This window comes from Shewanella sp. S23-S33 (genome assembly GCF_043359565.1).
GTDB lineage: Bacteria > Pseudomonadota > Gammaproteobacteria > Enterobacterales > Shewanellaceae > Shewanella > Shewanella oncorhynchi.
This window is the reverse complement of the sequence record NZ_JBHFFD010000071.1, coordinates 1-52,248: the sequence shown is the minus strand read 5'-3', so window position 1 is coordinate 52,248 and position 52,248 is coordinate 1. Positions and strand designations below refer to the sequence as shown.

Genomic DNA, 52,248 nt, shown 5'->3' with positions numbered 1-52,248 from the left:
AATGCCGCGGCGAAAGCCCTTGAAGAGATCACACAAGCGGTCAACGTGATTTCAGATATGGCAGGCCAAATTGCTACCGCAGCGGAAGAACAGACTCAAGTGACGGGTGAAATAACCCAGAATACGGTTGCGATTAAAGATGTGACCGATGAGATTACCGCGTCGGCCATGGCAGATTTGGCACAGGCGAGAGGGTTAAAAGCTCGCGCTAATGACCTGAATGCGCAAGTCGCGACATTTATTCTGTAATCGCTATTCTTAATAGCGTGCCTCGATATTAGCCCGATAAAGCCTTTGCTTTGTCGGGCTTTTTACTGACCGTTTTTGTCGTGTTAAAGCATTTCTGTGGGATTGAATAACTTAGCCACACTTTGACAAATGGTTTCTCTAATCCATTTATGCCCTTGATCTTCATCATTTCTTTGATGCCATAACAACACATAGGCCATTGGCATAAATTCGAAAGGCAGTGGCAGTTGTTTGAGCGGATAAAGTTGGCAGGCGTGACGGGCAAAGCTCGAAGGCAGAGTGAAGATTAAATTGCTGTGGGCGCAAACGCTGGCTGCACCATAAAAGTCGGGTACAGTCGTGCTGATCCGGCGTCTATGCCCAAGATCGGCAAGAAAGTAATCCAGTGCCCACCAATCACTACCTTCACAACGAACCTGCACATGGGCCATATCGAGGTAAAGGGGTAAATTCCATTGTTCTGAGGTGAGCGCCGCCATCAGCGGGTGATCCTCTCGCACTAAGCAGACTTGTTGATCGGTAAATAATGTTTGATAGGCAATCCCTTCGGGCAGGCGATCCACTTGAAAATCCGACAGTGGATGCAAATCTCGCCCTGAAATGCCAAAGTCGATTTGCCCTTGCTGCAAATCCTGCATCGATTTTTCGGTCCAGACATAGGAGTCGAGTTTGACGTTGGGTGCCGTGGTCAGCATAGGGCCGATAAAATATGGGATTAGGGTTTCATAGGCGCTTTCCACCATGGCAAAAGAAAATTGTCGATTGCTACTGGCAGGATTAAAGGTCGGAGGCTGAGTGAGTTGATACAAGTCTTGCAATATATTCGGCAGTTTTTGCCCAAGAATGAGGGCGTGCGCGGTGGGTTTTAAGCCATGCGCCGTGCGCTGAAATAGAGGATCATCTAAGGTTTCTCTGAGTCGATTTAAGCTCTTACTGAGGGCTGACTGACTTATATGTAATCGGCTGGCGGCGCGAGTGACACTTTGCTCCTCTAGCAGCACTTTGAGTATGACCAGCAAGTTCAAATCGATTCTGGCTAAGTTGTCGATATTCACAGATATTCCTCAGAGGAAATTTACTTTGGAAATTATACCATTTCTGTTCATACCTTGAGTTAATTAAAATAGCGCCCACTGAAATACCTTTCCCTGATCAACTGAGATTATTTATGCGGCGCAATCTGTTACCTATCCTGATGTCTATGGTGCTGCTCAGCCCATTAGCCATCGATATTTATTTACCTTCAATGCCAACTATGGCGACAGAATTCGCCGTATCTGCCAGTGATGTGCAATCCACACTCGTATTGTTTTTATTCGCCATGGGCTTAGGCCAAGTGTTGATTGGGCCATTAGCCGACCGTTATGGCCGCCGTCCTGTGGCCATTTTCGGGGTCTTACTCTACGGCGCAAGTAGTCTTCTCGCTGCCGCGGCCATCGAGTTTCATTGGTTACAGATTGCTCGTGTGCTGCAAGGTTTAGCCGCCTGTTCAACTTCTATCGTGGTGTTTAGTGCGGTGCGCGACTGCTACTCACAAAAAGAAGGCGCTAAAATTTACAGTTACTTAAATGGTGCGATTTGCGTGATCCCAGCTTTAGCACCAACCTTAGGTGGCTTGCTAGCGATGCAATTCGGCTGGCGTTCAACTTTCGTTTTCATGACGTTATATGCCATGTTGATGATGCTCGTTGTTGGTTATCGCTTACCTGAGACTCGTCCAGCCAACACTGTTACTACTGGCCCACTTTACCGTTGGGGTAGATTCAAACCTGTACTCGGTAACACCCACTTTTTGTTTTATGCCTTTGCTTGTATGTCGGCTATGGCGGCTATTTTGAGTTATGTGTCTTATGCGCCTGTGTGGTTGATTGGGCATTTAGGGGTTTCTGAGCTGGCGTTTAGTGGTTTATTCGGGCTCAATGCTGTGTTCAATATAGTGGCCTGTTTTGCGGCACCGATCGTTATTCGCAAACTGGGTAATCGTCCAACGGTTATTTTGGCTCTGTCTTTACTCGTTTTGTCTTCAGTGGCGACAGTGGCGGGCCAACAGTTTGGCCCAAATACAGGGATGGCAGCAGCTTTTAACTTCATGTTACCTATGATGTTGTTATGTGTGGGATTTGCCTTCTTACTCGGCCCCGCGACGAGTATGGCGCTGTCAGCTTTCGGTGAGCGAGCGGGGACTGCCGCGGCTATGCTAGGTTTTATTCAGATGAGTGGTGCATCCGTTTTAGCTGGACTTATACAGCAAACGAATTTAACTGCACCTTACGCAGTGGCACTCGTCATGGGCGTGTTTTCTATCGGTTTATTGTTGATGATGGCGCTGAGTCGATTCGACCACTGGCACCAAGAGCAGTTAGTTGGCGAGCATTAGTTCGCGGCACTGATTAATTACAGAGTACACCCTTTACCCACAGTTTGTTTGACCGCGAACTGTGGGTATTTTTTATTGTGTCTAATACCCTTTTATCCTTTGGTATACTCGTAAAATAACTCACTAAATCGAGGGTAAAGCTTGTCCCGTCACTATTGTGCTATCTGTCGTTATCCGCAAAATGCTTGCTTATGTGCGAGCGTTCAGCCTATCTCTCCAATAACTCAGTTGGTGGTTTTACAGCACCCGAGTGAAGTCGAGCATAAGAAGAATAGTGTGCGGGTATTGAGTCTTGCTGTACCTAAAACGCAAGTTTATGTGGGTGAAAGCGAGTCTGATTTCAACGGTTTACGGGAATATTTAGCGGCGTGTAATAAGCCTATTTATCTCGTCTATCCCTCTGCGTTAAGTGTAAGTGTTGAACAGCAAAGTATTAATCCTGATTGTATATTGCTGTTGCTCGATGGCACTTGGCGCAAGGCATTCAAAATGCTGCAGCTGAATCCTTGGTTAGCCCAGTATCCTGCGGTGCATTTGGCTGAAGGTTATGAATCGCGCTATCGGATCCGTAAATCGAGTCGTAGCGATAGTTTATCGACCTTAGAAGCTTGCGCTTATATGTTAAGCGCCCTAGATCCTACCCTTGATGTTCAGCCGTTAATGATGGCATTTGATACTATGGTGGAACTGCGGATTAAGGCGATGCCGAGTACAGTGCAGGCTCGTTATCAGAACTCAAATGAATCCAATGGTAAGGTATAGTTGATGGGGTTAAGGCTATTGAGTCTTAGATTTTTTAAGTATGAATTAGTGCTTTTAAGTTATTGAGTTTTGAGACTCCGTACGAATTAAAATAGTCAAAATCTTATTCAGATCACGCTAACGTAATGTGAAATACGGTTTAATAACTGGGATTCATTTGCGCAGCAAATGATGAGATAGCTTTGCCAGCCAATTGCTTTGCAGGGGAGTGATTCCATTCATTACTATTAGTAAATGGCGTGCTGGCAGGGCTATCGAGCTTAAATCATATGTTTTCTGCAAGAAAATCTTTCCCCTTAGTTCGCGCCCCATCAAAATATTTCGATAAAACCTTAGCGAAATCTTTCGTTTTCCGTTGTAAACGTTTAGAGCGATAATTTGGTACGCAAGTCGGATTATCGAGCCGATGCGAACATCGGCAGTCCTAAATCTGTTCTAGGCTAAGCGTTTTTCAGCAAGAAAGGCTTGGGTGAAGTTTTCAACTGAACTCGGGTAGCCAAATAGAAATCCTTGGGCGAAACCTTGGCCCATGTCAGTCATTATGTCTTTTTGTTGTTGAGTTTCAATACCTTCTGCGACGAAGTGAATGTCGAGTGCTTGTGCGAGTTGCACTATAGCATTGCAGAGCTTTTGTCCTGAGACTTCGTTTAAGCGCAAGGCAAACTCGGCATCAATTTTGACGCTGTCTATTGGCAAAGTCCCTAAGCGACTGAGTGACGATAACCCAGTCCCAAAATCATCGATGGCAATGCTGACACCTAACGCTTTGATACGATTGAGTGTGAGTCTTGCTTGCTCCGGTTGTCGTAACAATGCCGATTCGGTAATTTCTAAAATCAGTGCTTCAGCAGGTAACTTCGCCATTTCTAAGGCATTTATCACTTGGTCGATAAAATCTAAGTGTTCTAATTGCAGTGGTGACACATTGACTGAAATTCTAAAGTCGGGTTGATAATGTGCTCGCCAGAGGGCCGCTTGTACACAGGCCTGTTCTAATACCCATTGGCCAATGCTGACAATTAATCCTGTTTCCTCAAGCAGTGGCACAAAGTCGGCAGCTTCATAATATTCTGTCGGTGACTTTTGCCAGCGGAGCAGGGCTTCGGCAGCAATAGTTTGATTTGTGTGTAAATCGACTATGGCTTGATAAGCGAGAGTGAATTGTTTTAGGCTATGCGCATGCCTTAGGTTATTGATTAACTGTAATTTTAACTCGGCTGCTAGGCTCATTTCCTTATCGTAAAACACGAGATGCGGTAAGCTCTTTTTAGCGCAATACATGGCAGTATCGGCAAGACTAATCAGTTGTCCCGCTTGGTTACTGTGGGTAGGAAATAGCGCAATGCCTATGCTAGTGCCGAGGAAGAACTTTTGGCCTTCAATTTCAAAGGGGCTCTCAAATAAGCTGAGAATCTGCTCTGCAAACAGCTGAATTTCATCTTTACAGCTACAGTCTTGCAGCACTAAGGTAAATTCATCTCCTCCCATACGGGCTATATCGGCCTTTTCGATGCAACCCGCCTCGAGTCTGGCTGCGACGAGTTGTAATACTCTATCGCCCATGGAGTGACCGAAGCTGTCATTGATATTCTTGAAACCATTGAGATCTAAAAACATCAACGCGCCCAGTGCGAGGGGATCTGTTTTAAGTTTTTCGAGGGCACTATTGAGGATCTGTTTGAGATGGAACCGGTTAGGTAATCCAGTCAAGGTATCGTACATAGCCCGAGTTGTTAGCTGGGTTTCTAATAGTTTTTTAGTACTAATATCACTGAAAATATTCACATTATAATGAGCATTATCTTCAGTGACGATTTTACGACTGCTCTGCCAAGCAGGAAAGTTACTGCCATCTGAACGTCTTTTCCACGTTTCGCCCTGCCAAAATCCCCTTTGTTTCAAGGCGATTTGGCATTCGGTTTCTTCCCCCATATTATGGGTTCTTACCTCTAAAAATTCAGGGGTTTTACTGATGAGCTGCTCAGCGCTATAGCCGCAAATACGGCACATTGCTTTATTGACAGCCAAAATTTGATTATCAGTGTCAGTGATATACACAGCTTCGGCACTTTCTTCGAGCGTGGTCGACAAAATTTCTTTGGGAATATGAGCAAAACCATCAGAAATCGTTTCGCGCATTTGATTGCGGCGATTAAGAGCTTGTAATTCAACGAGTACCACGGGCTGTTGTTGCAGATAACAGCGATAGAGATTAATTCGAGTCGGCAGTTCATTGCCTTGTTGGCTCATGTGCAGCCAGTTGAATTCAACATTATTGCCAGCAATGGCTTCAAGGATCATTTCCCGCGCAAATTCAACACTATTGCGGCCTGAAGATTGGATCCTCGGAGAAAAATCATAGGGAGTCGCATTTACAAAAGCATCGTATTCAGTCTCAAAATAACTGAGGGTGGCTTGGTTGGCACTAATAAAGCTAAAGCCTTGAATTAAGGCTAAGGGGGTTTTATGGGGATGTGCTTGCCAGAGAGACAGCTTTTCTTGCAGTACAGGATCATCTGTACTGAGTTTCTTAAGTAAGTGTTGCCATCTGATCATTCAGGATACTCCCTTGTGACGCAAAATAGTCACATCCCATTTTTAGGTCTTCGTTGAACACGAAGTTGCCCAATAGTACATCATTCCAATGGGGTTAAAAATAAACCTAATTGTTGTTTCACTCAAATAGAAACTTAAAAAGTGTAGTTTAAGACTTGTATTCAAGCATATTTTTTAAGAACACCTGCTGCATATTTCAAGCTTAGGCAGATTTTATGCTATGTTTTGCACATCTTGCGTGAATTGGCTTTTATCATTGATTCATTCAATTATCGAATAAAGGAGACAGGAAATGGCGTATTTATTTAAAGTGTTAATCTCTAAAATATTAATATCGCTAGTCCTCATCTTTAGTTTTCATCTCGCGTTAACAAATGCCGCCGAGGCGCCAAAGCCTAGATTGACCCTAGAGCAAAAAGCCGATAAGGCACGCATCGACTCACAGCGATTAGAACAGGCTCAATTAGAAAAGGCCCGTCAAGCCACTAAAGAGACGACAGAGCGGGAAGATAAAATTAAGCAACAATCCCAAACCAACGATTGGGAAGCGCAGCAAAAACTTAAGGCACAAAAACAGTTCGACGAAAGAGAAAGTCGCGAGCAAAAATATTTACGGGAAGCAAAAGAAGCCGCCGCAAAAGAGCGTAAAATCCCTAAACCTTAATCAGGCCATCGATATAGTCGATTTCAGCTGGTCAGTGCTAGCATTATTTGTGGGCATTACGACTATTCTCATTACTATGCACATTACTATGCACATTACTATGCACATTACTATGCACATTACTATGCACATTACTATGCACCTTACTATCCCTAGGAATTGTTGTTGAATATCTGCCCCTTATGTCATGGCGTTGAATTACTCGCTTATCATCAAGATAGGAAGCGCAGTTACCTGCAATGCCAAACCTGCCAACTGGTGAGCGTGCCTTCTGAGTTTTATCTTTCGGCCGAGGCAGAAAAAGCCGAGTACGATAAGCACGAGAATCATGCCGATGATCTCGGCTATCAAACATTTTTAAATCGCACACTCGAGCCACTACTTAGCCGTGTTAGCATTTCGGCCCAAGGGCTCGATTTTGGCTGTGGAGAAGGTAAGGCATTGAGTCTAATGGCAAAGGCGCGCGGTTATCAGATAGATAATTACGACCTTTATTACGCCAATAATCCCGAAACATTAGCCCGCCAATACGACTTTATTACCTTGACCGAAGTCATTGAACACGTGAGTGGTGCCGCAGGTTTGCTTACTCAGCTCGATAGGTTATTAAAACCTAATGGCATTTTGGCGGTCATGACCAAGCGTGTGCAGGATAAAATCGCATTTGCCCGCTGGCACTATAAAAACGATCCCACCCACATCAATTTTTACGCCGAAGCGACTTTTGAGTGGATCGCGCATCACTATGGCTGGCGATTAGAAATCATCGATAAAGACGTAGTGTTCTTATATAAAGAGATGCATAAAGTAAATTAATGCAGTCGTAGCGGTTTAACTAAAATCATTTCCTTTGCAGCTAAGGCTATGTGTTGGCGTGATCCGCTAGTCGATAACGCCGACGTATTTCATCCACTAGACGATAGCGGGAACTTCGGGATTTTTCGTGCGGCGCAAATGCAGCGCTGACCTCATCTAGCAGCGTGACTGCCGTTGTCAGTTTGAGTAACTCGTTATGACTCAGCTCGTCTTTACTGGTTAAAGCGTTAATTGTGATTATGGCGAGTTCTTTGGCGGCAATATCTTCCGGTAATCCAGATTGAGTACATAAGCCATAGGTGCCCGCTAGGAAATGCTCCCATTCCTGCTGTATATGTTGCGCTAGATTGGTGTCTGGAATCCGCTCGAGGCCGTTGCCTTCTGGGGCGGTTAATTTTTCAATGGCTTCAAGATAGCGCCGCTGAAAGATGGGATAAATGTCTGTGTCTGTATCGAGTTGATGCAGCATAGTTAACCAAGCGCCATAGCCTTTGGCATAGTATTCAATTGCCAGCTGTTCATTATGTGTGCCAAAGACGGAATCGCAAACTATGCTGAGCTGCAGTCGATAGGAGCATGCAGGCATAACGCCTTGAGTTTGGTAGTTAATCAACCTAGCTTCTGTCTGCCCTGTCACTTCGAGCAGTTGTTGCCGAGTATAAAAATGGGCGTTCAGATACTCAAGTAGCAGCATATCAGTTGCTCCTTGGTGCCTGAGCACGGTCGAACATGCCATAGTCACGAACAACTTCGGCAACCCGCAGGCGATAATCGGCGAATAATTGTTCGCGTCCTTGAGTTTGTGCCTCCCGGTGATATATCTGTTGTCGCCAAGCTTGTACCGCAGCCTCATTCTCCCAGAATGACAGCGATAATAAGCGTTCGGGATTGACCATACTCTGAAACCGTTCGATTGAAATAAATCCTTCAATGTTACTCAGGCTCGATTTCAGGTCGGCGGCTATCTCTAAATACTTTTCTTGGCAGCCGGGATTCGGCACGACTTCAAAAATAACTACCATCATAGTTTTGTCTCCGCAGCTCTTTGATAGGTATTGGCTATCGGCTTTAGGAAACTGCGTTTTTCACTCAAAATAAATTCTCCTTGCTTGGCCAACTGAAAATTTGCCTTGCCTGCGGCTTCTGTCTTCAGTTTGTCTCTATAGCGTTCATAGTGGGCCAGACTATCGAAGCTAATGAGACCATATGCAGTGTCATTGGTGCCTTCGTGTGGCAGAAAGTAGCCAAGGAGTTCGCCACCGTAGGCTGGAATAATATCGCCCCAGTTTTCAGCATATTGGGCAAATTGTTCCAATTTGAAGGGGTCTATTTTGTATTCGATAAAACAGGTAATTTTCATAGTGTTTGGCGCCATTGACTTGTGTGGTAAAGGTTTTAGCTGCATTGTAATTACCTGAAAACTTAATGCTTCGATGGTTATCGAACTGTCCCCGAATGAGATTACAAGCATGGAACCAAATATTGCCTTTATTGCCAACTTGATTGGTGACGCCGCCCGCTCACGTATGTTGATTGCTCTTATGGGCGGACAGGCATTGACGGCGACAGAACTGGCTCTTGAAGCAGACATCACACCGCAGACTGCCAGCAGCCATTTAACTAAGTTGGTTGAAGGCGAACTATTACTCGTGCGTAAGCAGGGGAGGCATAAGTATTTTCAGCTGCAGAGTCGCCAAGTGGCCGAACTGTTGGAAAGTCTGCTCAACATGAGCGTTGCCATTGCGAGCCCTAAGGTAATCCGTGGGCCCGCGGACCCTAGATTGAGACTGGCTCGCGTTTGTTATGATCATCTCGCGGGTGAATTGGGGGTTGCACTTTACGACAGCTTAAGTCGGCAGGATTTGATCGTCCATGAAGGGGGCGAAACAAAAATCACCGCAGCAGGGATGACCTTTTTTGCCAAACGTGGCGTAGAACACTCGTTGCTGGGTGCACCAGATGATGTATTCGATGTACCGAAAAGTCGTCAATCTCGCCGTCCTTTATGTAAGTCATGCCTCGATTGGAGCGAGCGTCGCAGTCATCTTGCTGGTGTTCTAGGTCAATGGGTTCTTAAGGATATTTTGGCTAAAGGCTGGGCAGAGAAAGCCCTCGACACCCGTGCCCTACAATTTTCAAGCCGAGGGTTGAAATCCTTTCGTGCTGACTATGGCATTGCGACAAAATAGACAAGGTAAATTGGTCTATTTTACCAATGATATATAGCGTCTTGGCCTTGTTTAACAGCGCGCCGCCAGTCCGATGGTTTGAAGAAATTTATCAATAAAAATATGTGACCTGAAGGTTTTTATAAAATGTCTTTAGGACGAGGTTTAAATACATGGTCGTTAAAATCCGTGAATCAAACTTACCTAGTCTGGTTCTCTCAATGAGGTAAACACTCATACGCAATAATGAAATGATATGCGCCAGTAAATTATCACCGATATAATTTCTAATTGTGTCTTTTGTTATGAAAAAATTAGATAATATCTCGAACGAAAATACCGTTAGGATATAGAATATCATGAACTTAAAATCTTTATTATCTACATGCCTTTTGGTGTTTCTTTCTGGCTGTGCCGCACCTACGTTAAAGCTAGTAAATCATGTTGGTCCAGTAACGTATGATGCGACTTCAGAATACAGCAGCAAACATACTGAACAAGGGTTTATTGTTGTAGCTTTTCGTAGTGTTCATAGGTTCCTCCCTGATACACAAGCTGATTACCAAGAGTGCTCTGATGTACTAAATTCAGTAGCTAAAGAGTATACCCCTGTATCTTGGAGCACAGTGAATATAACGGCTCATGAATATAATGGTGTAACTGGTATCGCAAATACTACGTGTACTTATACATATAAAACATAATATTACTCACTCTGACTACGATGTGAAAGGCGTTAACTACTCAAGGGGAATGTTAGGTTGTTAGATAAAGTTGAGTTACAAAAAAATTATGAAAAAGCACTGTTTAGTGCACTAAAAGAGTTTCAGTTTGTAGAATCTATTCTCAGAAAATATATCACTACTTCGTATGATGTTATTCGATTGAAAATTCAAGATTCAGAGACGTTGTCTTATGATTTTAATGAAAATAATATAGAAAAAGGGGGCCTTCAACGATTAAATACTAATTTCCGAAAATTATGCAAAAATAAGGAATTAAGTGCCAAAATTAAAAAAGCATGTGACGCTCGAAATCAGTTGGCACATGACGCCTTTTTTCAAAATTTTCGTGATCAAATTAGTGGTATAAGTAACGAAGAACTTCATAGAAAAGGTTGCGAAATATATGCGCAATCAGTTGAAGTTAGCCAAATTGTCACCGAATTACTTAGAGAGCTAAAAGTATTAGAACTTGAATATGAGCAGCTACCAAAGTAATCAAGGTGACGTTTTGGAATGATTTTGGCGTGTTTTGCTGGCTCTGCGTGGGACTCCTGGCGCTATCACATAGGAATTTTTATGCTCTCTAGTCCGCAACTCAGCAATTTGGTGTTGAAAAATCTAACTCAGAATTGCCTCAAACTAAGCTCGTGAATCACTCTACCCCAGACGTGATTCACGTCAGCCGCTAAACCACGTCCTATTGCCCAGTTTGCGGCTATTCTGGGGCGTTTTTCCCCTTAAGATGAATCAAATCTCTAGAGAACTGATTCAATGCGAAACAAGGGAATGCATATCAGCCTATGGTCGTGCAAATTTGCGCCTAAAGAACTGCGTGATTCATCCATTAATAGATGTTGTGGATGAGAAATAAGCTAAATATGTACGCCGGAATTAACGGCATTAAGCACTGTCATGGAAGTGACCGTCCGTGGCATGGATGCCACGTTCGAGCATCCATGGACGGACTGGCTGCGAGTCACTGTAGTGGCAGTGCTTAATCTCTATTGCTGACGGTTTTTAGTCCCTAATACCTGTTGTGTTATTTACCTTCATCATTAAATCTATTAACAATTCCTCCTTGTCCGTGTAGTTTAGGTAGCTTATAAAAACAACAATAGGCTATCGCTATGACTTTACCCTCTGTATCACTTGCTGCATCAACATCATTTGAATTTAAGCCCCTAGTAAATAAATCCCGTTTTTCCAAGACCTTACTCGCGTCGGCCTTAGCCTTGAGTTTTATGGGCACGGGTTTTAATTCGGTACAAGCGGCGACCAGTGCTATGCCGGATGCGGCTAAGTTGGCGGCGGGTGTGGAGCAAAAGGTGATCGACTGGCGTCGTGATTTGCATCAACATCCTGAGTTGTCTAACCGTGAGTTTCGCACCAGCAAGATTATTGAAAAACATCTGAAATCCTTAGGATTAGAAGTACAAACGGGTGTGGCGCATACGGGCGTGGTGGCCATTTTGAAAGGCGGGAAGCTGAAAGGCGGCAAGCCCGGTCCCTTGATTGCGATTCGGGCGGATATGGATGCCTTGCCTGTGACTGAGGTGGTTGATTTGCCCTTTGCCTCTAAAGCGACCGATACCTATCGTGATCAAAAAGTGGGGGTGATGCATGCCTGTGGGCACGATACCCATGTGGCAATGTTGATGGGCGTGGCTGAAAACCTCGTGAAAGTGAAAGACAGCCTCGCGGGTGATGTGATGTTTATCTTCCAACCTGCCGAAGAAGGCGCGCCAGACGGGGAAGAAGGCGGCGCAGAATTGATGCTAAAGGAAGGGCTGTTTGCTAAGCGTAAACCTGCCCAAGTGTTTGGTATGCATGTGACCTCGAGCATGCCGAGTGGCATGATTGGCCTACGCAGTGGCCCTGCGATGGCGAGTGAGGATTCTTTTACCATCAAAGTGAAAGGCCGCCAAACCCACGGTTCGCGCCCTTGGAATGGGGTCGACCCTATTGTCGCTGCGGCGCAAATTATTACCAATGTGCAAACGATCGTCAGCCGTCAGGTGGATATCACTAAAGCCCCTGCCGTGGTGAGTTTTGGTGCGGTTAATGGTGGCATACGCTCTAATATTATTCCCGATGAAGTCGAGCTGATTGGTACGATTCGTACCTTCGACCAACCCATGCGCGCCGATATTAAACTGCGTTTAGCGCAAATGGCCGAGTTATCGGCAAAAACGCTTGGTGCGACTGCGACCACAGAGATCCACCAAGGTTATCCTGTGGTGGTTAACAATCCCGAATTAGTCGCCAGTATGCGGCCCGTGCTTGCGAGCGTGGTGGGCGATAAGATGCTGATTGAACCCGGGTTAATCACAGGTGCCGAAGACTTTGCTTACTATGCCTTAGAAACGCCGGGGATGTTTTTCTTCCTCGGGGTGACGCCAAAGGGAACGGACCCTGAAACGGCGGCCAGCAATCATTCGCCGGCATTTTATGTGGATGAAAGCGCGCTAAAAGTGGGCGTTGAGGCCATGACCAAAGTGGCGTTAACGGCACTCAAAGCCCAATAAGTGGCTAACGTATTATTCCGTAAGCGCTGCGGTATAACTTGAGCTTACAAAAAATCGGCGCGGGATAAGCTTCCTGCGCTTGATTTGTTAAACAATTTACCTCTATATGTGGATATTTACAGCAAGGAGCGAACAAGATGAAGTGCACGCTATCGGCTCTGGTTTTGGCCATGGGACTTTTGAACCCCCTAAGCCAAGCACAGGCCACCACGGCAGAAGACATTAAGAGTTTCACGCTAGATAACGGCATGAAAATCATGGTGCTAGAAGATGCCTCTATTCCCAATGCCAACATGTATTTATTTTGGAAGGTCGGTTCACGTAACGAAGTGCCCGGCATTACTGGAATTTCGCACTTTTTCGAACACATGATGTTCAACGGTTCGAAAAAGTACGGCCCAAAAATGTTCGACCGTACTATGGAAGCAGCAGGTGGCGCGAACAATGCGTATACCACTGAAGACATGACGGTTTATACCGATTGGTTCCCCGCCAATGCGCTCGAAACTATGTTCGATCTCGAAGCTGACCGCATCGCTAACTTAGATATCAACCAAGCCATGGTCGATAGCGAACGTGGCGTAGTGCAGTCGGAGCGTTCCACTGGCTTAGAAAACTCTAACTGGAATGCCCTTGAAGGCGAAATCAAAGGCGTGGCGTTTTTAGCTCACCCTTATTCGTGGTCGGTGATCGGCCATGAGTCGGATATTGCCGCTTGGTCGCTGGAAGATTTAGTTCAGTACCATAAAACCTATTATGCGCCGAACAATGCCGTGGTCGTGATTGCCGGTGATGTAAAGCTTGCCCAAGTAAAAGCCTTGGCAGACAAGTACTTTGCGCCTATTCCGGCACAGACTCCGCCTAAAGCGATTCGCACTGTCGAACCTGAGCAAAAGGGTGAGCGTCGCACCTTTGTGCAGAAGGCATCGGTCAGCACACCTAACGTAATGTTGGCGTACCATATTCCGGCGGCAACCCATGCGGATTTTTATGCGCTGGACTTATTAAGCTCGATTCTAAGCCAAGGTAATAGCTCGCGTTTATATCAATCATTGGTTGATAAACAAGTGGCCTTAGAAGCGCAAACCTACATGCCGATGTCGGTCGATCCTAACCTCTTCTATGTGATGGGCGTTGCTACACCTGAGGTGAAAGCCTCGACGCTGGAGCATGCGTTGATTGAACAAATCGATGCGATTGCGACAACGGGCGTGACCCAGCAAGAACTGGATAAAGTTAAAAATATTAAGTTGATGGATTTTTATCGTTCGATGGAAACCATTAATGGTAAGGCTAATACCATAGGCACCTATGAGATGTATTTTGGCAGTTACGACAAGTTATTTAATGCACCTGAAGCCTATAACAAGGTGACGCCTGCGGATATTCAACGAGTTGCCCAAACCTACTTACGTAAATCGAATCGCACTGTGGCTGTGCTGGCGGCAACCGAGGAGTCTTCCCTATGAAATCGACAGCAGTGAAATCACTTAAGATGGCATCACTTGGGAAATCGTCTAAGTTAATGGCAGCATTGGCTTTAGGCACAAGCTTAGTCTTAGCGGGCTGCGCGGCGACATCGGCACCAAAGCGGGTCGATACTGGCAGCTTTGCGATGCCAAGTTACGATAAGTTTGTGTTAGATAACGGCTTAACTGTGTACTTAATGCCGCAGCGCGAAGTGCCGTTAATTACCTTAAATGCCGTGGTACGCGCCGGTGCTGTGAATGACACCACCGCAGGCGTGGCACAAATGACAGCAGAAGGCTTGCTGTTAGGTGCGGCGGGGAAATCTAAGGCAGATATCGAGCAGCAAGTGGATTTTCTCGGTGCAAGCTTAGTGGCCGAAGCGGATAAGGAAGGCAGTTATCTGAGTGCTGACTTTATGGCGAAGGACATTGACTTGATGCTGGGCTTATTTAGCGCGGCGATGTTAACGCCTGATTTTGATGCCGCCGAGTTCGATAAACTCAAACAGCGCGCGATTGCTGGGCTGCAGCAAGATAAAGAAAGCCCACGAGCTGTGATTGGTCGTTACTTCGATAAGCTCGTATTTGGTGCACATCCTTATGGCAATGCGGCTTCGGGTAACCGTGACTCACTGGAGCAAGTAACCGTGTCGCAGCTGCGCGCTTTCCATAAGAGTTACTATCAACCTTCCAATACCGCGATAACTGTCGTGGGTGACTTTGATGTGGCGACGATGAAAGCCAAGCTGACGCAAACCTTTGGTCAGTGGCAGGGCAGCGAAAAACTGGTACAACCTGATTTAAACCAAGGTTTGCCTCAGTTGACCGAGGCCAAAGTCTTGTTGGTGGATAAACCCGATGCAATCGAAACTACTTTTGTGATTGGGGGTTTAGGCATTAGTCGTGACAATCCAGACTATGTAGGTTTAACGGTAGTTAACACTATTTTAGGTGGTCGCTTCACCTCTTGGCTTAACGACGAGCTGCGGGTGAACGCGGGGCTAACCTATGGCGCGCGCTCAGGTTTTAGTCCTTATACCGACTCGGGTGTGTTTACTATCAGCACTTTCACTAAGACGGAAACCACTCAAGAAGCGATGGATTTAGCCTTAAAAACTTATGCACGTTTATGGGAAAAAGGTGTAGACCAAGCGACCTTAGATTCGGCTAAAGCCTATGTTAAGGGCCAGTTCCCGCCTCAGTTTGAAACCTCAGGTCAGCTGGCGGGGCTCTTATCAGGCATGTATCTGTACGGTTTCGATGATAAGTTTATCAATGAGTTCCAAGCTAAGGTGGATGGTTTGACCTTAGAAGAAACCCAAAGGTTAGTGAAAACTTACTTCCCGCAAAAAGATCTGCAATTTGTGCTGATTGGCAATGCGGCTAAAATTGCACCTATTGCCGCTAAGTACGGCAAAGTGCAAACCGTCAATATTAAAGCCACCGGATTTGGCCAATAAGCCATCATTGCGAGGCTTGATTCAATAAAGAAAAGGTCTGCATAGTGCAGACCTTTTGCTTTTCTGTTCTAGGTGCTATTGCGCGCCCGGCTTAGCATAATGGGTCATCCAATCTTTCACTTGGTTATACCAATAGATAGAGTTATTGGGTTTCATAACCCAATGATTTTCATCTGGGAAGTAAATCATCCGTGATTCCACATTGCGAGTTTGCAGGGTGCGGAACAGTTCAAAACCTTGTCCCACAGGTACTCGGTAATCGAGTTGGCCATGGCTGACTAAGGTCGGAGTGTTAAAGTTAGCCGCAAAGTAATGCGGAGAAATGGCTTTATACAGCTCAGGATTATCCCAGTAGTTGCCAAATCGGGTGCTGTGCACGGCAAAATCCGACGCCATTTGTGAATACATGTCGTAAACCGCAGCGTGGATCAACAAGGCTTTAAAGGGATGTGGTTGACCTAAAATAATTGAGGTCAGATAACCGCCATAACTTGCGCCACCCGCCACCATGCGGTCGCTGTCTATCCAGCTTTGCTGTTTAAACCAGTCTGCCGCCTTGAGCACATCTTCGAGGGATTTATTCTTCCAATCTGGGTTAATCGCATCGGCAAACGCTTGTCCGAAGCCACTAGATCCATGGAAGTTTGGCCATGCAGTGACATATCCCCAAGAAGCGAAGGTTTGTGCGTTCCAACGGTAATGGAAACCGTCAGTAATGGCGTTGTGTGGCCCGCCGTGAACTAGCATAAAGAGTGGATATTTTTTACTGCGATCGAATCCGGGGGGATAGTGAACCCACATTTGAATATCTTGATTTTGATATCCCTTGTAGGTCACTGATTCGTAAGTGCCTAAATCAACATCTTTGAGAATATCGTCATTAAAATTCTCTAGGCGTACCGTCTTACCATTGCGGGGATTAATGCTGACCAAGCGCGCTGGGTGCAAAAAGCTCTCGTTGGTGGCAATCAGTTCACCGTCTTTGCCTATGGCGGGTTGGCCAAAGTCAGTTGCCTCTGTAATGGCTTTGACTTTACCGTTTTTGGCATCGATATGATAAATGCGGTTAGTGGCGGCATCTTCAATGGTGGCATAAAAGCCTTTACTGTCGGGGGTCCAATTAAATTGGCTGACCGAACGATCCCACTCTGGTGTTAGCGTATTAAGTTTACGGCTATCGATATCCAGTAACATCAGCCTTGAAGTATCGGCATAGAAACCGGGGATTTTCTGACGGGTAAAAGCCAGCGTTTTGCCATTGGGGCTAAAGCTGGGATCAGCATCTGCGGCTTGATTTTCTGGGGTGATATTCTCTGCTTTACCACTGCCAATCGTCGCAAGGAAAATATCCAGTTTAGGGTCGATACGGTTGTCTGAGCCATAAGTACTGAAGGCAATTAAGCCTTCATTAGGTGAAATATCGTAACTTGAACTGCTTTGGCTCGAGCGTGGTAATTCATGGCCGAGCGCTTGCGTCACGGATTCGACTTCGCCGCCCGAAGCGGGGATCATAAATACATGGGCTTGGCGACGTTCATCTAACCAGTGATCAAACTGAGCGTAGGGCAAAGCGTTCCACTGGCGAGCGGAGACCTTATTATCCTCGTCGGCTTTTAGTTGGGTTTTCATCTCGTCCCATGTTTGATTTGGGAATACATTGCTGATGAAATACAAATGCTTGCCAACCCATTTAATACCATTTACGCCAGTAGGTATGTCGGTTAAGCGTTGCGCTTCACCCGGACCGTCCATAGGCAATAGGTAGATTTGGCCTGCGTCGTCTTCATTTCGCTCACTCACAAAGGCCAAGGTTTTGCCGTCGGGCGAAAACACGGGCTCGCTCACCTTTAACCCTTTGACTGTAATAGCGCGATTATTCTTACCTTCGCCATCAAAACGCCATAACTGGGTCGAACCTTTATCTTCCTTTAGATCATATTCTGTGACTGGCGCAATAATATGCTCACCAGAGGTCGATACGACTGGGCTACCAATACGCTTAAGTTGCCAGAGCAATTCCACCGAGAGCGGTTTACCCTGCTCCGCAAATGCTGAGCCGAATGGCATCAACAGACAGAGCAATAAGATTCCTGTCTTCTTCACTGTGAGTCTCCTTATCATACATATAGTTATAATGATTTTATTTGTAGTGCAGATTCGAGAGTATAGAAACCGAGCATGAAAGCAAACTGAGTGATAACCCATAGCGGGACGCTTTGTGTAAGCATCTGTGAATAGTTGTCGGCTAATTGTGATTTGTTGATGGCAGAATTACAGGCTAATCTAGGGTGATATTTCGGCTGAGGACTAGGTAGATGCAGAATAAAATCAACCGATTAAGACTATTATGGGGAGTGACAATTGCACTGAGTGCTACTATTCCTCTGGCTGCGCACGCGGCTAAGGTGAGTTTTAGTGAGTTTTGCCCTCAGTTTACCGGTCAATGGGTGGGCGATGCAGCCAAGGTGGGGGAAGTGCCACGAAAAGTGACTGTCACCGGATTTTGCTCCCATGATAAGCGGCAGCTGTTATTGTCTGTGAGTGTTGGCACGCGTGCGCCCTATAGTGAAACCTGGTGGTTTAGGGAGCAGGGCGAGCAAGTGTTGTTGACCTATTACGATGGCGTGTCCCAAGAGAAGCAGCAAGTCTTTAGCTTATATCGTCAAAATGGCGATTATTCTTTGCTGGGTGAGGGCGTGGTGACTGCTCGGTCTGCGTTAATTCAATTACTGTTCGAGGCAAAGGGGGCGGGTGCTCAAGCTAACGCATGGCAATGGACGCAGAATATTCAATATTTAGACGATGATGTTGATCGCTATCAGCTTTTTCGCGGGATAGAGATGACGCCAGTCGCGCCATCTCAATAAGTGTACTAACTCATACACGAACTGGCAGTTTTGGTTATGTAGTACGACTTAATCGTACAATCTCTACTTGACACCACACAACTCACTTTGGGACATATACGTGATAGATCCCTTGCTTTCATCTGTAGATTTCGAATGACTAAAGTCGGGTGAAAAACTCGTGATCAATTGCTTAGAGCAGGGATTGTGGCAGAGGGGCAACCCAGATCCTATGCTAACTTACAGGAGCAATTAATGCTGTCACAAGTGGGCTAAAATTAACTTCGCGACTGCTAACTAACAGAAAATGCTATATATCTACGATATTACAGCACATCCAAAGTCACTTTAACTCTATCCAGCACCACAATTGTTTTGAACCATTTTACGTTAGCATTATTGTGGAACATTTGATCACATATCTCCTGGAATCGTTGCATATGAGGAACTAACAGCACCAACATAAAGTCGGCATCCCCTGTTACGTAGTAACATTGCTGAACTTCTGGACCAGAAAAGTCTTTTTTTAACTGCCGAAGCGTATTCATATCGTTTTTTTCAACCTGAACTTCAACAAAAATGGTGATGACTTTATTTAGCTTATCGGGATCTAAAATGGCGGTCATAGATTGAATGTAACCGCTGTCTTTCAGCTTTTGAATACGACGCTGAACCGATGCCGTAGATAAATGAACGGCTTCCGCCAACTCCCGTAGAGGGGTTTGGCAGTTCAGTTGGAGTAACGCGAGAAGAGCATGGTCGTATTTATCGAGTGACATATTGACATCCAAGTGAGAAATTTTATCGGAAATAGCATCAACTTAGAGAGCTTATTTCAAAGGTAACACAATAAAATACAGCTAAATTACTTTTTGCGTTATGGATGTCATGAAACCAATCTCCAATACCTTGCTCGGCGTAAGTTTGAATGTGGCCGCATCAGCACTTTTTGCGTTGATGTTTGCTTATACCGCCCTATTGGACGCTCTCAGTGGTGAGGAAATTTATGGTTGGCGCATACTATTTACGCTTCCACTTTTAACGGTTTTTATCGGCGTGCAGGGGTACTGGTCGCAAGTCATCGTTATTTATCAGCGAATAATCCGTGAAAAGCACTTTTGGTTAACTCGAATAGCATCAAGCTTTTTAATCGGCATTCAGCTTTGGTTATTCATGTGGGCTCCCAGCAATGGATATGGCTTAGCGGTGTCACTTGGCTATTTTATTATGCCCATCACTATGGTGGTCGTTGGCCGATTTGCATTTAAAGACAAAATGTCACGAATGCAATTGATAGCTTGCCTGTTTGCATTGCTAGGTGTGTTAAATCAACTCGCCATTTCCCAAACATTAGCTTGGCCAACACTTGCCATTTGCCTAGGATACCCAATCTATTTCTGGTTAAGACATAAAACCGGTACGAATAACATTGGTGGAGTATGGTTTGATATGATGCTCAGTGTGCCAGTGAGTATCTACTTTATCTTTAGTGGTGGCTATGTGATTGAAAGCTTATTAAGTCATAGCAGCTCACCACTATGGTTAGTCATTGGCTTAGGTGCAATTAGTGCATTAGCGCTCGGGTTACAATCCTTATCTGCACCATACCTAAATCTAAGTCTTTTCGGGCTGCTTATCTATGTCGAACCTTTACTATTATTGGTCGTTGCAATAATGCTTGGTGAAACCATCAACCCAGGTGAATGGCCTACCTATATAGGAATTTGGCTTGCCGTTATTGTGCTGATACTGGAAGGGGGGTTTAGAATATTTAAATCGAAAAACAGCTAGGTATGAAGTATTAGCAACATTTGGCCTATAGCTGACTACGAATCAGTACTTGGCTGATACCGCTAAATTGGGGCAATAGCTTTTTAGCTAAACGAACAGCAGAAGGGTTAGTGAGGATTGGCATTGTTGCACCAGTGATCGCTGGCGGCATGGATGGATATATGCCGCCGTCGAGTCTATAGGGATATATTTATGGCGTGTCACTGGGGAAGCAATGACAATTAATGCGTAATGCGCGTAGCTCAACTGTCTTGCTTTAGGGGCGAATGGAGTTAAAGTAACCCGTCGGATCTGATTGCATCGTGATTTGAATATTGACAGGTTAAGTCCAGACTAATCCACTTAAGCATCACTACGCATTAAACCGCGCCTTCAAACCCAAGCTGACGCCACGCTTCATAGCTGATAATTGCCACCGCATTAGACAGATTCAAGCTACGGCTGGTGGCCGCCATGGGGATGCGTAGTCTCTGCTCAGTGGGGATGGATTCGATAATCGCCATCGGTAAACCTCGGGTTTCTGGGCCGAATAGCAGCACATCGTCTTTGGCAAAACTCAGCTCTGTATGCGGGCGACTCCCCTTAGTGGTGCAGGCCATAATGCGCTTGCCTGCCATGGCTTCGAGGAAAGCATCGAAGTCTTTATGGCGAGTCACATTGGTTAAGTCGGCATAGTCCAAACCCGCGCGGCGTAGCTTTTTCTCTTCTAGATCAAAACCTAATGGCTCAATCAAATGCAGCTGGCAGCCATTGTTTGCGCAAAGGCGAATGATATTACCTGTGTTAGGTGCGATTTCTGGCTCATAGAGTGCGATATGGAACATACTGGCCCGCCTGTAGAAAATGACTGCCGATTATACGGCAAACGGTGCCCAAGCGCAGTGTCTGTTGTGGGTGGATTTGGCTAAGTTCATGCAATAGAGGTTGTAATAGGTGGAATTGTTATCTCAAGGCTTGCCTGTTTTATTATCTCAAAGTAACATATCTCAATATCAAGATACTTTTTAAGAAGTCATTATGCCCTTTATTATTGCGTTACTCGCTCCTGTATTTTGGGGGACTACCTATGCGTTAGTGAGTCTCTACTTACATGACATGTCGCCCTACTGGGTAGCCGTGTGGCGTGCCTTGCCTGCGGGGATATTAATGCTGATGCTGCGTCCTCGTTTGCCAACTTTGGTTTGGTCAAAGCTTGGTTTGCTGGCTTTTTGTAATATTGGTGCCTTCTTCGCCTTGCTATTTATCGGCGCGTATCGTTTGCCGGGCGCGGTGGCGGGAACCTTAGGGGCCACTCTGCCGCTCATCTTCTTAATACTGGCTTGGCTCATTGATAAAAAACGCCCAGGAATGAAGTGGTTATTATTAGGCTTAATGGGTCTTGGTGGGGTGATTTTACTGCTTAACCCTTCGGCGGATCTCGATCCTATCGGCGTGTTGTGCATGTTGAGCGCTACGACGTTAATTGCCTTTTCTTCTCGCTGGATGCAAAAGTGGGATGTGGGTGACTTTTTAGTGCTGACCGCGTGGCAGCTATTATTAGGCGGTTTGATGTTGATCCCACTGGCTTGGTTTATGGCAGGGCCACCGCAGCTACCGAGTATGACGCTTGTACCTTCACTGATATGGTTAGTGATTGCCAACACCGCCGTTGCCTATTGGGCTTGGCTGTGGTCGATGCGAAACTTAGGGCCAGAAATCATGGGTATGGTCGCTTTAGTCAACCCTGTGATTGCCGTATCATTAGGGGTCATGATTGTGGGGGAAACTTTAGATATGCGCCAATGGATGGGAATCGCGGTGATTTTATTGTCACTGTTATTGATGAAGTTGCCGCAGAATTTAAGGTTAAATCCATTTAAAAAAGTGCAACCCTAGTCATTATTTTGGGGTGAATGAGGCATAGATGCTAAAACGTTTGGATCTGAATTTACTGCCCGTACTCGAAATTCTACTTGAGGAGCAAAGCGTGACCGCCGCTGCTGCGCGGTTGCATTTGAGCCAGTCGGCGGTGAGTAAACAGCTCACACGTCTGAGGGAAGTGTTTGATGATCCTTTATTTGAACGTACCGCCTACGGCCTAAAACCGACACCCAAGGCTTTGTCACTTGCGCCTGAGTTGCGCCAATGCTTACAGCAATTGGCGCAATTTACTCGGCCGGACACCTTCGAACCCGCTTTGAGCCAACGACAGTTTAGAATGCATTTGGTCGAAACCACCTATTCACTGACCTTTCCCCATTTTATGCCCATGTTGCTCACTCAAGCTCCCGGTGTGAGTCTCAATTGCCAAACGTGGCGACTCGATACCATGGACAGATTACTGCGTTGCGACATCGACTTAGCCATAGGTTGTCGCGAGTGGGACGAGCGTTCACCCATGCATGTGAATAATATTCCCGATGACTTATGCCATGTTGAGTTAGTGCAGGATTATCCAGTGTGTTTGATGCGTCGTGATCATCCGGCGTTAACACAAGAATGGAATTTAGATACCTTCTTGAGTTATCGCCATCTGCAAGTGGCCTTTGGCGGTTTAGAGCATTGGTTGCTGGATGATGTGTTGCAACTCGAGGGCCGCCAGCGTGATATCGCCGTGAACATGACCGACTTTCAGAGTGCTCTCACCCTGTGTGAACAGAGCGATTTAATCCTCTGCGCACCTTCGCGCTATGCCTTGGCTGGGATGAAGTCTTTTGAGCTTCAGTCTTTACCATCACCCATCAAGCTGATCCCCGGTGCGTATTTATTGATGTGGCACAAACACTTCGAACACGACTTGAGCCATAAATGGCTGCGAGAGTTGATTATTAGCCAAGTGCTGCGTTCGATTACACCTCAGATTTAGGCAGTTTTGGTGCCGTTAACCAAGCGGTTAATGTGGGTAAGACTGCTTTTCCATCCGCTAGCCCTTGTTGATAGACGGCGGTCACCTTATCGATATTGCGATCGAGCCTGGATAAATTAAGTGGCAGTGCTGGACGGATCACAAAGGCGTTATTCGCTGCAACGGCTTGGTCTAACTCGGTTAATGCTTGATTATAAACTCGGTGGCGCTCACTTAACGCATGGGCAACTGCGGGGTAGCGTTTATAGGTTTTGCGGGCTAACCAATTCATTTTCATCGCGGATTTTTGGTAATGCTGATCTTGAGTCAAGATCACCACTTGGCGTGCATAACCATCTTTGCGTGATTGCGCTAACGGTATCGGTTCGCCGATGCCGCCATCGAGGTAATGGTGTTGGTTAATCACGCTGGGTTTAGACATAAAAGGCAGGCTAGAGGAGGCAATGAGCACGTCGAGCAATTTATCATGTTCATTAAAATCGGCCATCCCAAAGTAATCGGTGTTTCCTGTATTGCAGTTAAAGGCGCCGACCTTGAATTCGGTATTACTATTTAAAAATGTATCAAAATCAAATGGCAGCAACTCATAAGCCATGCGACGGTAGGTAAAGTCTGTATTGACATAATTACCCGTTGCCAGCCAATGGCGGATGCCCATATAGCGTTTGTCATTGAGATATTGCTGCTGAATGTGGAGATTGCGACCAAATTGGCGGGATACATAGGACGCGGGATAAATGGCACCTGCAGATACCCCAATTACATAGTTGAAGTGAAGTGACTGCTGTAAAAACGCGTCTAATACACCTGCGGTATAAATGGCCCTGAGGCCACCACCTTCCAACACTAAGGCCACATCTTTCATCGGGTTACATCTTTTTATCGGTTTATCACCGCAGAATACCCCAGCTTAGCGCAGAAATGAATGCGTGTAAGGTATCCTCAAGATGCGTGACCAACATCAAGATGATGTGACTTTTTCTTAGTTTTAATTGGTAAGATATTGGTTACGTTATCGTTTACGCCATCTTTTTGATGGCCCAGATTAACATGATAGGCTTGGTGAAAATCTGCCTGACTAAAGTATTGGCTAAGTGCATTGAGCGCTTCTTTCACTTTTGCGGGCTGCTTATCTCGCGCCGACGTTACGCTATAAACACTGTAGGTATTGAGTGACCATTCGGGTAATAGGGTGACAAGTTGGCCGCTTTCGAGGTATTTGTGTACTTCAGGTTCGGGCAGGGCGGCAAATCCTAGACCATCGAGTGTGAGTTGAATTAACGCCTGCATATTGTTGACGCTAATTCGCTGGCTTGTCAGTTCAAAACACGCTTGGCTGAAGGCGTGGGTTAAGATATCGCCTTTAGCATAAGTGTGATAGATCCGATTTAATTCAGTTAATTCCTTTGGGTGGCTAAGGTTTTTATGCATTGGCAGATAATTAGGTGAGGCGCACAGTAACATACGCCAATCGGCTAAATGGCGGGCAATTAGGTTGGAATCCGATAAGGGGCCGATGCAAATCGCCAGATCGATACCGTCGTTGACTATATCTATCGGGCCATCTTGCAGCAGTAAATTCAAACTTATCTGTGGATGTGCTGCCAACAGGTAATTAAAAGGTTCGCTTAACAAGCCGCCGCCAAATCCTATAGGCGCGGCAATCTTTAATTCCCCTGATGGAATACCTTTCAAGTTATTAAGTTTCTGCTCTGTGCTTTCGACTATCGCTATGACCTTGCGGCAATTCTCGTAGAACAAACTGCCCGCTTCGGTGAGTGTGAGGTTGCGGGTATTGCGGTGGAACAGGCTGATCCCCATGTCCATTTCGAGCTTGGTCACTTGCTGACTTACCGCCGACGAGCTGAGATTTAATTGCTGTGCTGCGGCACTCATTGAGCCCTTTTCTGCGATTGTCGCAAAAACGATCATCCCTTTGATCATGTTTTTATTCATTTTTAAGTAACTCTTACAAGTGAATACCTAAAGTCTAACTTGAGCTGATTGTAACATAGAGATACATTGCCGTATTGAAAATTGTTCTCATTTACAATCTTTGCTCTAATGGAGACTTGTCGGTTATGTTGTTAAGTCGTAAGAAGTACCTCGCTCAAGTGATCACCGCTTTATGTTTGTTGCCCACAGTACCAGTAACAAATGCCCTTGCGGATACCGCGTCAGATAAAGAAAAGATGATGGAAAGAATCGTGGTGACTGCATCGGGATTTGAACAGCAAATTCGCGATGCGCCAGCTTCTATCAGCGTGATCACCCGTGAGGATCTGGATAACCGCTTCTACCGCGACTTAACCGATGCCATGTTAGAAGTGCCCGGCGTAGTGATTACGGGCGGTGCAGACCGTCAGGATATCAGTCTGCGGGGCATGGGTAGTCAATACACGTTAATTTTAGTGGATGGTAAACGCCAATCCTCGCGCGAGACACGGACCAACAGTGACGGCCCAGGCGTTGAAGGCGCTTGGACGCCACCATTGGCGGCCATCGATAGAATTGAAATTGTTCGCGGGCCTATGTCATCACTTTATGGTTCGGATGCCATTGGTGGGGTAATTAACATTATCACTCGCAAAGTGCCAAACGAGTGGCAGGGTGAGGTGCGACTCGACAGCACTTTGCAGGAAAAGTCTGACTCGGGAAATGTGTATCAAGGCAACTTTTTCGTCAACGGTGGTTTGATCAAAGATCTGCTAGGGATGCAACTTTATGGTCAATATACCCAGCGTGAAGAAGATCAAATCTATGGTGGTTACCGAGGTCGCGATGCGACTAATCTGACAGCGAGATTTGCGCTCACGCCTAATGAAAATCACGATATCATGTTTGAAGTTGGCACTTCTAACCAAGAACTCGACAGCAGTTTAGGTAAAACCGTCACACCGTTAGCACCGGGCGAAGCCTGTGGTCGTCGCGGTTGCCCTGAATCTTCAACGACAGAATATGAAAACAGCACCTTCTCCCTTTCACATACAGGTCGTTGGGACTTTGGTACTTCGGATAGCTATATCAAGCATGAAGTGTTTGATAATAAAACCCGTAAGATGAAAATCACTAACACGGATGCGCAATCTAGCCTTATCACTACGTTAGGCCAAAGTCATACAGCGACCTTTGGCGCAGCATTCAACCATCAAGATTTAACCGACGAAACAGGTAACCAAGTGAGTGACTTAACTGATATTAGTCGCAAACAATGGTCGGTGTTTTCCGAGGATGAATGGCGCATTGTCGATAGCTTTGCTCTGACCATGGGGCTGCGTTTGGATGATGATGAAAACTTTGGTAATCATGTCAGTCCGCGCGTTTATGGCGTGTGGGGATTAACCGACAGCACCACCTTAAAGGGCGGTGTATCAACAGGCTTTAGGGCGCCGAGTTTACGCCAGACAGTGCCCGACTGGGGACAAGTCAGCCGCGGTGGCAACATGTACGGTAATCCAGATTTACAACCTGAAACTTCAGTTAACTACGAGTTAGGTTTGTATTCTGATCTGACCGAGAGCATTACCGCCAGCGCGGGTGTGTTCTATAACGAGTTTAATGACAAGATCACCCGCGTAGCCTGTCCTGCGACTCAATGTACTGATGGTCCAAATCAATTTGGTTCTAATCCGACGACTTATGTGAACGTCGACGAAGCTGTGACCCAAGGGATTGAACTGAGTATCGACTATCGCATTCGCTCAAACTTGAGTTTGACAGGTAACTATACCTATACGGATTCGGAGCAAAAGACAGGTGTTTATAAAGGTAGCCCATTGAATCAATTGCCTAAGCATTTGATTCAAGCGTCTTTCAACTACGAGCCTATTGATAATTTAAGCACTTGGTTGAGGGTGAACTACCGTGGCGAAGAGAGCCAACCGACGACAGGACCTTCATCGAGCAGCTTAATCGCCCCTTCTTATACTCTGCTGGATTTGGGGGCTAACTACCAGTTGAACGATAGCCTGAAATTTAGCGCGGGCATTTATAACGCCTTCGATAAGGAAATTACCCAAGAGGAATACGGTTATATCGAAGATGGCCGCCGTTACTGGTTAGGTATGACCTATAGTTTTTAAATTAAAAATAGCAAGTTATAAAGAAGCCAGCACTTAGCTGGCTTCTTTTCTGATTATTCAAAATTCGGTTTACGAATAAACAGGACGCTGAGATCTTGCTTTGGCGTGAACTGTTTTTGCTGGAACTCAAAGGTGAGTGGGTCAGTTTTTTTAAGCTCGCCATCAAAACACAAGCTAATGAGATCTGTGGGCTGGGATTTTTTTAGGGTGAGTTTGAAGTCCTTAATCGACCCTTGCCAGTTATTAGCTGTGACCAAAATATAGCTAAGATGGCTCCATTCGACGCCAATCTCCTGATCTTCACCGTCTTGTTTAACGACGAGATTGCGTTTCTTAATCCCTTGCTTGGCGCTTTCATCTAAACAGGCCAGTTCAGTGTAAGTATCAATAATACTACTGGCAGTATCGGGGATGCCCGTTGAGAGGCTTGGCGTGTAGCTATGGCTGATAGCGACAGATTGGCCCGCGGGAAAGGTTTGTTCCCACACAAAGTAATCACTTAGGGTAAAGGCGATTTGTTGGTCCTCATCCAACCATTGCTTGGGGAGCGCGGGTTTGCCCTCGGGGACTTCGGCATATTCGGCAAAGTAAGCGACTTCATCTACACCCCAGCCAAGCTGTTTCAGCTCGGTTGAAATATCGGTTTTATCGGCAAGTTGGGCAACAAGCCTGTGTTGAGTTGGCTGGGTTTTGCCATTCACTTTAAGGGTGAAGTTATCAATACTGCTGTGATCGGCGGAGCCAAAAAACATCGGTGGCATGGGGAAGGCGATGGGGACGATAAGATCCTGCGAACTGGTGTTGGTAAACACATAATCGACCCTGACTTCGGTCTCGCTGATGAAGAGAGACTCTTTATCCATACTGATATTAGGCTGATATTTCAAGGTAATAGAGCCATTAGCATCGCCAAAACTGCTATCGTTGGCAGAGGCAGTTTCTCCGTAGACGAGTAAAACTATAGCAAAAAGGGGTATGGCTAAGTGTGCTGACATGTACTTCTTAACTCTAGTTGGATGTTTTAGTATCAATGGGGAACGATTATTGCGCGCGGGCGAGGTCGATGGCCGCACTTATCGCATTTCGCGCTTGTGGGCTATTTTTCCAGCAAGTGGTGCGCAGCATGCTGGCGACTAAGTTAGCAATATCATCCACTTCGTGTTGGGCGAGTTGTTGCAGCGAGCTGATGCCAATTTCTTCGAAGCGTTTAATTACCGTTGGGCCAACGCCTTTGAGTGCTAATAAGGCTTGTTTTTCTTGTTCATTAAAACCCATAACGAATACTCCTTTATTGTTGGGATTGTGCTCAATTAATAGTACTGGGCAAGATTACCTTTAAACCGAGTTAACAAAAAGGCCCTCGAAGGGCCTGTTTAGTCTTTATGAATCAACAATCATCAATAAGTGTTACATATCGCAGGGTTTGAGTGGCTTACGCAATTGAGCGCGCACGTTGTCCATGCCTGAGTAAAACTCTTTCATCATCAATAGACCCATCATCTTGCCGTTATCGGTGACGATCAGATTGTCGGGATTGGTTGGGTCGTTTTTGATGGCGCCAATCAGTTTCATCGAGGTCATTTCTTTAAATAAGGCGGTATCTAAATTGACGCCAAAGGTTTCGCGGAAATATTTACGCGATAAACGGCCGGAGAACATGCCCAGCAAAAAGCGATATTGCATCACGTCTTTTTTGCTGTAGTTCTTTTGTTGCTCGACACCCATTTGACCCGCTGCGATGCGTTCTTGGTACTTACGTAGTGAGAAAGTGTTCACATAAAGCGTGTCATTTAAGAAACTAAATGAGCCCGAACCTACCCCTAAGTATTCGTCGTAATCAATAACGTATTCGTCAAATCCTTCATCATCGGTTTTACCAAATGCCCATGCAGACAATTGATTATATTGACCATTAAGACTGTTTAATATTTGGCGATATTGGTTTGCCATATCCGCTTGCGGCGCCGCTAATTTGCCTTTAACACTCTTACGGGTTTGATGAGTGATCATCAGCGGATAGGTGGTAATTTGTCTTGGGTCTAAGCGCGATGCCATGTCGAGATCATGTTGGATCACTTCATCGGTTTGGCCGCGGAAACCAAAAATCAGGTCGACGTTGATAATAGGGAACAACTCTTTGGCACCCATGATCTTGTCGAAGGTTTGCTGACCCGTGCCGAATTTATCGAGTCGGTCGGTCATTTTTAAAATATCGTCATTAAAGCTTTGTACGCCGATAGACATGCGATCCACTAAGCCTTTGAGCTGTTTAAAGCCTGGGCTGTCTAAATGCTGTGGATCGGACTCGCAGGAGACTTCTTTAATGCTAGGAAATAGGGTTTTAGCGTGTTCTATGGTACGGGCTAATTCGTCTTCTAATACCGTGGTGGTACCACCACCAATGTACATAGATTCAAAGTCATAGCCGAGGGCCTTGACCATTTCCATCTCTTTACGTAATGAGATGAAGTAGGCACGCGCCTTGTCTTCCTTAAACATAAAACGGTGGAAGGTACAGTAAGAGCACAGGGTATGGCAGAAGGGAATATGTGCGTATAGCATATATTTTTTGCCTTCAACCGGTGCTGGCATCATTTCTGCGGAAAGCGTATCGAGGCGAAGATTCTTATCGACATAGTACTGCATGACCCGTTCCATCGAGCCGAGCATCCAGTTAGGGACGGTAATATTCGCTTGATAAGGCGTTGCGATAGCGCCGCTGAGCGTTTGAATAACTGATGACATAACGATTCCTATCTGAGAGTGCTAACCGTAAACACCGAAATTGCTTTAGGTAATTCACGACCACCTAGCGCAATAAGACTACCTCGTATGTAATTGTTAAAACGTGAACTGGTTATAAGTTACGGTTTCCTAACAAGGAAATCACGGGCTTTTTGTTAAGCAGATCATGTTTTAGCGATTGAGAATGCATTTTTATCATGCATTTTTTAGCGGAATTTATTGTAGATTTGCGGGGTTAGCTTGCCAGGTCAGTCTAAATGCTGAGATTGAAAATCACCATTCTAGGCATTTTGTTGCTGGCGGATTAGCGCTTGTCTATCCAAGGGACGGCTGTCATCATCCGAACGATAAAAATAACCTCTTGATGTAAAGGGCCCACTATGTTGGCAAACGTAAACCGCTTCTTCCCGCTGTTGGCAGTGATAGGCGCAATGACAGCTTATCTGATGCCGAGTTGGTTTACTGAGCTTAAATCCGCCATAGTGCCGCTGTTGGTAATCATCATGCTATCTATGGGGCTCACTTTAGATCTTCAGGATTTTGCTAATGCCTTCAAACAGAAACGTGCTGTACTCACAGGACTCGTGCTGCAATTTTCGGTCATGCCGCTCAGTGCATTATTGATCAGCCTGTTATTAGGATTAGATAGGGAACTCACCATAGGCATGGTGTTAGTGGGCAGTGTTGCAGGCGGCACCGCCTCAAACGTGGTCTGTTATTTAGCGAAAGGCGACGTGGCTTTATCGATAACCATGACGGCACTATCAACCTTAGTGGGCGTGGTGTTAACACCACTGATTATTAAGCTGTTGATTGGGGAAATGATCGATATACCCTTCGCCGATATGCTGCTGAGTTTAGTGAAAATTGTGCTGATCCCTGTCAGCGTTGGCGTGATTATCAATCATTTTTTTAAATCGCTGGTGGCTAAAGTCGCTCCTGCATTGCCACTGATTTCTATCTTGGCAATTGTGATGGCGATTACGATTATCGTGGCGTTAAATGCCAATCAGTTTGATAAAGTTGGCCCGATTATTCTGCTGGCCGTGTTCTTACATAATGGTCTTGGTCTCGCCTTAGGCTATTTCTGTTGCCGTTTATTAGGCTTTAACCACACAGTTTGTAAAACTATCTCTATCGAAGTTGGCCTACAAAACTCCGGTCTCGCCACTGCTTTATGTATTAAATTCTTTAGTCCTATTTCTGCCATTCCCAGCGCGATATTTTCGATATGGCATAATTTGTCTGGCGCCATGTTGGCGGGATATTGGGCGAGGGAATCGCAAGATAAGTAAGATGTTGCTGTCGAAAATAGACAATGCCTGTAACCTGAGCAAGTGCGGCCACAGGCTTAAATTGCTGTGACTAATTAACCGGTAATGGGGTCTCGACAGGCATGAGTGTTAGCTGCAAGATATTTTCTTGCTGGCTTAATGCCAGTGGCAGTGTGTAGTTGGGAAAGCGTAATCCGAATACAGCACCTTGTTGTAACAAGTGATACAGCTGATCTGTCATGGTAATCGTTAAACTGGCGCAGCCATGTTCATCGACTCTGCCTTCTAGTGGTAAGGCGATTTTGTCAGCTAAGGTTAGATACGCCGCCATACGCCAGTGAGAGTTTTCTCCAATATTGTATGTGCTGCCATGCAGTTGGTTGTAGCCTAAACCACAGGCCTGCAAGCTTAATTGGGTTTTGGCCGCTGTTGGCAACGAAATAATCTGTTGTCGCTGCTGTGCCAGAAACTTACCCCACGTCAGGCGATGAATAACTGAGTCAAGTGAGATGGGAACATACTCATCTTGCTGTTTTAGTGCATTAAAGCGGGCAATGCCCTGTTCCAATTTAGTGAGATCGTCTTCATATTCCAGTTGTGCCTTAAGCAGATTATATGCGGGCGTTTTAGCTTGTTCCATGCCGGCTAACGCTGCTTTCTCGAAGTATGCCAGTGCTTTCACTTTATCGGCTTCTGCGCCCAAACCGCGCTCTTCCATGCTGCCTAAATGATAGTTAGCTATGGCAACTTGACGCTTAGCACCTTGTAAAAATGCGGCTTTCGCGCCGCTGTAGTCATTTTCATTCAACAGCAGAGCGCCGTAGTTTGTCCACGCCGTACCATCATCTGCTGCCATACCCAATTCTAGCCACTTTATGGCTTGCTGGCGTAACTGCGGGATGTCGAGACTTTCTCTTTCGCTGCCGACACTTTGCATCGCCATTAAGTACGCGCGCAGATACTCGCGTGAGGCATTATCCAGATAGAGGTTATCGGGTTGGAGTTCAAAGGCTTGCCCAAAGTAACTCCCCGCTTGCTGCGCCGCAGTGATTGCTTTCGCTAGATAGAACCTTGAGCTGGGATCTGCCGGACTGTGTGCTCGTCCTAGGTTATATAAGGTCGGTAGCTTAAGACCCTGCGCCAGTGCTTCTTCTAACAAGGGGATGGCCTGCGTTTTGCTATCATTATCCAGCGCCATGCTGCCTAGATTATGGCTGGCACGGGCCGAACCTAAGGCTCTGGCTTGTTCATAGTATTGGCTGGCGGTGGCATTGTCTTGCGTGACGCCACGGCCGAGATGGTAGGCTTTACCCAGTAAGAATAACGCCTCAGCATTGTTCTCTGCTGCTTGCTGCTGTGCTTGTTGCAAGAAAGCGTCGTATTGTTGTTGCTCAAATAACTGTTCCAGCGCGGACTTTTCTGCGGTTGCTGCAAAGCTTACGGTCAACAGTAATAGGAGAGTAGCAATAGTGAATATCTTCATAACATCCTTGTCGTTAAGCGGGTACTTGCAAGCGGTAGTGCGATTGAAGTTGGCTAACATAGTGGTTTGTTATGCTACAAGCAAGCCTTGCGGTTTACCACTGTGTTATGGACAGGCGGATGAATTGCAGCGGTAGCACTGCCGTGTGTTGGCGTTACATGGAAGCCGACGATAGCTAATCGTTGATTAGCTGAGTCCGAAGTTTTTTAGTGGTATTTAATATTGTGGGAGTGGGAGATGGGCAATACGTATCTTCATTGCTGAACTATAGGCTTCACGCCCTTATTATTGGTTTAGCACTGTTGACACTGAATCAATTTAATCATTTTTTGGTAAATAATTTTTCTAAAAATACAGTATTAATAATAGGTTATTTTTCTTGGCTGCGATTTATATTGCAGGTGTGTGACTCGCCTTATATCTCATCTAAAAATCTGACAGCCCAATAATTTTTGTTATTAGGCCGCAGATTTAAAAGCTTTTTTCAGGGAGCCTAAACCTAAAGCTTAAAATGCGAGACCACGCCGACGAGTTGTTCCTTCGTCGCGGCCAAAGAGGTTGCGCTATTGAGGGTGGCTTTACCGCTTTGATTCAGTTCATCGACCATTTCACTAATGGTGGTCAGATTACGGTTTATCTCTTCGGTCACAGCGCTTTGCTCTTCTGCTGCGGTGGCGATTTGATTACTGAGCCCATTAATATCGAACACATAAGTGGTCAGGGTATCAAGGTTTTCTGTCACTAGATTGGTGGTATCGGCGGCTTGCTGGCAACTGTGTTTAGTTTGCTCCATTGCGGTTACGGCGGCATTGGCACCAAGATAAAGTTGTTCCAGCATCTGGTTGATTTCTGCGGTACTTGCTTGCGTGCGCGCGGCCAGTGAGCGAACTTCATCGGCGACAACAGCAAAGCCTCGACCTTGTTCACCTGCACGGGCGGCTTCGATGGCTGCATTAAGCGCTAGCAGATTGGTTTGATCGGCAATTTCACCTATTACATTCAAAATCGCGGCGATATGACGGGTATTTTCGTTCATATCATTAATCGCATCAGCGGCGACATCGACTTTAGCGACCAAGGCAATCACAGTGTTGGCAGCTTGTTCAACGGCTTTCTTCGATTTATCCGCTTGCGCATTTGCTTGTTGAGTAAACTGGGCTGTAGATGCTGCATCACCCGCGACATTATGGGCCGTGGCGCTCATTTCAGTCATGGCTGTCACGACTTGGTCTGTTTCGACGGCGTGGATTTGCAGTGCATGATTATTGGCATTCGACTGCACATTCAATTGTCCTATTTGGTCGGACATATGATCTGAGGCTTGGGCAATTTCAGACATAATTTCACGTAGATTACCTATCACGCTGTCGAGATCTTCTGCGAGTGAGCAGAGCTCATTTTGTCCTTTAATATTTGTTTTATGAGTTAGGTCGCCATGGGCAAGACGTTCCATTACCCGTTTTATCTCATTGATTATGTGGACGAGTTGTTTACTCATAATGAGGGCGCTAAAGAGTGACGCTATAATCGCGAACAAGATCAATCCCAGTAGGATGCTTTCTGTTGAGGTGACTTTATCTTCAGCTTGTTTGCCTAACTCATGATTTCTCTGAGTGATCAGCGTGACTAATTGGTTGATTTGATTACTGACCTTAGGCCCGAGCGCAGCACGCTCAGCGGTTAGTTCAGGTACTGCTCCAGTTTGTTTAGCGAGTGCCAGTTCTTCTTGGTAGAGACGAACATAATGTTCTGTTTGTGGCAAAAGTGTGTTAATAGCTTGAGCATCAGCGCCCATGAAGTCGGTATTAAATTTGGTCAGTTGAGAGACGAGTTGTGCGACATTATGTTGTTGATCTGCGATAGCTTTACCGTTGTGGACTAAGGTGGCTAAGCGCAGCTCAAAAAAGGATTCTCGTACTGTAGTGAAAGTTTCTGCGAGCTGAGTGTTGTCGACTAGGCTTTTACTGGTCTCACCGAGTTCGTTAAAACTGCGATAGCACGAAATACCTATGATGATCAGTAAGATACTTGTAAACACTGATGGCAATGCCGTCAATGTACTGGTTTTGGCATTTTTAAACATGGTGACCTTCTAGGATAAAAAGCAGCAATGCGTAATTTAATTACGCTATAGGTAATTTTAGCGTGCGCGTGAGCTAGCCAGCAAGAGAGTATTTTATGGAAATGTCTACTAAGATACTGTTTTTAATTGAATTGTTTTATTGGTGTTGCATCTGGTTGGTTGCTAAGTTACGAAATGTTGTGTTGTTTAAATTCAACTTTTATCTAGATGATTGTTTTTATTATTAAATAACTATGATACATGCAATTTTTTTACAGTGATTTAGCATTTAAATTGGTCTTTGTGATCTCGTACTCAAATGCTACAAATGATTCAAAATGTAATTTAGACATATACTTAAAGCCGATGACTCATGCTGAAATAAAAGCCCCCGCCAGTAGTGATTGACGGGGGCTCTACGTTTGCTAGTGGCTAAGTATTTTTGGAATACCTACAACTAGATTCCAGTCTTATTCTTTATATTTAAGCGTGCCGTTGGCTTTGATTTCATCAAACCATAGGTTGTGATGTTGGCTTGCCCAGTTTTCATCACAGTAGCCTGACACCATACATTCCATACCACCTTCTGACATCACAGTTGCCATGAAGATGTGTACGATAGAGAAAGCACAGATCACGATAGCGCTCACTGAATGCAGTACCAGGGCGATCAAGCTTAATGTACGGCTTGGCTCGAACAGGTTAGGGAAGAGTAATAACATGCCCGAGGCTGAAATGACTAATCCAAACAGGGCAAATGCCCAGAACCACATTTTCTCACCCGCGTTAGCAAAACCTGCATCTGGGTGCTTACCTTTGAACGGACCAAAGTTAATGTAACCGCCTACTACCATGAACCACTTTACGTCGTACATTTTTGGCAGTTGGTTTTTCGCCCATAGGGTGGTCATCAATGCCCAACCTATCATGAAGGGAATCGCCATCACGTCATGGATTTGCTTCGCGCCATAGACGATTGCTTCCCAGATGCCTTCGCCCAACCAAGGTTGGAAGAAGAAGCGACCAGCCAGCAAGGTTAAGCCTGTTAAAATCAACAGTAAGCATGGAATCGCGCCTAACCAGTGGATTGAAACATCAAACTTAGACCAGCGATGCACTAACTTGCCTGAAAAACCATGGTGCAGCTTGGAGATGCCATTCACCTTGATAAATAGGACAAAGATAATGATCATACCGAATAGTGCTGCCATTAAGGCGGGCGCTAACCAGTCGCTACGCAGCGCTAATACCCGTAAATCATAGGTATTGATCGGCTGAGCATGAAACTCACTTTGGGAGGTAGTGTATCCCGTGGCACCATCCTTCAGTTGCGCCCAAATTTGGGCATCAGACTGTTGAACTTGATTCGCCAGTTCATCACCACCATTGGCTATACACACAGCACTAAATAACAGTGCTATGGCTAAGCCTATGTGTTTGAACCATTTGTTCATCATACATCCTCTCTCACTTAGTCGCGCCCACCTAGATAGGCGCTAAGCTAAGTCTGTGGACAGATCCTGTTGACCTGAATTAATTCCAAGCCGCGTTTTTAGCACCACGATAAGCCACACGCTCACGGAAGATGCTTGAAACCACTTCGGCATCACCCGCTAACAGGGCTTTAGTCGCGCACAGTTCTGCACACATAGGCAGTTTGCCTTCGGCAATACGGTTTGAACCGTATTTTTGGCGTTCTGCATCTGAGTGGTTTTCTTCTGGGCCACCAGCACAGAAGGTACATTTATCCATCTTACCGCGGCTACCAAAGGCACCTTTTTTCGGGAACTGAGGTGCGCCAAATGGACAGGCGTACAGGCAGTAACCGCAACCAATACAGGCATCTTTGTCGTGTAGCACTATACCGTCGTCGGTTCTGTAGAAGCAGTTTGCTGGGCAAACCGCCATACAAGGTGCATCTGAGCAATGCATACAGGCGACAGAGATTGAGGCTTCACCACGTTGACCATCGTTGATTGTCACTACGCGGCGGCGTTGGATACCCCACTCGAGAGCGGAGTCGTTTTCGTTTTTACAGGCAGTGACACAACCGTTACATTCGATGCAGCGCTTGGTATCACACAAAAATTTCATTGTAGCCATAATGGCAATTCTCCTAGCTTAAGCTGCACTTACGCTTTAACAATCTGACAGAGTGATGCCTTGGTTTCCTGCATTTGTGTCACAGGGTCATAACCATAGGTCAGCGCAGTGTTACAAGATTCACCAATAACGTAAGGCACTGTACCCTCTGGATAATTAGGCGCTAAACTTTCTCCGTGCATCACACCCGCAAAGTGGTATGGCATAAAGGTAACGCCGGGTTTTACCCTTGGGGTAACCATGGCTTGCACCTTAATACGGCCACCTTCGGCGCCTTCTAACCAGACGTCTTCACCGTTACGAATGCCGCGATCGGCAGCGTCGGCAGGGCTTATCTCAACGAACATTTCCTGTTGAAGTTCAGCCAGCCAAGGGTTGGAGCGAGATTCTTCACCACCACCTTCGTATTCAACCAGACGACCCGATGTCAGTACCAGCGGGTACTTGCCGCTCATGTCTTTGTCTTGGATAGACTTATACAGAGTAGGGAGACGGTGTACTTGCATGTCGTCATAGGTTGGGTATTTCGCCACTAAGTCACGACGTGCTGTGTATAACGGTTCACGGTGTACAGGGACTTGATCAGGGAAAGTCCATACAATACAACGAGCTTTAGCATTACCAAAGGGGATACAACCGTGCTTGATCGCCACGCGCACTATGCCGCCTGACAAATCTGTTTTCCAGTTTTTACCTTCGGCTTCCGCTTTTTCCTCTGCCGTAAGATCATCCCACCAACCCAATTGTTTGAGCATATCGGCAGTAAATTCAGGGTAACCGTCTTGAATTTCAGCGCCTTTAGAATAAGTGCCATCGGCTAAAATGCTTTGACCCTTATATTCAACACCGTAACGGGCGCGGAAGTTACCACCGCCGTCTTTAACGTGTTTGGCTTGGTTATAGAGGATTTGAGTGCCAGGGTGCTTAGCTTCTGGCGTGCCCCAACATGGCCAAGGTAAACCGTAGGTTTCGCCTTTAGCTGGGCCGCCTGCGGCTTCCAACGTCTTGTTGCTGAAAGTGCCCCAGTTTTGGGTGTGTAACTTGATACGCTCAGGGCTTTGACCTGTCATACCGATAGTCCACATACCGCGGTTGATTTCACGGGTGATTTCTTCAATCACAGGTAAACCATTTTCAATCGCGATGCGTTTAGTGTACTGCTCGGCAATACCCAGTTTTTGGGCCAAACGGTACATGATTTCGATGTCGGTTTTAGACTCGAACAGTGGCTCGATGACTTGCTCACGCCACTGGATAGAACGGCCTGAGTTAGATACTGAACCGTGAGTCTCAAACTGAGTTGCCGCAGGCAGCAGATATACGCCATTCTTACGACGGTGCATAACACCTGCCATCGTTGGGAATGGGTCGACAACGACGACTGTGTCCATCTTGTCTAAGGCATCACGCACTTCACGCTGACGGGTTTCAGTGTTGACCGATTGTCCCCAGAAAAACGCCATACGGATATTATCTTTCTGCGCTAACTTGCTCTTATCTTCTAACACACCATCGTGCCAACGAGAACAAGGGATACCCGGTGTCGTCATTGGATCTTTGCCAAGGTAGGCTGTTTGATCGAAACGACCTTTCACCCATGCCATGTCCAGATCCCAAACATGGGTCCAGTGACTCCATGCTGCTGAGGTCAAACCGTAGTAACCGGGTAAGTTATCAAATAATAAACCTAAGTCAGTTGCGCCTTGTACGTTATCGTGGCCACGGAAAATGTTAGTGCCGCCACCTGAAACGCCCATGTTGCCCAGTGCTAATTGCAGAATACAATAAGCGCGAGTGTTGGCATTACCCACGTGGTGTTGAGTTCCACCCATACACCAAATCACAGTGCCAGGACGGTTATCAGCCATTAATTTAGCCGCTTGATAAACCTCGGCTTCGCTCACACCAGTGATGTTTTCGACTTCTTTAGGTGGGAATTTCTTCACTTCAGCACGGATACTTTCCATCTCGAATACGCGGTGCTTGATAAAGGTTTTATCTTCCCAACCATTTTCAAAAATGTGCCATAACATACCGTAAATAAAAGGAATGTCAGTGCCTGGGCGAATTGCACAATGCAAGTCTGAATGCGCTGCAGTGCGAGAGAAACGTGGGTCAACGACGATGATTTTGGCGTTGTTTCTTTCTTTAGCGATCAGAATATGTTGCATCGAAACGGGATGCGCTTCTGCTGGGTTTGCCCCGATCAGGAAGATGGCATGAGCATTCTGGATATCGTTGAAAGAGTTAGTTTGCGCACCGTAGCCCCAAGTGTTAGCAACACCGGCTACCGTGGTAGAGTGACAAATACGAGCTGAATGGTCGACGTTGTTTGTGCCCCACATAGCCGCCAACTTGCGGTACATGTAACAACCTTCGTTAGAAAACTTAGCGCTACCCATGAAGTACACTGAGTCTGGGCCAGATTCTTTACGAATGTTGAGCATTTGGTCGCCAACTTCGTTAATAGCATCTTCCCAAGAGATTTTTTTCCACTTGCCATCAACCAACTTCATTGGATATTTCAGGCGTTTTTCACCATGACCATGCTCACGCAGTGCAGCACCTTTCGCGCAGTGACCGCCAGCGTTGAATGGGTGGTCAAATGCGGGTTCTTGGCCCGTCCACACACCATTTTGTACTTCGGCATACAGGCCACAACCGACGGCGCAGGCACTACAAATAGTACGTTTGATTTCGATTGGCGCATCATGCGGCACTTCTTTGGCTTCGACACGACGCATCATGCCTGTGCCCATCAGAGATGCTGCGGCAATACCACCTGTGGCGATACCTGCGTGCTTCATAAATTGACGACGGCTGATGCCTAACGCCGGTTTGTCTGCCACTGTGGCAACATTGGACTTGCGAGTTAACTTCATCGCTGACTTCTCCTAGATTAGCTGCGCAAGCTATCGTAATAGCTGCTGATATGCGCAGTTTCGTGGTAACCCTTTGACTCTTTAGTGGTTACCTTGCTGCTCTCGCTGGCCTGTGCCACGCTCATGCCGGTTGCGGCAATGGCGGCACCCGCTACGCTGCCGACGGTGAGCGCTTTGAGCAAAGATCGGCGAGATAAATCGCTGGGTTGCTGCTTCATGCTGACTCCTGAAATTAGGGTTTAGTTTTTGAGATCGCACGGCTTTTTGTGGGGTTCATCTTGTTATCAAAAAGTGAAGATTAGCGGCGAAAAAGATAATGAAATCATCTTGTTTACCATCAATCATCGCGCGTGACGGCAATATAGTAGGAAAGGGTTGAGTAGGAATTGATCTAGGACAGTTTGCAGCCCTGAAATCGGCGGCCGTTCTCTTAAAGCGTTAACTCGCTCATAGTTTAGTGAATTACTGGGGAGGATGGCGTTGGCGGATTTTTGTATCTCGCTGTTTCAGTTGTTAATTTTTTGTGCTTTTGAATTAATGCTATGGGTATCAGGGCGAATAAAAAACACCCCGCGATGCGGGGTGTTTTGAGAATGTAAAAGCTGCGGTTTAACTTAGTCTTTATACTTTAAGCTGCCGTTGGCTTTGATTTCGTCATACCAGAGATTATGGTGCTGGATTGCCCAGTTTTCATCACAATAGCCTGACTTCATACACTCCATACCGCCTTCGCTCAGTACGGTCGCCATCCAAATATGCACTATAGTAAAGGCAATCAAGATAATGGCGCTGATAGAGTGGATCAGCAGCGCGCCCATAGAGGCTTCGCGGGGTAAATCCAAGCCTGGTAATACCAACATGATGCCAGATACGCTGATGAATAAACCAAACAACATCAGGGTCCAGAACCACATTTTTTCACCGGCGTTGGCAAACCCACTGTCAGGGTGCTTACCTTTGAACGGGCCAAAGTTGATATAACCACCTACCACTAAAAACCATTTCAAATCATACATCTTGAAGGTTTGTAACGGCATCCATTTCACCACACATACAGCCCAAGCCGCGATAAAAATGGGACCTGCCCAATCGTGGATTGTTTTGCTGCCATAGATCAATGGCGCCCAAAGGTCGGGGCCTAACATTGGCTGTATGACATGCTTACCTAACATTATGGTTAGACCGGTAAACATCAGTGCCAGACAGCTGCTCGCCATGATCCAATGGATCCACAGATCCGCCTTTGACCAGCGCGAAACCATCTTGCCTGAAAAGCCATGACTCAGTTTTGATGGACCATTCACCAGATAAAAAAATAAGAAAGCACCAAACACACCTACCACGGCTAGCGCCATGACTGGGGTTAAGTATTCATTTCTCAGTTCTTTACCTTGGTTACCGGCAACGTTAATCAACACCCCAGTATCTATTCCTTTGGCAGTGGTATAGCCGGCATCGCCTGCTTTTACCGCTCGCCAAAGATCGGCATCGCTGGTTTGCGCTTTCGCCTGTTGTTGACTCGATTGCTGATCACTTGCGTGTACTGGGTTTGAGCTCATGACTGAACCTAATCCCAATCCCATGACGAGCACCAACAGAGCAAACAGACTGCGCAGTGATTTGTTTAACTGTTTGTTTAACATTTTCACTCCTTGCCAGAGGTTAGGGATTTCTCCCTAACCCTCGCTCTGCTTAGTTAATCTCACCTGTCTTGGGGTTGTAACCCCAAATCACGTTAGGATTGCCTCGAGAGGCCATACGTTGACGGTAAATGTTTGATACCACTTCCGCATCACCTGCGAGCAGCGCTTTAGTAGAACAAAGCTCAGCACACATAGGTAACTTGCCCTCAGCAATACGGTTGGCGCCGTATTTTTTACGCTCGGCTTCGGAGAAGGTTTCTTCTGGGCCACCGGCACAGAAAGTACACTTGTCCATCTTGCCACGACTACCAAAGGCAGTCTTTTTCGGGAATTGCGGTGCACCAAATGGGCAAGCATAGAAGCAATAACCACAACCGATACAAGTATCTTTGTTGTGTAGCACTATGCCGTCTTCGGTACGGTAGAAACAATCTGCCGGACATACGGCCATGCAGGGAGCGTCAGTACAGTGCATACAAGCTACTGAAATTGAGGCTTCGCCAGGTAGACCATCGTTGATCGTCACCACGCGGCGACGTTGAATTCCCCACTCGAGAGCGGAGTCGTTTTCGTTCTTACATGCAGTGACGCAACCGTTACACTCGATGCAGCGCTTGGTGTCACACAGAAATTTCATGACTGCCATAATGGCTTATCTCCTCATCAAGTAGGTTAGGCTTTGCTGATTTGGCATAGGCTGGACTTAGTTTCTTGCATCTGAGTCACAACGTCGTAGCCATAAGTTAAAATGGTGTTTGCAGATTCGCCTATCACGTAAGGCACAGTGCCTTCAGGATAGTTTTTCGCTAGGCTTTCGCCTTCAAACACACCAGCAAAGTGGTATGGCATAAAACATTCACCAGCAATAACGCGCGGTGTCACCATAGCCTTAACCGTGATTTTGGCGCCTTCTGGACCATGAACAAAAACATTGTCACCGTCGCGAATACCGCGATCCGCTGCATCTGCAGGGTTCATTTCGATGAACATTTCTTGTTGTAGTTCAGCTAACCAAGGGTTAGAACGGGATTCTTCACCACCACCTTCATATTCCACTAGGCGGCCTGATGTGAGTGCCAATGGGAAGTCTTTAGCAAAATCCTTGTCTTGAATTGACTTATACAGTGTCGGTAAACGTGCAACCATACGATCTTCGTAGGTGGGGTATTTAGCGACTAAGTCACGACGAGGCGTGTAAAGTGGTTCGCGGTGGCGTGGAATATCGTCTGGGAATGTCCATACAATACAACGAGCTTTAGCGTTACCGTAAGGGATACAGCCGTGCTTGATAGCAACACGTTGGATACCGCCGGAAATGTCAGTTTTCCAGTTTTTGCCTTCGGCGTGTTTTTTCTCGTTTTCGGTAAGGTCATCCCACCAACCTAATTGCTTAAGCATATCGGCGGTAAATTCAGGATAGCCATCTTGGATCTCACTGCCTTTAGAGTAAGTACCTTCGGCAAGAATATTATTGCCTTCATGTTCCACACCATAGCGAGCACGGAAGTTACCGCCACCGTCTTTCACATGTTTGGCTTCGTTATACAGAATCTGGGTACCAGGATGTTTCATCTCTGGTGTGCCCCAACATGGCCAAGGTAAGCCGTAGGTTTCGCCTTTGGCAGGACCGCCGGGGGCTTCTAGGCTGTCAGCATCAAAAGTACCCCAGTTTTCTTGGTGCATTTTTAAACGCTCTGGGCTTTGTCCGGTATAACCGATAGTCCACATACCTGTGTTAAATTCGCGGGTGATATCTTCAATCAAAGGCTCTTCACCATTGACTTTAATATGCTTGAATAGCTCTTTATCTATACCCACTTTTTTGGCGAGTTTGTACATGATCACATGATCAGGCAGGGATTCGAACAGGGGCTCTATGACCTTAGAACGCCATTGTACTGAGCGGTTAGTCGCAGAGATTGAACCGTAGGTTTCAAACTGGGTTGCCGCAGGAAGTAAATAAACCCCATCTTGACGTTGGTGCATAACACCCGCCATGGTTGGGAATGGATCGACAACGACGACGGTGTCCATTTTGTTTAAGGCTTCACGCACTTCACGGCCACGGGTTTCAGTGTTGACCGATTGTCCCCAGAAGAACGCCAGACGAATATTGTCTTTTTGCGCTATCTTGGTTTTATCTTCTAACACGCCATCGTGCCAGCGCGAACAAGGAATACCCGCAGAGGTTTGCGGTTTTTGTCCTAGATATTCGCCTTGATCGAAACGGCTCGCTACCCAATTAGGGTCGAGATCCCACACATTATTCCAATGGGCCCAAGCGCCAGTCGTTAAACCGTAGTAACCCGGTAAGTTATCAAATAACAAACCAAAGTCGGTTGCGCCTTGCACGTTATCATGGCCGCGGAAAATGTTAGTGCCGCCGCCAGGTACACCCATGTTGCCCAGTGCTAACTGTAAAAGACAGTAGGAGCGAGTGTTAGAGTTACCCACGTGGTGCTGAGTACCACCCATACACCAAATAATGGTTCCGGGTTTGGTTTCAGCCATCATTTTGGCGACGCGGTACATCTGCGCCTTTGGTACACCCGCAACTAACTCAACTTCTTCAGGGGTATACTTCTTCACTTCCTCGCGGATACGATCCATGCCATAGACACGGTGTTTGATAAACTCTTTATCTTCCCAGCCGTTTTCAAATATGTGCCATAACAGGCCATAAATGAAGGGGATGTCTGTGCCCGGACGGATATGTACGTACTCGTCAGATTTCGCTGCAGTACGGGTGAAACGTGGATCAACAACGATGATTTTGGCACCGCGTTCTTTACCAATCAAAATATGCTGCATGGCAACAGGATGCGCTTCACTGGGGTTTGCCCCAATAAACATGATGCACTTAGAGTTGCGAATATCGTTGATTGAGTTGGTTTGCGCACCGTAGCCCCAAGTGTTAGCAACACCGGCTACGGTGGTAGAGTGACAAATACGTGCAGAATGGTCGACGTTGTTCGTGCCCCACAGTGCCGCGAATTTGCGATATAAATAAGCTTGTTCGTTAGAGAACTTAGCGCTACCCATAAAGTAGACCGAATCTGGGCCTGACTCTTGACGAATTGAAGCCATTTTATCGCCGACTTCATTAATCGCTTGATCCCAAGAGATCTTTTTCCATTTTCCGCCTTCTAACTTCATGGGGTATTTCAGGCGTTTTTCGCCATGACCATGTTCACGCAGTGCAGCACCTTTCGCGCAGTGACCGCCAGCGTTGAACGGGTGATCGAATGCGGGTTCTTGACCCGTCCATACACCATTTTGTACTTCTGCATACACACCACAACCTACGGCACAGTGAGAACAGATGGTACGTTTGACTTCGGTGGGAACATTATGGCCAATATCTTCTTGGGCCTGTGCTTTACGCATCATGCCTGTGCCCAGCATGGACGCCGCAGCGATCCCTCCTGTGGCAAGACTTGCCGATTTTAAGAACTGACGACGATTGAGACCCAGTGCTGGCGCTTTAGCTTCGACAACCTGGTCTGTTTTGCGGGTTAATCGCATCACACACTCTCCTCTATTTTAGTTTTAAAGCGACGCATAATAGCTACGAATATGGTCGGTTTCGCGGTAGTTCTCACTTTTAGGCTCTGTGGTTGCTGCCGTTTTTGTCGAAGCTAACGCTTGACTACTCACAGTGACCACTGCGCCTGCCGCACTGCCGAGTGCCAATGCTTTAAGCAATTGACGACGGCCCATGTCGGAAGCTGGCTTCTTCATAGTGTCTCCTTGTGTTACGGGATAAGGTGGTACAAACGGCTACCACCTCGGTTATTGTGGAAGCCTAAGCTTCCGTTATTGTTGCGAAGGTGAACATTAATCCCACCTTCGCAGTTTGAACTCATCTCTAACATTTACATTTAGCACGCACATGCCGTGCTATCACTCAGTTTAGTCTTAGTTCATTAACTCTACTGGTTTTGCTAAATCGCTGGTGGCTGGCTGTAAGTCTGCGCTGCCTGGGCAATTGACTGGAATATCTAAGCTTAATTGCTCAAAAGCACTGGCTTCCATTGCAAAAAAAGCTTTTGCTAGCTGTGCAACCGTGGCGTAAAACGCCGCACTTGGCGCCTTGGCTAAATTGTCGCAAAAACGGCCAATCCAGCTGCCGATATGGCGTTGGTAAAAAGCCAATTGGCGATAACTTGGCGCTTCTAAAATCAGGGTACCCATCACTTCACACAGTGCTGCAACGTGATCTTCGGGTTCCTTGACGTTGTCTTCGCGTTCAAACCCCAGTTGCATTAAGTCTTGGCGTAGCAATGCCAGTGGTTTATCCATCAATGAGCCCGTCATAAACCAGCTGCCGTAGGGCAGGATCTCACCGCAACCTACACCGAGGAACAGGGCAAAATACTCGTCTTCTAGTTGTGCGCTGTTGAACTGCTGTGCGGCGAGTTGGAGTGATAACCAAGCTTTAGTCATCTCGTTGTCTTCATTGGCATCAATTTCAAGATTGGCCAAAAAGTGTAGCAGTTCAGGGCTTGGCTGACGGCGCAATAGGGCGGCTAACAGTTGATAGATATCGGCTCTCAACTGATCGTTTTCTGAAACTTGTCTTACTGATTCGGTCATAGCGGATCTCTTATCGCAGTTGCTTTTCAGGATCTTGAAGAATGTCTTCAAACATGTCTTTTACCCGGCAGTCGCCACACATTTTCAAGCGTTCAATATTGGCAGAAAATGCGCTGTGCGCGCCGACCATATCCAGCATCCGATGCACCATAGATTGGGTCGCAAAAGGAGAGCCGCAGCGAATACATTCGAAGGGGGCTTCTTCTTTCAGGGTGTGTTGTTGCTGACGGGCAGCTTTATCAAAGTTAATTTGTGGCGTAAGGCTTATCACTTTTTCAGGACACGCTGCCTCACATAAACCGCATTGCACGCAGTTTTGCTCGATGAAGTGTAGTGCAGGTTTGTCGCCACCATCTTGTAATGCCATCGTGGGACAAATTGCCACGCAGGACATACACATAGTGCACTTTTCTACATTCACACTGACTTTGCCAAAGGGAATATTGTTGAGGCTAAGGCAAGTATCAATTTCACCCGCTTGGCTATTGAGGTGATCTATCGCTTCAAATAGCGTGTTGCGTTTAGTGGTCGAGGCAAATGCAGCGGGCACGATCACGGGCCAATCTAAGCTGATATCGAGCATCGAATCTAAATCGGCAAGCATGCTCGGGTCGATGAGGCTAATGCGTTGTGGCTGGCCCATTTCATCTAAAATGCTATTGGCTAACGACAGTTCGCCTTTAAGCATTTGCGTTAGGGTTGGCGCTGTTGCGTCTGTGTTGAGGATCAGCACTTGGCGCGCGCCCCAAGCGAGTACTGACAACCAATGATCTACGCTAGCAACGGTAATTTCTTCGAGGGCAACGGGGATGATGTCGCCTGCTAAATCGTCACTAATAAAGTTGGCGCCGACGGCATTATCGTGGAACAAGATCACTGGTGCGGTTTGTGCTTGCTCGCGGAACCGACTAACGATTTTGTTCAGGTATGAATGCAAAGCTTGCGGCGTAGGTAAATCGTAACTGATGGCACCCGTTGGGCAAGCGCTGGTACAACTGCCTGCGCCATGGCAAAGATATGGATCGATTTCAATTTTCTTTGCGACACTGCTGATCGCATCTGCTGGACAGAAGTTGAGGCAACGATTACAACCATTGATGCCGTTACGGTCGTGGGCACAAATATCTGGGTTGATTTTGACGTAGCGAGGCTTGTCGAATTGGCCGACGAGATCGGGAATTTGCGCGAGGGCATCTTCGAGTTTCTCGGCGTCTTGGCCGACATAGAAATAACCGGGAGGTAGCATTTCTAAGTTCAAACAAGCTGCGCTGCTCAAATCGAGCACGATATCGAAATGGGGTTTACGGATTGACACTAAACTGAGTTCGGCTGCACCATCTTGATGTTCAACACTGACTTGAAATTGGCCTAAAAAGCCTTTTACGCCAATGAGTTTGTTGTAATAGCTTTCGACATCAGTTGCCGCTGCCATGACACGTTCTAGGTGCGCTTCATCTTGGCTGGTAATTGCTTCGTTGGCTAAAATCACCCTATGGGCCATAGTGGACAATTTGTCCGCGGCGAGGCGAGCCAGATCTTCTGGGCCAATAATAAGAACATTGCCTTCGGTGGTATAGCTGACAGTTGGCGGGATCAGATTCTGCAACATCTGAGTTTGCGTTAATACCTGTTGTCGCGCTTGTTTTAACGCTTCTTGGGTTTGATTGGTCATCAAATAAGTGCTCACATTGCGTTCCTGAACAGTACTTTGGCTGTTTCTTGTTTTACTGTATCTGGGCAGATTTAGGCGGCTGGTAATAAGTAAGTCATTGCCTTTTCTGCTTTTATCTAAGCTTTTTTATATCTTAGTACAGCAATTCACATACCAAAGTTACGGACATTAAAATTAGCTAAACTGACGTTAAACAACTCGGGTATGTGCCTGAGCTAAGGGCTCTGGTGCATTTTGGGGTAGGTCATCAGTCTCCCCATCCAAATTGTCCGTTATCGGCTCAACTGCCCATTCGATTTCGACTTCATTAGTCTCATGAGTTGTTGTTTCGCTTACATCAAGACTCTCGGATGGATTGCTTTCTTCAGTTTGTTTGGCTAAAGCAGCTGATTCTTCATCCGAGGTCTCACTGTCTTCGGCTATGTAACGGAAGACTTTTTGCATCAATTCAGCTGAGACTTCTGCACTGAGTTTCGGTTGATTACTGTAATCGAGTGCATATTCCAAAAGCCCATCTATCTCGTTGAAATGCGGTTGTTTCCACAGTGCACGTAGCGCTGCAGATTTAGCCGCAGGGTCAACATTGGCGCCCATAAAACTCGCAAAGCTGCCGCCTATTTCAATTTCGTCGGGATTGGGTAAATCCGCTGCAGTGAGGATGCGATTTGGATCGTCATGCTCTGCAGTATTAGGTTCAAAGGCTGACTCTGTGGGTTGAAGCTGCTCAACTGCCATAGTGGGCTCGGCTACGATGGTCTCCTGAGGTGTGATTTCCCCGTCTGCTCGCGCTTCCTCTGCTGCAACTTGTTCGCGCCGTTGGTTCCAGCGACTCAGTAGCCCGCCTGTTTTTTGTATGGATTCAGCCATTAGTCCCTCCGCAATGGATCGTGACTTGGGCCTTGATTATTACGGCCATCGACATGTTTACGGCGATGAGCGGCAATTTCGACTTCACCATATTGGGTGATAAAGGCTTCAATCCAACAAGCGATAGCTTTTGGCATCAATAAGTTGAGGACAGGGGTATTGCCCTCAAGGCAACCCGCCGCGACATTCTGATCCGCCGATAATGCCGCCGGTATCCAAGTGCCATCGGCCGTTTCATCACATACTAAATACAGCATGGCGTTATCTAAATCGAGATTGAGGCGATAGCTGGCGCGTTCGTCTTTGTGCAGTTCGAGTAGCACTAAGGTTGCATCGTCTGGGGCTTGATGGGTGGCGGGAAGTAGGTGATCAATTTCCCATTGTACTGAGGTCCAGCGGCCAACTTGCTTCTCTACTTTCTTGAGTGAAACGTACATAGGCCAAACACTAGTTGTATGTTGCATTGTCTCTCCGTCTCAGCCGTGTTGATGGACAAACCGTAGAGTGAACGGTTCGGTTTTACCAACAAATTGCGATAAAAGGTCACTGCAATATTGGTGCCAGTAAACATAGTGGATTAGTTTGAGCTAGATCATCAAAAACACCCTATAAATTGGACATTTTGTCCAGTACAGGATTTTGTTTGGGACATAAAAGGGCTAATGAAAAATCTGCATTGCGGCAGATCACGCATTTAACCCCAATTTTTATGTCTAGGTATAAATATTGCTATGCTCTGGCCATGACTCGTTAAGCGGTAACATTATGATCTCTGAAAATATCACTATTCCTGATTACAACATGAGCACAGATAGCGAAATAGCGGCAGCCAATCCTTCTCAAAAAACTCAGCATCAGTGTTCTTTTGTGAGAACTCAAGTGGAAGTACCGCTAACCATTGCTGTAAAAGCAGTGAATGAAGCCGGGGAAGTGATGGATAAATTTGTCGCCTGCGAACGTCCGCTTACCGTGTATTTGAACTGGCGACCAATAGTGACACTTATGACCCTAGGGGCGAAACCTGAGTCACTGGCGTTAGGTTATCTTAAGAACCAAGGCTTTATTTCGGATGTCAGTCTATTGGACTCGGTTATTGTCGATTGGGATGTGAGTTCTGCAGCCGTGGTTACCCGTGAACAAACCGCCGATCTGGATGAGAAACTCTCCGAAAAAACGGTGACATCAGGCTGTGGTCAAGGCACGGTTTATGGCAGTTTTATGCAAGATTTAGACGGCATCAATTTACCAACGCCAAGTCTTAAGCAAAGCACCCTTTATAGCTTATTGAAAAATATCAACGAATATAATGAAACCTATAAAAATGCGGGTGCTGTGCACGGTTGTGGCTTGTGCGAAGACGATAAAATTATGGCTTTCGTCGAGGATGTTGGCCGTCATAATGCCGTAGATACTTTGGCTGGGGATATGTGGCTGACTCAGGATCGCGGCGATAATAAGATATTTTATACCACTGGCCGCTTAACTTCGGAAATGGTGATTAAAGTCGCCAAAATGGGGATCCCTATATTGCTATCACGCAGTGGCGTGACTCAGATGGGCTTAGCACTAGCGCAGCAGTTGGGTATTACTATTATTGCCCGCGCTAAAGGTCGTCACTTTTTGGTGTACCACGGTAGTGAAAATCTGCAGTTTGATGCCAATACGGCTCCTTAGCCCCAAGTTAGCTAAGACAGTAATGCTAAGACTTACATGCAGTAACGAAGAATAAGACAAGGAAACAAGATGACGTCTGCCAGTGAATTGGTCTACATGAGCGCGAAGCAAGTGGCCGAGTATTTAGATCTTAATGAGAAAAAAGTCTACGCCATGGCTAATGACAGAATTCTCCCCGCCACTAAAATCACCGGTAAATGGCTATTTCCGAAAGTGTTAATCGACCGTTGGGTAATGGATTCTTGCCACAGTGGCATGCTGACCGACCGTTTATTGATCACTGGTAGTGACGATCCACTATTATCTATGCTGGTGGCGCGTTTGATGGCGCAAGTTGGTAGCCGTGAGTTGATAAGCTACAGCGCAACAGGTTCACGCTTAGGGTTAGAGTTGCTTGCTAAAGGTTATGCCGATGTGTGCACCTTACACTGGGGCAGCATGGAGGATCGCAATATCCGTCATCCAGCCTTACTTAAAGGGTATAACAATCATCAACAATGGATCATGGTGCACGGTTACTCCCGTCAGCAAGGGTTGATCATGCGTGCCGATATGCACCACAGATGCCAAGAAGAAGATAAAGTCGTGAACTTGCCTTGGCGTTGGGTGAGTCGTCAGGGGGGCGCGGGTAGCCAACAGCACTTAGAGCATTGGTTGTTAAAGCAAGGTGCTCGCTTAGATCAACTTAATGTCGTGCTAACTGCCTATAGTGAACGCGAGTTGGCGGGTTATATCGCTAGGGGGGATGCCGATATTGGTTTTGGTTGTCAATCTGTGGCTTTGGAAAGTGGTTTAAGTTTCGTGCCGCTGATTAAAGAGTCTTTCGATTTCGTTATGCCGCAAAGCATTTACTTCCGTCGTCAACTTCAACAACTTTTTACTATGTTGGCGAGCGGTCACTCGAGGCAAATGGCGGCACTACTTGGTGGCTATGATCTTACAGACTGTGGACAACTGCTATGGAGTGCGAGCTAATCCACTCAACTCGATAATGGATTAAGGTGAATAGAGTTGAATGGTCTCTGAACTACTTATTACTGCTACTACATGCTGATATCTAATGTAGTCAGCTACTAACGAATAAGTATCAAAGAGACCCTCTTTCTATTGCGGATTACGTCGTTTCGACTTTCTATGGTGGGTTGGTGGGAGGCAACTACTATATATAGGTAAAGTATCTTTATCGCCAAATACACTCAGAGTGTCATCTTCTTCTGTTGTTCCCCGTAATTCTCCCATAAACGACTCCATATAAAAGTGGAGGTGAGATATTCCGGTTCGAGCAGCCGTTATTCTCATTTAAATCTGATAGCATTCATGCTCATGATCCCTTTGTCTTGATACTGTACGCTGGTAATCAATTGGGCCAAATTACAGATAAAACGCTATTTTGTGGATAACTTTGGGGGTAAGTAGTGGGTATCTTGTGGCTAGATTGGGTAATTAGAATTAACTGCAAATTTCCTTAAAATAGGGGTTGCGCAAAATCTCCTGCTGCCTATAATGCGCATCCACTGACACGGCAGACAGCGTTAAGCAGCCTGATGTGACAGTTCATCGATGAGTTTACTGATTGATGAGTGTTGAGAAAGTTTGCAAAAACTCCTTGACGCAAAACGGGAAATGCGTAGAATACGCAGCCCTAGCCAACTGGAAGCGTTCGGCGCTCAGTGTGGTACTCAAGTTCTCTTACGGATATTGAGTTGCTCTTTAACAAGATAAAACAAGAAATCTGTGTGGACACTCACAGGTGTTGAGTTAATCGAAACTGCTTAACCTTCGGGTTGGCAGTCAAAAATTTAAATCAATGTAACAATGAGTGTTCATAGTAATATGTACAGTTTGTTTCTGCTTTTAAGTGGGAACAAAAAATCAGAATTCATTGAGCCGCTGAAGTCGCAAGACGGAAGCA

The 52,248-nt window shown here is 46.2% G+C and carries 45 protein-coding genes and 1 pseudogene; 19 read left to right on the top strand and 27 right to left on the bottom strand.

The genetic code is table 11. The features are described 5' to 3' along the window. A pseudogene (locus tag ACHA99_RS20670) lies at window positions 1-249 on the top strand (chemotaxis protein); the annotation flags it as partial. Between the two features lie 83 nt (window positions 250-332). Here ACHA99_RS20670 and ACHA99_RS20665 read toward each other — a convergent pair. Then, window positions 333-1,304: a LysR family transcriptional regulator gene (locus ACHA99_RS20665; protein WP_113940290.1), complete on the bottom strand. Its 972-nt coding sequence runs from the start codon at window positions 1,302-1,304 to the stop codon at window positions 333-335. Between the two features lie 113 nt (window positions 1,305-1,417). On the opposite strand from ACHA99_RS20665, the gene ACHA99_RS20660 reads away from it, so the two are divergent. Further along, window positions 1,418-2,626 (top strand): multidrug effflux MFS transporter, encoded by a 1,209-nt coding sequence (locus ACHA99_RS20660; RefSeq protein ID WP_113940291.1) that lies wholly within the window; start codon window positions 1,418-1,420, stop codon window positions 2,624-2,626. Between the two features lie 141 nt (window positions 2,627-2,767). Next, on the top strand, window positions 2,768-3,388 hold the full coding sequence (locus ACHA99_RS20655; protein WP_393944716.1) for a tRNA-uridine aminocarboxypropyltransferase: 621 nt from the start codon (window positions 2,768-2,770) through the stop codon (window positions 3,386-3,388). A gap of 435 nt (window positions 3,389-3,823) precedes the next feature. Here the strand turns inward: ACHA99_RS20655 and ACHA99_RS20650 are convergent, their stop codons facing one another. Next, the gene (locus ACHA99_RS20650; protein ID WP_393944715.1) at window positions 3,824-5,944 is read right to left on the bottom strand and encodes a putative bifunctional diguanylate cyclase/phosphodiesterase; all 2,121 of its coding nucleotides are present in this window, start codon (window positions 5,942-5,944) and stop codon (window positions 3,824-3,826) included. A 292-nt stretch (window positions 5,945-6,236) separates the two neighbouring features. On the opposite strand from ACHA99_RS20650, the gene ACHA99_RS20645 reads away from it, so the two are divergent. Both ACHA99_RS20645 and ACHA99_RS20640 read left to right on the top strand, forming a co-directional pair. After that, complete coding sequence (locus ACHA99_RS20645) at window positions 6,237-6,608, top strand: hypothetical protein (RefSeq protein WP_113940294.1); 372 nt, start codon at window positions 6,237-6,239, stop codon at window positions 6,606-6,608. 165 nt (window positions 6,609-6,773) lie between these two features. Then, the gene (locus ACHA99_RS20640) at window positions 6,774-7,424 is read left to right on the top strand and encodes a class I SAM-dependent methyltransferase (RefSeq protein WP_393944712.1); all 651 of its coding nucleotides are present in this window, start codon (window positions 6,774-6,776) and stop codon (window positions 7,422-7,424) included. 46 nt (window positions 7,425-7,470) lie between these two features. Here ACHA99_RS20640 and ACHA99_RS20635 read toward each other — a convergent pair whose 3' ends face one another. Genes ACHA99_RS20635 through ACHA99_RS20625 form a run of 3 tightly spaced genes read right to left on the bottom strand, consistent with a single transcriptional unit; the run spans window position 7,471 to window position 8,829 of the window. Then, window positions 7,471-8,118, bottom strand: a complete 648-nt coding sequence (locus ACHA99_RS20635) for a DUF6058 family natural product biosynthesis protein (protein ID WP_263197568.1) — start codon at window positions 8,116-8,118, stop codon at window positions 7,471-7,473. A gap of 1 nt (window position 8,119) precedes the next feature. Then, window positions 8,120-8,449: an antibiotic biosynthesis monooxygenase gene (locus tag ACHA99_RS20630; RefSeq protein WP_263197566.1), complete on the bottom strand. Its 330-nt coding sequence runs from the start codon at window positions 8,447-8,449 to the stop codon at window positions 8,120-8,122. Then, entirely contained in the window at window positions 8,446-8,829 is a 384-nt protein-coding gene (locus ACHA99_RS20625) for an NIPSNAP family protein (protein WP_263220949.1), read from the bottom strand. Before ACHA99_RS20625 ends, ACHA99_RS20630 begins: the two co-directional genes overlap by 4 nt. 64 nt (window positions 8,830-8,893) lie before the next feature. Here ACHA99_RS20625 and ACHA99_RS20620 point away from each other — a divergent pair, with 64 nt between their 5' ends. The 6 genes from ACHA99_RS20620 to ACHA99_RS20595 all read left to right on the top strand — a co-directional run bounded on the left by ACHA99_RS20620 (window position 8,894) and on the right by ACHA99_RS20595 (window position 15,771). After that, window positions 8,894-9,613, top strand: a complete 720-nt coding sequence (locus ACHA99_RS20620) for an ArsR/SmtB family transcription factor (RefSeq protein ID WP_393944710.1) — start codon at window positions 8,894-8,896, stop codon at window positions 9,611-9,613. A 338-nt stretch (window positions 9,614-9,951) separates the two neighbouring features. Beyond that, window positions 9,952-10,296: a hypothetical protein gene (locus ACHA99_RS20615; protein WP_259524025.1), complete on the top strand. Its 345-nt coding sequence runs from the start codon at window positions 9,952-9,954 to the stop codon at window positions 10,294-10,296. Between the two features lie 57 nt (window positions 10,297-10,353). Then, window positions 10,354-10,812: a hypothetical protein gene (locus ACHA99_RS20610; RefSeq protein ID WP_259524024.1), complete on the top strand. Its 459-nt coding sequence runs from the start codon at window positions 10,354-10,356 to the stop codon at window positions 10,810-10,812. A gap of 632 nt (window positions 10,813-11,444) precedes the next feature. Then, entirely contained in the window at window positions 11,445-12,842 is a 1,398-nt protein-coding gene (locus tag ACHA99_RS20605; RefSeq protein ID WP_393944708.1) for an amidohydrolase, read from the top strand. A 137-nt stretch (window positions 12,843-12,979) separates the two neighbouring features. Beyond that, complete coding sequence (locus ACHA99_RS20600; RefSeq protein WP_393944706.1) at window positions 12,980-14,311, top strand: M16 family metallopeptidase; 1,332 nt, start codon at window positions 12,980-12,982, stop codon at window positions 14,309-14,311. After that, complete coding sequence (locus ACHA99_RS20595) at window positions 14,308-15,771, top strand: M16 family metallopeptidase (protein WP_393944704.1); 1,464 nt, start codon at window positions 14,308-14,310, stop codon at window positions 15,769-15,771. The genes ACHA99_RS20600 and ACHA99_RS20595 overlap by 4 nt, the downstream gene beginning before the upstream one ends. A 75-nt stretch (window positions 15,772-15,846) precedes the next feature. On the opposite strand, the gene ACHA99_RS20590 is transcribed toward ACHA99_RS20595, so the two are convergent. Continuing rightward, on the bottom strand, window positions 15,847-17,874 hold the full coding sequence (locus tag ACHA99_RS20590) for a prolyl oligopeptidase family serine peptidase (protein ID WP_393944702.1): 2,028 nt from the start codon (window positions 17,872-17,874) through the stop codon (window positions 15,847-15,849). A 212-nt stretch (window positions 17,875-18,086) separates the two neighbouring features. Here ACHA99_RS20590 and ACHA99_RS20585 point away from each other — a divergent pair, with 212 nt between their 5' ends. Then, window positions 18,087-18,638 (top strand): hypothetical protein, encoded by a 552-nt coding sequence (locus tag ACHA99_RS20585; protein WP_393944700.1) that lies wholly within the window; start codon window positions 18,087-18,089, stop codon window positions 18,636-18,638. A 305-nt stretch (window positions 18,639-18,943) separates the two neighbouring features. Here ACHA99_RS20585 and ACHA99_RS20580 read toward each other — a convergent pair whose 3' ends face one another. Next, window positions 18,944-19,396, bottom strand: coding sequence for an Lrp/AsnC family transcriptional regulator (locus ACHA99_RS20580; protein WP_219251844.1), 453 nt, complete (start codon window positions 19,394-19,396; stop codon window positions 18,944-18,946). 109 nt (window positions 19,397-19,505) lie between these two features. On the opposite strand from ACHA99_RS20580, the gene rarD reads away from it, so the two are divergent. Next, the gene (rarD, locus tag ACHA99_RS20575) at window positions 19,506-20,408 is read left to right on the top strand and encodes an EamA family transporter RarD (protein ID WP_168827770.1); all 903 of its coding nucleotides are present in this window, start codon (window positions 19,506-19,508) and stop codon (window positions 20,406-20,408) included. Window positions 20,409-20,767: 359 nt separating this feature from the next. Here rarD and trmL read toward each other — a convergent pair whose 3' ends face one another. Next, entirely contained in the window at window positions 20,768-21,232 is a 465-nt protein-coding gene (gene trmL / locus ACHA99_RS20570) for a tRNA (uridine(34)/cytosine(34)/5-carboxymethylaminomethyluridine(34)-2'-O)-methyltransferase TrmL (protein ID WP_168827769.1), read from the bottom strand. 193 nt (window positions 21,233-21,425) lie between these two features. Here trmL and ACHA99_RS20565 point away from each other — a divergent pair, with 193 nt between their 5' ends. Together ACHA99_RS20565 and ACHA99_RS20560 are read left to right on the top strand one after the other, a co-directional pair. Next, entirely contained in the window at window positions 21,426-22,283 is an 858-nt protein-coding gene (locus ACHA99_RS20565) for a DMT family transporter (RefSeq protein WP_113940307.1), read from the top strand. Window positions 22,284-22,311: 28 nt separating this feature from the next. Beyond that, entirely contained in the window at window positions 22,312-23,253 is a 942-nt protein-coding gene (locus ACHA99_RS20560) for a LysR family transcriptional regulator (protein WP_393944697.1), read from the top strand. On the opposite strand, the gene ACHA99_RS20555 is transcribed toward ACHA99_RS20560, so the two are convergent. Beyond that, on the bottom strand, window positions 23,237-24,118 hold the full coding sequence (locus tag ACHA99_RS20555; protein WP_306683719.1) for a patatin family protein: 882 nt from the start codon (window positions 24,116-24,118) through the stop codon (window positions 23,237-23,239). The two genes, ACHA99_RS20560 and ACHA99_RS20555, sit on opposite strands and share 17 nt — an antisense overlap. 77 nt (window positions 24,119-24,195) lie before the next feature. Next, the gene (locus tag ACHA99_RS20550) at window positions 24,196-25,209 is read right to left on the bottom strand and encodes a LysR family transcriptional regulator (RefSeq protein ID WP_263237330.1); all 1,014 of its coding nucleotides are present in this window, start codon (window positions 25,207-25,209) and stop codon (window positions 24,196-24,198) included. A 125-nt stretch (window positions 25,210-25,334) separates the two neighbouring features. On the opposite strand from ACHA99_RS20550, the gene ACHA99_RS20545 reads away from it, so the two are divergent. Then, complete coding sequence (locus ACHA99_RS20545) at window positions 25,335-27,335, top strand: ligand-gated channel protein (RefSeq protein ID WP_393944694.1); 2,001 nt, start codon at window positions 25,335-25,337, stop codon at window positions 27,333-27,335. 53 nt (window positions 27,336-27,388) lie between these two features. Here ACHA99_RS20545 and ACHA99_RS20540 read toward each other — a convergent pair whose 3' ends face one another. From ACHA99_RS20540 to ACHA99_RS20530, 3 genes are all read right to left on the bottom strand, one after another. Continuing rightward, window positions 27,389-28,330 (bottom strand): DUF4424 domain-containing protein, encoded by a 942-nt coding sequence (locus ACHA99_RS20540; RefSeq protein WP_173248132.1) that lies wholly within the window; start codon window positions 28,328-28,330, stop codon window positions 27,389-27,391. Window positions 28,331-28,376: 46 nt separating this feature from the next. Then, entirely contained in the window at window positions 28,377-28,610 is a 234-nt protein-coding gene (locus ACHA99_RS20535; protein ID WP_011787794.1) for a hypothetical protein, read from the bottom strand. A 132-nt stretch (window positions 28,611-28,742) separates the two neighbouring features. Further along, window positions 28,743-30,080, bottom strand: a complete 1,338-nt coding sequence (locus tag ACHA99_RS20530; RefSeq protein ID WP_263197543.1) for a coproporphyrinogen III oxidase family protein — start codon at window positions 30,078-30,080, stop codon at window positions 28,743-28,745. Between the two features lie 380 nt (window positions 30,081-30,460). Here ACHA99_RS20530 and ACHA99_RS20525 point away from each other — a divergent pair, with 380 nt between their 5' ends. Next, complete coding sequence (locus ACHA99_RS20525) at window positions 30,461-31,375, top strand: bile acid:sodium symporter family protein (protein ID WP_393944691.1); 915 nt, start codon at window positions 30,461-30,463, stop codon at window positions 31,373-31,375. A gap of 70 nt (window positions 31,376-31,445) precedes the next feature. Here the strand turns inward: ACHA99_RS20525 and ACHA99_RS20520 are convergent, their stop codons facing one another. The 14 genes from ACHA99_RS20520 to ACHA99_RS20455 form a co-directional block, all read right to left on the bottom strand. Then, window positions 31,446-32,837, bottom strand: coding sequence for a tetratricopeptide repeat protein (locus tag ACHA99_RS20520; protein WP_393944689.1), 1,392 nt, complete (start codon window positions 32,835-32,837; stop codon window positions 31,446-31,448). A 499-nt stretch (window positions 32,838-33,336) separates the two neighbouring features. After that, the gene (locus tag ACHA99_RS20515) at window positions 33,337-34,920 is read right to left on the bottom strand and encodes a methyl-accepting chemotaxis protein (protein WP_393944687.1); all 1,584 of its coding nucleotides are present in this window, start codon (window positions 34,918-34,920) and stop codon (window positions 33,337-33,339) included. A gap of 449 nt (window positions 34,921-35,369) precedes the next feature. Further along, a complete protein-coding gene (locus ACHA99_RS20510) occupies window positions 35,370-36,353 on the bottom strand; it encodes a formate dehydrogenase subunit gamma (RefSeq protein WP_131525797.1) in 984 nt (327 codons plus the stop codon). 79 nt (window positions 36,354-36,432) lie between these two features. Next, window positions 36,433-37,002, bottom strand: coding sequence for a formate dehydrogenase FDH3 subunit beta (gene fdh3B / locus ACHA99_RS20505; protein WP_105250558.1), 570 nt, complete (start codon window positions 37,000-37,002; stop codon window positions 36,433-36,435). A gap of 29 nt (window positions 37,003-37,031) precedes the next feature. Then, entirely contained in the window at window positions 37,032-39,884 is a 2,853-nt protein-coding gene (locus tag ACHA99_RS20500; protein ID WP_131525790.1) for a molybdopterin-dependent oxidoreductase, read from the bottom strand. A gap of 17 nt (window positions 39,885-39,901) precedes the next feature. Then, window positions 39,902-40,102 (bottom strand): twin-arginine translocation signal domain-containing protein, encoded by a 201-nt coding sequence (locus ACHA99_RS20495; protein ID WP_253989766.1) that lies wholly within the window; start codon window positions 40,100-40,102, stop codon window positions 39,902-39,904. Between the two features lie 396 nt (window positions 40,103-40,498). Continuing rightward, complete coding sequence (locus ACHA99_RS20490) at window positions 40,499-41,527, bottom strand: formate dehydrogenase subunit gamma (protein ID WP_393944684.1); 1,029 nt, start codon at window positions 41,525-41,527, stop codon at window positions 40,499-40,501. Between the two features lie 49 nt (window positions 41,528-41,576). Beyond that, window positions 41,577-42,173 (bottom strand): formate dehydrogenase FDH3 subunit beta, encoded by a 597-nt coding sequence (gene fdh3B, locus ACHA99_RS20485; RefSeq protein WP_006083566.1) that lies wholly within the window; start codon window positions 42,171-42,173, stop codon window positions 41,577-41,579. A gap of 26 nt (window positions 42,174-42,199) precedes the next feature. After that, the gene (locus ACHA99_RS20480; RefSeq protein WP_113940319.1) at window positions 42,200-45,052 is read right to left on the bottom strand and encodes a formate dehydrogenase subunit alpha; all 2,853 of its coding nucleotides are present in this window, start codon (window positions 45,050-45,052) and stop codon (window positions 42,200-42,202) included. 24 nt (window positions 45,053-45,076) lie between these two features. Next, complete coding sequence (locus ACHA99_RS20475) at window positions 45,077-45,268, bottom strand: twin-arginine translocation signal domain-containing protein (RefSeq protein WP_113940320.1); 192 nt, start codon at window positions 45,266-45,268, stop codon at window positions 45,077-45,079. Window positions 45,269-45,445: 177 nt separating this feature from the next. Continuing rightward, window positions 45,446-46,123, bottom strand: coding sequence for a molecular chaperone (locus tag ACHA99_RS20470; RefSeq protein ID WP_113940321.1), 678 nt, complete (start codon window positions 46,121-46,123; stop codon window positions 45,446-45,448). Window positions 46,124-46,133: 10 nt separating this feature from the next. Further along, window positions 46,134-47,795 carry a 4Fe-4S binding protein gene (locus tag ACHA99_RS20465; RefSeq protein ID WP_393944718.1) on the bottom strand — a complete coding sequence of 554 codons (1,662 nt, stop codon included), beginning with the start codon at window positions 47,793-47,795 and terminating at the stop codon, window positions 46,134-46,136. A 189-nt stretch (window positions 47,796-47,984) separates the two neighbouring features. Then, complete coding sequence (locus ACHA99_RS20460; protein ID WP_393944681.1) at window positions 47,985-48,662, bottom strand: DUF3306 domain-containing protein; 678 nt, start codon at window positions 48,660-48,662, stop codon at window positions 47,985-47,987. Continuing rightward, complete coding sequence (locus tag ACHA99_RS20455) at window positions 48,662-49,126, bottom strand: DUF3305 domain-containing protein (RefSeq protein ID WP_105250549.1); 465 nt, start codon at window positions 49,124-49,126, stop codon at window positions 48,662-48,664. The genes ACHA99_RS20460 and ACHA99_RS20455 overlap by 1 nt, the downstream gene beginning before the upstream one ends. A 337-nt stretch (window positions 49,127-49,463) precedes the next feature. Between ACHA99_RS20455 and ACHA99_RS20450 the strand changes: the two genes are divergently transcribed. Continuing rightward, entirely contained in the window at window positions 49,464-50,336 is an 873-nt protein-coding gene (locus tag ACHA99_RS20450; RefSeq protein WP_263182718.1) for a formate dehydrogenase accessory sulfurtransferase FdhD, read from the top strand. Window positions 50,337-50,405: 69 nt separating this feature from the next. Continuing rightward, the gene (locus tag ACHA99_RS20445; protein WP_006083558.1) at window positions 50,406-51,311 is read left to right on the top strand and encodes a helix-turn-helix transcriptional regulator; all 906 of its coding nucleotides are present in this window, start codon (window positions 50,406-50,408) and stop codon (window positions 51,309-51,311) included. Window positions 51,312-52,248: the final 937 nt, after the last annotated feature.

What these genes read in the sequence shown, in the direction of transcription:
- ACHA99_RS20660 (WP_113940291.1), top strand. Translation starts at nt 1,418, where the DNA reads ATGCGGCGCAATCTGTTACCTATCCTGATGTCTATGGTGCTGCTCAGC.
- ACHA99_RS20650 (WP_393944715.1), bottom strand. Translation starts at nt 5,944, where the DNA reads ATGATCAGATGGCAACACTTACTTAAGAAACTCAGTACAGATGATCCT.
- ACHA99_RS20645 (WP_113940294.1), top strand. Translation starts at nt 6,237, where the DNA reads ATGGCGTATTTATTTAAAGTGTTAATCTCTAAAATATTAATATCGCTA.
- ACHA99_RS20635 (WP_263197568.1), bottom strand. Translation starts at nt 8,118, where the DNA reads ATGCTGCTACTTGAGTATCTGAACGCCCATTTTTATACTCGGCAACAA.
- ACHA99_RS20630 (WP_263197566.1), bottom strand. Translation starts at nt 8,449, where the DNA reads ATGATGGTAGTTATTTTTGAAGTCGTGCCGAATCCCGGCTGCCAAGAA.
- ACHA99_RS20625 (WP_263220949.1), bottom strand. Translation starts at nt 8,829, where the DNA reads ATGCAGCTAAAACCTTTACCACACAAGTCAATGGCGCCAAACACTATG.
- ACHA99_RS20620 (WP_393944710.1), top strand. Translation starts at nt 8,894, where the DNA reads ATGGAACCAAATATTGCCTTTATTGCCAACTTGATTGGTGACGCCGCC.
- ACHA99_RS20615 (WP_259524025.1), top strand. Translation starts at nt 9,952, where the DNA reads ATGAACTTAAAATCTTTATTATCTACATGCCTTTTGGTGTTTCTTTCT.
- ACHA99_RS20605 (WP_393944708.1), top strand. Translation starts at nt 11,445, where the DNA reads ATGACTTTACCCTCTGTATCACTTGCTGCATCAACATCATTTGAATTT.
- ACHA99_RS20600 (WP_393944706.1), top strand. Translation starts at nt 12,980, where the DNA reads ATGAAGTGCACGCTATCGGCTCTGGTTTTGGCCATGGGACTTTTGAAC.
- ACHA99_RS20595 (WP_393944704.1), top strand. Translation starts at nt 14,308, where the DNA reads ATGAAATCGACAGCAGTGAAATCACTTAAGATGGCATCACTTGGGAAA.
- ACHA99_RS20585 (WP_393944700.1), top strand. Translation starts at nt 18,087, where the DNA reads ATGCAGAATAAAATCAACCGATTAAGACTATTATGGGGAGTGACAATT.
- ACHA99_RS20580 (WP_219251844.1), bottom strand. Translation starts at nt 19,396, where the DNA reads ATGTCACTCGATAAATACGACCATGCTCTTCTCGCGTTACTCCAACTG.
- rarD (WP_168827770.1), top strand. Translation starts at nt 19,506, where the DNA reads ATGAAACCAATCTCCAATACCTTGCTCGGCGTAAGTTTGAATGTGGCC.
- trmL (WP_168827769.1), bottom strand. Translation starts at nt 21,232, where the DNA reads ATGTTCCATATCGCACTCTATGAGCCAGAAATCGCACCTAACACAGGT.
- ACHA99_RS20565 (WP_113940307.1), top strand. Translation starts at nt 21,426, where the DNA reads ATGCCCTTTATTATTGCGTTACTCGCTCCTGTATTTTGGGGGACTACC.
- ACHA99_RS20560 (WP_393944697.1), top strand. Translation starts at nt 22,312, where the DNA reads ATGCTAAAACGTTTGGATCTGAATTTACTGCCCGTACTCGAAATTCTA.
- ACHA99_RS20555 (WP_306683719.1), bottom strand. Translation starts at nt 24,118, where the DNA reads ATGAAAGATGTGGCCTTAGTGTTGGAAGGTGGTGGCCTCAGGGCCATT.
- ACHA99_RS20550 (WP_263237330.1), bottom strand. Translation starts at nt 25,209, where the DNA reads ATGAATAAAAACATGATCAAAGGGATGATCGTTTTTGCGACAATCGCA.
- ACHA99_RS20545 (WP_393944694.1), top strand. Translation starts at nt 25,335, where the DNA reads ATGTTGTTAAGTCGTAAGAAGTACCTCGCTCAAGTGATCACCGCTTTA.
- ACHA99_RS20540 (WP_173248132.1), bottom strand. Translation starts at nt 28,330, where the DNA reads ATGTCAGCACACTTAGCCATACCCCTTTTTGCTATAGTTTTACTCGTC.
- ACHA99_RS20535 (WP_011787794.1), bottom strand. Translation starts at nt 28,610, where the DNA reads ATGGGTTTTAATGAACAAGAAAAACAAGCCTTATTAGCACTCAAAGGC.
- ACHA99_RS20530 (WP_263197543.1), bottom strand. Translation starts at nt 30,080, where the DNA reads ATGTCATCAGTTATTCAAACGCTCAGCGGCGCTATCGCAACGCCTTAT.
- ACHA99_RS20525 (WP_393944691.1), top strand. Translation starts at nt 30,461, where the DNA reads ATGTTGGCAAACGTAAACCGCTTCTTCCCGCTGTTGGCAGTGATAGGC.
- ACHA99_RS20520 (WP_393944689.1), bottom strand. Translation starts at nt 32,837, where the DNA reads ATGAAGATATTCACTATTGCTACTCTCCTATTACTGTTGACCGTAAGC.
- ACHA99_RS20515 (WP_393944687.1), bottom strand. Translation starts at nt 34,920, where the DNA reads ATGTTTAAAAATGCCAAAACCAGTACATTGACGGCATTGCCATCAGTG.
- ACHA99_RS20510 (WP_131525797.1), bottom strand. Translation starts at nt 36,353, where the DNA reads ATGAACAAATGGTTCAAACACATAGGCTTAGCCATAGCACTGTTATTT.
- fdh3B (WP_105250558.1), bottom strand. Translation starts at nt 37,002, where the DNA reads ATGGCTACAATGAAATTTTTGTGTGATACCAAGCGCTGCATCGAATGT.
- ACHA99_RS20500 (WP_131525790.1), bottom strand. Translation starts at nt 39,884, where the DNA reads ATGAAGTTAACTCGCAAGTCCAATGTTGCCACAGTGGCAGACAAACCG.
- ACHA99_RS20495 (WP_253989766.1), bottom strand. Translation starts at nt 40,102, where the DNA reads ATGAAGCAGCAACCCAGCGATTTATCTCGCCGATCTTTGCTCAAAGCG.
- ACHA99_RS20490 (WP_393944684.1), bottom strand. Translation starts at nt 41,527, where the DNA reads ATGTTAAACAAACAGTTAAACAAATCACTGCGCAGTCTGTTTGCTCTG.
- fdh3B (WP_006083566.1), bottom strand. Translation starts at nt 42,173, where the DNA reads ATGGCAGTCATGAAATTTCTGTGTGACACCAAGCGCTGCATCGAGTGT.
- ACHA99_RS20480 (WP_113940319.1), bottom strand. Translation starts at nt 45,052, where the DNA reads ATGCGATTAACCCGCAAAACAGACCAGGTTGTCGAAGCTAAAGCGCCA.
- ACHA99_RS20475 (WP_113940320.1), bottom strand. Translation starts at nt 45,268, where the DNA reads ATGAAGAAGCCAGCTTCCGACATGGGCCGTCGTCAATTGCTTAAAGCA.
- ACHA99_RS20470 (WP_113940321.1), bottom strand. Translation starts at nt 46,123, where the DNA reads ATGACCGAATCAGTAAGACAAGTTTCAGAAAACGATCAGTTGAGAGCC.
- ACHA99_RS20465 (WP_393944718.1), bottom strand. Translation starts at nt 47,795, where the DNA reads ATGACCAATCAAACCCAAGAAGCGTTAAAACAAGCGCGACAACAGGTA.
- ACHA99_RS20460 (WP_393944681.1), bottom strand. Translation starts at nt 48,662, where the DNA reads ATGGCTGAATCCATACAAAAAACAGGCGGGCTACTGAGTCGCTGGAAC.
- ACHA99_RS20455 (WP_105250549.1), bottom strand. Translation starts at nt 49,126, where the DNA reads ATGCAACATACAACTAGTGTTTGGCCTATGTACGTTTCACTCAAGAAA.
- ACHA99_RS20450 (WP_263182718.1), top strand. Translation starts at nt 49,464, where the DNA reads ATGAGCACAGATAGCGAAATAGCGGCAGCCAATCCTTCTCAAAAAACT.
- ACHA99_RS20445 (WP_006083558.1), top strand. Translation starts at nt 50,406, where the DNA reads ATGACGTCTGCCAGTGAATTGGTCTACATGAGCGCGAAGCAAGTGGCC.